This window comes from Streptomyces sp. NPDC001219 (assembly GCF_053597915.1).
The window spans coordinates 1-56,057 of the sequence record NZ_JBSFJF010000024.1; the positions used below are offsets into that span (position 1 = coordinate 1).

Below are 56,057 nucleotides of genomic sequence, written 5' to 3' on the forward strand. Positions count from 1 at the left end.
GCCCCGAGCGAATCCTCGCTCGGGGCCCACGGCGTTGTGCCGGGTGCGCGCTCAGACCAGGAAGTCCCGCGCCAGCTGCGCCGCCGCCCGCTCCAGCAGCGGGCCCGCCTCGGCCATACAGCGGGCCGGGTCGGGCTCCAGATCCGTCAGGGCGTACGCACGCCGGATACCGGCCGCGGCCAGCGCCTCCTGCGGCAGCCGGAGCCGGCCGCAGACCGCGACCACGTCCAGGCCGGCCGCACGGGCCGCGGCGGCGACACCGGCCGGTGCCTTGCCGTGCAGGGTCTGTGCGTCGAGCGAGCCCTCGCCGGTGATCACGAAGGTGGCCCCGGCCAGCGCCGGGGCGAAGCCCAGGACGTCGAGCATCACCTCGATGCCCGGCCGGAAGACGGCGTCCAGGCCGACCAGCGCGCCGTAGCCGACACCGCCCGCGGCGCCCGCGCCGGGCGCCAGGGCGTGTTCCGCGGCACGGGGGCCGACCGCACCCGCCAGCACCTCGGCGTAGTGCGCCAGGGCCGCGTCCAGGGTCGCCACGTCCGCCTCGCTCGCGCCCTTCTGCGGGCCGTAGACCGCGGGGGCGCCCTTCGGGCCCGTGAGCGGGTTGTCGACGTCGCTGGCGAGCACGATCCCGGTCTCCGCCAGCCGGGGGTCCAGGCCCGACAGGTCGGCGGTGGCCAGGTCGCGCAGCGGGCCGCCGCCGGGGGCGACCGGCTCGCCGTCCGCGTCCAGGAACCGTGCGCCGAGCGCCGCCAGCATCCCCGCCCCGCCGTCGGTCGTGGCGCTGCCGCCGACGCCGAAGACGATCGAGGTGGCGCCCGCGTCGAGGGCCGCGAGCAGCAGCTCGCCGGTGCCGTACGTACTCGCCGTCAGGGGCGCGAAGACACCGTCGGGAAGGTGCTGGAGTCCGGACGCCTCCGCCATCTCCACCACCGCGGTGCCGTCGGCGCCCAGCGCGAAGGTGGCCGTGACCGGCGCGCCCGTGGGGCCGGTGACCCGTGCCTCATGGCGGGTGAAGCCGGCCGCGAGGGCCGCCGCCACCGTGCCGTCGCCGCCGTCGGCGACCGGGACGGCCGAGACCGCCAGCCCGGGGACGACCTGCCGCAGACCGGCCGTGACATGCTCGGCGACCTCGACGGCCGTGAGCGACCCCTTGAATTTGTCCGCGGCGATCAGCACCTGTGCCGTGGGTGTCCTTGCTGCGTCCGCCACCGTGTTTCCCCTTGCTTTCGAACTGGCAGTCGCGCCGCTGTGACCTTATCCGGCACGTGGCGCGGCGAACAGGGCACACAGGTCCGGCTGCGCCGCCGAGCGCCCCCGGAGTGCGCCCCTCGGTTCCGCCGGTGGGGCACGGCGCCGAGCCCGTCCGTCTAGGCTCGCGCCGTGACGACGATGGACTACGCCACCTACCTCGCCGGGCTGCCCCGCGTACTCGCGGGCGCGGGCACCCTCTTCCGCGACGCGGAGGGCCGGCTGCTGCTCGTGGAGCCCAACTACCGCGACACCTGGATTCTGCCCGGCGGCACCGTCGAGTCGGACGCCGGCGAATCGCCCCGCCAGGCCGCCCGCCGCGAGACCGCCGAGGAGATCGGCCTGGACGTCGAGCCGGGCGCGCTGCTCGCCGTCGACTGGGTACGCGGCAGGCACCGGCCGCCCCTGGTCTTCTACCTCTACGACGGCGGGGTGCTGGACGCCGCCCGGCTCGCCACGATCCGGCTCCAGGAGGAGGAGCTGCTCTCCTGGCGGCTGGTCCACTGGGACGAGGCGCAGACCCTGGTCAGCCACGAGATGGCGCTGCGCCTCGACGCCGCGCTGAAGGTCCTCGCGGGCGGCCGGGGCCCGGCGGAACTGGAGGACGGGGTACCGCCGAGCGGCGCCGGCAGCCCGGCGTAGCGCGAGGTCCCGCCCTCGGCCGGGGGCTTTCGTGGCTGCTGGCCGGCCTGACGTGGGGGCGGTGCGCCACAGCTGACCGTGTCCCGCAGCTGGCGATGGGCCGTAGCTGGCGATGGGCCGTAGCTGACCGTGTCCCGCAGCCGGTGGCTCGCCGCGCCCGTCACTGACGGTCCGTCGAAACACGCTGGACGGCAGGGCGGCCGCGCTGCCTAGGCTGACCGCCATGGACGTCATCGCAGCGAAGATCGCGCAGGTGCCGGGAGTCGTCGGGGTGATGCTCGGCGGGAGCCGGGCGCGGGGCACCCACCGGGCGGACTCCGACTGGGATCTGGGGGTCTACTACCGGGGAGCACCGGACCAGGTGGCACTGGAGGCGCTGGCCGCGGAGCTGACCGGCGGCCCGGTCGAGGTGTACGGGCCGGGTTCCTGGGGTGCCTGGGTCAACGGCGGCGCCTGGCTGGTGCTGCCCGACGGCCGTCAGGTGGACCTGATTCTCCGGGACATCGAGCGGGTGCGACGGGTCTGGGAGGAGTGCCGCGCGGGCCGCTTCGAGATCGGCGAACAGGCCGGGCACCCGCTCGGCTTCTGGTCCCCCGCCTACCCGGGCGAGGTGGCGCTGGGCCAGGTGCTCGCCGACACCGGCGGCGCACTGGCCCGCCTCCGGAGCGAGACCCGGGACTACCCGGAGGCCCTGCGCACGGCACTGACCGGCACCGCGGTCTGGGACGCCGGGTTCTCCGTGGCGATGGCGGGCAAGTCGGCCGGGGCACGGGACGTCCTGCACGCGGCCCTGTGTCTGTCCCGCGCCGTCGGCGGCCTCGTCCAGGCCCTGCACGCCCACCACCGCACCTGGTGCCTCAACGAGAAGGGCGCCCTCACCGCGGCCGCCGGGATGCCGGACACCCCGCCCGGCTTCGCCACCCGCGCCACCGCCCTCCTCGGCGAACTCGGCCGTACGGAAGGCGAGTTGCGCCGGTCACTGACGGAGGCGGAGGGGCTGGTGGCAGAGGTACGGGCGGTGGTGGGCGGCTAGGGCCTGCCGGTCGAGGGGGCGTGTCGCCGCTGTCGGGCCCCGCGCCTGTCCGTACGCGCGGGGGCTCGGTCAGCCGCACGCCTCCGCCGGGAAGAGGGTGCCGGGTGTCCGCTCGAAGGCGAGCAGCCGGCGCTTGCGGTCGAGGCCGCCGCCGTAGCCGGTGAGGCTGCCGTTGGCGCCGACGACGCGGTGGCACGGGACGATGATGCCGACCGGGTTGCGGCCGTTGGCCAGACCGACCGCGCGGGACGCCGACGGGGCGCCGAGCCGCTCGGCGAGCTGCCCGTAGGAGACGGTCTCGCCGTACGGGATGGTGCACAGCGCCGCCCACACGCGGCGCTGGAAGGGCGTACCGCGGAGCGCGAGCGGCAGGTCGAAGGTGGTCAACTCGCCGTGGAAATAGGCCCGTAGCTGGCCGATGGCCCCGGCGAACGGCGGCTCGCCCGGGTCCGCCGGGTCGCCGAAGGTGTCCTGGGGCGGGCGGTGGCGCTGGTCGGTCATGTAGAGACCGCTGAGGGCGTCGCCGGTGGCGACGAGGGTGAGCGGCCCCACCGGGGTGTCGTCCAGGACGGTGTGGGTGACGGGGGCGGCGGGTTCGGGTGCGTGAACGGTCATGGCGGCGGACTCAGTTCGTCGGGAGGTGGTTGATGGGGTGGTCGTCGGTGGCCCAGAGGTACTGGACGGCGTAGGCGCGCCAGGGGCGCCAGAGCGCGGAGTGCCGGACGAGGGCGGCCGGGGTGGCCGGCAGGCCGAGGCCGGCGGCCGCGCGGCGCAGGCCGAGATCGGTCGGGGTGAAGGCGTCCGGGTCGCCGAGTGCGCGCATGGCGATGCATTCGACGGTCCAGGGGCCGATCCCCGGCAGCGCCGCGAGCTGCGCCCGGGCGGCGTCCCGGTCGCTGCCGACGTCCAGTTGCAGCGCGCCGGAGCCGAGGGCGGCGACGACGCCGGTGAGAGTGGCCCGGCGGGTACGGGGCATCGCCAGCCGCTCCGGATTCAGTCCGGCGAGCGCGGCGGTGGACGGGAAGAGGTGGGTGAGGCCGCCGTCCGGGTCGTCGACCGGTTCGCCGTGCGCCCGGACCAGCCGTCCGGCGTGGGTGCGGGCCGCCGCGGTGGAGACCTGCTGGCCGAGGACGGCGCGGACCGCGAACTCGTCCGCGTCGACCGTCCGCGGGACCCGGCGGCCGGGTGCCTTGTCGACGAGCGGGGCCAGTCGCGGGTCCTCGCGGAGTAGTCCGTCGACGGCTTCCGGGTCCGCGTCGAGGTCGAGCATCCGGCGGCAGCGGGCGATGGCTCCGGCCAGATCGCGCAGATCGGTGAGGGAGAGGCGGCAGTCGATGTGGTCGGGGCGGGGCGCGAGGGCGACGATGCCGTGCCCGTAGGGGAGGTCCAGGGTCCGGCGGTAGGCGCCGTCCCGCCACTCCTCGACGCCGGGGACCGCGGTGGCGGCGAGATGCCCGAAGAGGTTGTCGGGGTTCAGCGGCTGCCGGAAGGGGAGCCGCAGCGCGAGCGCACCGGGCACCGCCGCCCGCGGTCCGGGCCGGGCGCGCTGCCGCAGTTCCGTGGGGGACAGCGCGAAGACCTCCCGTACCGTCTCGTTGAAGGTGCGGATGCTGGCGAACCCGGCGGCGAAGGCGATCTCGGCCATCGGCAGTGCGCTGGTCTCCACCAGGAGCCGGGCGGTCTGCGCACGCTGGGCACGGGCCAGGGCGAGCGGCCCCGCCCCGAGCTCGGCCAGCAGCTGCCGCTCGACCTGCCGGGTGCTGTAGCCGAGCCGGGCGGCGAGCCCGGGGATGCCCTCCCGGTCGACGACGCCGTCGGCGATCAGCCGCATGGCGCGGGCCACGAGGTCGGCCCGCTCGTTCCACTCCGGGGACCCCGGGCTGGCGTCCGGACGGCACCGCTTGCAGGCCCGGAACCCGGCCTGCTGGGCGGCCGCCGCACTCGGGTAGAAGCGCATGTTCTCCGGCTTGGGCGGCACCACGGGGCAGCTCGGACGGCAGTAGATCCGGGTCGTGAGCACGGCGGTGTAGAACCAGCCGTCGAAGCGGGCGTCCTTGGACTGCACGGCGCGCAGACAGCGCTCGGTGTCGGTGTGCATGCCTTCAGGATTGCTCAGCCGACGCGGTCGGGCTGGCGAGAATCCGACATCGATGTCGGGGGCGGTACCACGGGTGGTGGCGGGTCGCGGTGACCGAGGAGCCCTGCCCGTCCGGCCCGGCGTCGGTCAGTCCGTCGGGCCGGTTTCTGCCAGCGCCGTTTCGTACGCCTCCCGTGCGCTGTCGTCGAAGACGACGAAGCGGATCTCGTCGAAGGCTCCGGGGGACGCGGCGGCCTCGGCGCGGACGGTGGCGACGGCGGTGCGGGCGCCGTCATCGACCGGCCAGCCGTACACCCCCGTGGAGATCGCCGGAAAGGCGACCGTCCGCGCGCCGAGTTCGCCGGCGACCCGGAGGGACTCGCGGTAGCAGGAGGCGAGGAGTGCGGAGCGGTCCTCGTTGCTGGTCCATACGGGGCCGACGGTGTGGATGACCCAGCGGGCCGGGAGGCGGCCGGCGGTGGTGGCGACGGCCTGGCCGGTGGGGAGGCCGGGGCCGTACTGTGCGGCGCGCAGGGCGCGGCACGCGTCGAGGATCTCCGGGCCGCCGCGCCGGTGGATCGCGCCGTCCACGCCCCCGCCGCCGAGCAGTGACGAGTTGGCGGCGTTGACCACGGCGTCCACGGCCTGTTCGGTGATGTCGCCCTGGACGAGGGTGAGGGAGAGGCTCATGGGGACCGAGCCTAAGGCGGTGCCTGGCGGATCTCCGGGAGCGACGGGCGGGGGGCGGGGTCGGGGGCCGGAGATCCGCTGGGGGCGGGGCGCCGCCTGAACGGCGTGTCGGTCAGCGGCGGTTGGCGCGCAGGCGGCGCCAGACCCGCTTGGCGGCGTAGTGGCCGGACATGCCGTGGACGCCGGGGCCGGGCGGGGTGGCCTGGGAGCAGAGGAAGACGGCGGGGTGGGCGGTCTCGTAGGGGACGCGGGCGAGCTTGGGGCGGATGAGCAGGCGCAGGCCGGCCGCGGAGCCGGTGGCGGTGTCGCCGCCGACGTAGTTGGCGTTGCGGGCGGCGATCTGGGGCGGGCCGGCGACCGCGCGGGCCAGCACGAGGTCGCGGAAGCCGGGGGCGAAGCGCTCGATCTGCCGCTCGACGACCTCGGTGGCGTCGCCCTCCCAGCCGTGCGGGACATGGCCGTACGCCCAGAAGGTGTGCTTACCCTCGGGGGCACGGGTGGGGTCGATCAGGCTGGGCTGAGCGGTGATCAGGAAGGGGACGGAGGGGTCCTGGCCGTGGGTCGCGGCGTTGAGCGAGGCGCCGATCTCGCCGCTGGTGGGGCCGATGTGGACGGTGCCGGCGCGCCGGGCCTCCTTGGCCGTCCACGGCACCGGGGCGGACAGCGCGTAGTCGATCTTGAAGACGCTGGGGCCGTACTTCACGTCGCGGTAGGCGTTGCCCAGTCCGGCGATCCGGGCGAGCGCGGTCGGGGAGGTGTCGAAGACGTACGCGCGGGCCGGCGGCAGGTCGTCCAGGCGCTTGACCTCGAAGTCGGTGTGCACGACGCCGCCGTGGGCGCGCAGCAGACCGGCGAGCGCGTCGGAGATTGCCTGGGAGCCGCCGCGCGGTACCGGCCAGCCCTTGTGGTGGCCGGCGAGGGCGAACATCAGGGCCATGCCGGCGGTGCCGAAGCCGCTGAGCGGGGCGTTGGCGTGCGCCCCGAGCCCGGCCAGCAGTCCGCGGGCCTTCTCGTCCTGGAAGCGGCGGTTGAGGAGGCTGACCGGCTGCATCGCGACCAGGCCGAAGCGGGCGTAGGTCACCGGGTCCTGCGGCAGGCCGAGCCACTGGGTGCGCAGGAAGTCGTGGGCCATGGTGTCCCACTTGCCGATGAAGGGCGCCACGAGTCTGCGGTAGGTGCCGGCGTCGCGCGGCCCGAAGGACATCGCGGTCTCGCCGACGGACTGGGCGAGCACGGCGGCCGTGCCGTCCGGGAACGGGTGCGCCATCGGGAGTTCGGGGTGCAGCCATTCCAGGCCGTGGCGGTCCAGCGGCATGGCGGAGAAGGCGGGCGAGCCGATGCCGGTGGGGTGCACCGCCGAGCAGGGGTCGTGGCGGAAGCCGGGGAGGGTCAGCTCCTCGGTGCGGGCGCCGCCGCCGATGGTGTCGCGGGCCTCGAAGACCTCAACGGACATACCGCGGCGGGCCAGTTCGACGGCCGCCGTCAGGCCGTTGGGTCCCGCTCCGATCACCACGGCATCGAGCATCCTCGGCACCTGCGCCACTCCCCTCGTGTGCGACCCTCGCCGTCGAGGGTCAGTTGGCGGCTGCCAGCAGTCCGAGGATACGCCGCGCCGTTTCGGCGTCCCGCGCCGCAGTGAAGGGCAGCGCATTGCCGCCTTCGATACGGAACGGCTGCCCGGCGACCGTGCCGCTGGCGCCGCCCGCCTCGTGGACCAGCAGCAGCCCGGCGGCGTGGTCCCAGGCGTTCTCCCAGCTGAAGGCCGTGGCGTCGATCTCGCCGCGGGCTATGTGCAGATACTCCAGGCCCGCCGAGCCACAGGGGCGCGGGGCGATACCACCGGTCTCCAGGGTGGCGAGCACCCGCTTCTGCTCGTCGTCGGTGAAGTCGTAATGGGAGGTGGCGACGTCGAGCACCGCGCCGGCGGACGGGCTGCCGGCCCGCAGCGGGACGCCGTTCAGCCAGGCGCCGGCGCCGCGGCGGGCGACGGCCATCAGGCCGAGCGCGGGGGCGTACGTCCAGGAGGCCAGCACCTCACCGCGGTGGGCGAGCGCGACGAGCGTGCAGAAGCCGGGGTCGCCGTGGACGAACTGGCGGGTGCCGTCGACCGGGTCGACGATCCAGACGGGGGCGTCGCCGTGCAGCGCGTCGAGTACCCGCGGGTCGGCGTGCACCGCCTCCTCGCCGACCACCAGGGAGCCGGGCAGCAGGGCCGTGAGCGAGGCGGTGAGGTGCTCCTCGGCGAGGCGGTCGGCGACCGTGACGAGGTCGTGCGGCCCGTTCTTCTCGACGATGTCCTCGGCGGCGAGCTGCCGGAAACGCGGCGTGATCTCGTCGGCCGCGGCGCGGCGCACGGCGGCCTCGACGGCGGCGAGGTCCAGGTCCAGCGCCGCCAGGCCGGGCGCCGGGGTGCCCGGGGCGGTGTCCGGGGTCGCGGCGGACGGAACGGCGGCAGACGGAGTGGCGGCGGCCGGAGTGGTGGCGGCCGGGGTAGCGGCAAGCGGGTTGATCTCGGTGTCTCCCGACTCTTGGGTACGCAGTGCTTCGATCATGTGTCCATCGAAACACGAGCCACTGACACAACGACTGGACTCCAGGTGAATTCCGGATGCCGCGGCGGGCACGGCCGGGGGCCGGCCCGCCCGGCGAACGCCGAAGGCGCGCCCGCCCCGGACCCTCAGCGCCCGACCGCGTACCCCTGCATCCCCCGCGGATTCGCCGCGGCGGACAGCACCCCGGTCTCCGGGTCCCGCGCCACCGCGCACAGCCGCCCCTCGGACCAGGCGTCACCCACCGTCACCCGGTGACCACGCCGCCGCAGCCCGTCGATCACTCCCTGGCCGATCCGGGACTCCACGGTCACGCTCCCCGGCCACATCGCACGCGGGAAGAAGGACCCGGGGAAGGAGTCGTTGTGCCAGTTCGGAGCATCGATGGCGCCCTGCAGGTCGAGGCCGCCGCGGACCGCCCCGCGCAGCGCCACGGCCAGGAAGAAGTGCAGCTGCCACTGGTCCTGCTGATCGCCGCCCGGCGTCCCGAAGGCCATCACCGGGACCCCGTCGCGCAGCGCGAGGGACGGGGTGAGGGTGGTGCGCGGGCGGCGCCCCGGGGTGAGCGAGTTGGGCAGGCCCTCCTCCAGCCAGGCCATCTGCAGCCGCGTGCCGAGGGGGAAGCCGAGCGACGGCACGACGGGGTTGGACTGCAGCCAGCCGCCGGACGGCGTGGCGGAGACCAGGTTGCCCCAGCGGTCGACGACGTCGATATGGCAGGTGTCGCCGCGGGTCGCACCGTTCCGGTCGATCTCGGGAGCCACATCCGCCGGCACCCCGCCGGGCCCGGCCACCGCCCCGTGCGCGACGGTCGGCTCGCCCGCCCCGCTCCCGGAGGCGCCCCGCACGTCGCGGCCCTCGCCACCCGCCGCCGCGTGCTTGCTCAGCCGCGGGGTGCGGCCGTCCGGGCTGCCGGGACGCAGCTCGTACGAGGCGCGCTCGCCGACGAGGGACCGGCGGGCGGCGTTGTAGCCGTCGCTCAGCAGCGCGTCGAGCGGCACCTCGGCGGCGTCGCCGTACCAGGCCTCGCGGTCGGCCATCGCCAGCTTGCAGCCCTCGATGAGCAGATGGACGTACTCCGGGCTGCCGTACGCGGGCAACTCCGGTGGCAGCAGCGCGAGTTGCTGGAGGAAGGCGGGGCCCTGGGACCAGCTGCCGGCCTTGGCGACGGTCCAGCCGTTCCAGTCGTGGGTGACCGGCGCCTCGTAGGTGGCGGAGAAGGCGGCCAGGTCGTCGCCGGTGAGGGTGCCCGCGTGGCGTTCGCCGGAGGTGTCCATGGCGGGGCGGGCCGCGAAGGCGGCGAGCGCCTCGCCGATGAAGCCTTCGCGCCAGATACGGCGGGCGGCGTCGATCTGCGCCTCCCGGCCGGTCGCCGCGGCCTCCGCCTCGGCGGTCAGCCGGCGCCAGGTGGCGGCCAGCGGACGGTTCCGCAGCAGCCCTCCGGGGGCGACGGGCCGGCCGTCGGGGAGGTACAGCTCGGCGGAGGAGGTCCACTCCGTCTCGAAGAGTGCGCGGACCGTTTCGACGGTCGCGCCGATCCGCTCGACGGCGGGATGGCCGTGCTCCGCGTAGCCGATGGCGTACCGCAGCACCTCGGCGAGGGACTTGCTGCCGTGATCGCGCAGCAGCAGCATCCAGGCGTCGAAGGCGCCGGGTACCGCGGCGGCGAGCGGTCCGGTGCCGGGCACCAGGTCGAGGCCCAGCGAGGTGTAGTGCGCCACGCTGGCCCCGGCCGGTGCCGGGCCCTGGCCGCACAGCACCCGCACGGGCCCGTCCGCGGGCGCCAGGAGGATCGGCACCTCCCCCGCCGGGCCGTTCAGATGCGGCTCGACGACATGCAGCACGAACCCGGCGGCCACCGCTGCGTCATAGGCGTTTCCGCCGTCCTCCAGGACGGCCATCGCGGACTGGGACGCCAGCCAGTGCGTGGTGGAGGCCATGCCGAAGGTGCCTTGGAGGGTCGGGCGGGTGGTGAACACGGTGACTCCTCGGTGGTGCGGTGGGAACGCGGTGCGGCGGGTACGGGGCGGCCGTCCCGTCGACCGGCCCTTCGCGATCGTACGTACGGCTCGCCGACCTGGCCGAGGCCCTGACGCAGCTCGCCGGGTGCGCCCCTCGCCTACCGGGAGGAGACCTTCCCGGACCGCGGGCACATAGGCTCATGCCCGCGGTCCGGCAGCCCGGCTTCCTGAGCCCGTACGAAGCCGGTCCGGAGCCCGTCCCGGAGCCCCCGAAGAAGTGAGGCGACACCCCCATGAAGCGCACCGCGCTCCCCCGCTCCGCCGAAGGCGTCCGCTGGGACGGCCTGGCGCTCGGCCTCGACGGTCCGGCCCGCCCGCCGCTGCGGGCCGAAGTCGCCGACGGGCGGCGGCTGGTGCTCTTCCAGGGAGACGAGGCGGTGCTGCTGGCCCGCCAGCGCGTCACCCATCGCGGGGTCCACTACGCCCGCACCGGCCGCTACACCTCGCCGGTGCCTCCGCTGCGAGCAGGGACGGCCCGTACCTACCGGGAGGCCTGCCCGGACGACGACACCTGGCTCGCCCGGTGGGCCCACCACTTCGCGAGCGCCCTCCGGGAGAGCGTCAACGGGCCGCTGCATGAAGGGGATTGGCAGCTCACCCGCGGCCTTCCTCCCCGGTGGGACATCAACGCGAACTGGGCACGGCTGCCGCGACACGACCCGGCCATCGGCCACATCACCTGGTTCGGCCACGGCGATCCCGAGGAGGACGCCCGTGACATGCTGCCGCTGCGCCCGCTGCCGGACCCCGATACGGCGCGGGTGAAGGCCTACCGGCGCCAGTACCGTGAAGGCGTCCTGCCTCCCGTCCTCCTCTGGTGGGTGAGCGGACTCGACACCTTCCTGGTGCTGGACGGGCACGACCGCCTGGCGGCCGCACTCGCCGAGCACGGCCGCCCGCACGTCCTCGCCCTGGCCCGGGAACTCCCTGACCAGTGGGCCACCCGCTACGCCCAGCCCCTGATCAGCCACCACGCGGACCAGGTCACCGGCCTGGAACGGGACCACGCCGCGTGCCCTCCGCTCGTCGAAACCCTGACCCGGGCGGCCGACCGCCGGCTGGGACAGCAGTTGCACGAGCTCGCCACCACCCCGGACCGGACCTGCGCCTGGCCCCTCCCCGGCGGCGCCCCCACCTGGGACGCGCTCGCCCGCCGGCACGCCCCCGGCTGGTACCCGGACACCGAGAACTGACAGGACGGGTCGCGCGGAAAACCGACAGGACGGACCGCGGCGGGGCTGCGTACGCTCGCACCATGACCGGTACCGGCGCCTCCCCCGACCAGGCATCCCACCGCCCCCTCGTCGCGATCCTCACCGGAGCGGGGATCTCCACCGACTCCGGGATTCCCGACTACCGGGGGCCGAACGGGCTGTGGCGGCGGGACCCGGAGGCCGAGAAGCTGGTCACCTACGACACGTACATGGGCGATCCGGAGATCCGGCGGCGGTCGTGGCGGATGCGGCAGGAGAGCCCCGCGTTCCGGGCGCGGCCGAACGCCGCGCACGAGGCGGTGGCCAGGCTGGAGCGGTCCGGGACCCCGGTGCGGGTGATCACCCAGAACGTCGACGGGCTGCATCAGCGCGCGGGGATGCCCGACCGCAAGGTGCTCGAACTGCACGGCACGGTGCGGGCGGTCACCTGCACCCGCTGCCATGCCCGGTCGTCGATGGCCGAGGCGCTGGAGCGGGTGGCCGCGGGCGAGCCGGACCCGGCGTGCCTGGTGTGCGGCGGGATTCTGAAGTCGGCGACGGTGATGTTCGGTGAGCGGCTCGACCCGCGGGTGCTCGGTACGGCACTGGGCGTGGCGAAGGCGGCGGAGGTCTTCCTGGCGGTCGGTACGACGCTCCAGGTCCAGCCGGCGGCCTCGCTCGCGGGGGTGGCCGCCGAGCACGGCGCACGGCTGATCATCGTCAACGCCGAGCCGACGCCGTACGACCCGCTCGCCGCCGAGGTGATCCGCGAGCCGATCGGCAGTGCGCTGCCCCGGCTGCTGGAGGGGCTGGCGGAGGACTCCGAACAGTGACCAGGGCAAGGCCCGCCCGTACGCCACGGGGCAGCACACGGACGGGGCCGGTCTCAGAGGGGCCAGGAGTGCGCCGGGTCGTCCAGCCACACCCTTTGGCCTTCAACGGTCACGGTCAGACCGAACCGCGAGGTGTCCGGGCGGCCATGGCCGTCCCACCATCGGTACGCGTTCTCCACTTCGTCCCAGAGCCGGCGCGGGCCGAATTGCCACACGCGCGCCGACTCCCCGTCCCGGAACTGCACACACGCCCATGAGTTGTCACTCAGACCGTAGAACCAGACAGGCCGTGCGCCGTCGTTCTTGTTCGCCTCGACGTATGAGCACTGCGGGACACGGAGTCCGATGACGAAGCGCTCCGAGCCGAATTGCTCCCCGATGAACTCCGCTTCGGTGATCATCGTTGATGATTCGTCGCCGTCCGTCACGCTCCCCGTCACGTACTCGGAGTGCGCCCGGGGAACGAACCGTTGGGAGCGGAGCTTCATGAATTCCACGGGGCCGGTAAAGGCGCCCGAAGCGCTCTGCCCGTCCGATGCCACCACCAGGCGAGCCACAGCGTCGGCGTGACTGTGGTTCGTCCCCCACGGGGCCACGATGACCCCGCCGGGCCGGCACTGCGCCACCCACGCGAACGGGAGGGCGCGGAGGCCGCACGTAGCGATCACCCGGTCATACGGCGCCGCCTCCGGGTAGCCCTGGAGCCCGTCGCCGTGGACAACACGCAGAGGGATTCCCAGCCGCTCCACAGTCGCCATGGCGGTCGTGGCCACCGCCCGGTCCACCTCCACCGTGGTCACACACCCCGGCCCCGCACGATGGGCCATGAGCAACGCGTTCCAGGTGGTGGCGGTGCCGATCTCCAGGGCCTGATGACCGGGCTGGAGGTCCAGTTCCCGGAGCATGCGGAACACCACGGAGGGCATGGACGCGGAGCTGGTCGGCACGTGCCCCGGTGCGGTGCCGGTGTGCTTCCCGTCGTCCCACTGCGTCACGATCGGTACGTCGGAGTCCGCGAACTCCTGCCACCTGGCGGGGTCGTCCGCTCTGGAAACGGTCACGCTTCGGCCGGCCTCCATGTCGAACGGCCACATGAGGTCCGGCAACACGGTGGATCGGGGGACGGCCGCGTACGAGGGTGCCCAGTCGGAGGAAAGGGCCCCTGAAGACGTGAGGGCACGCCCCAGCCCGTCCAGGCTGGGGCGCTCCTTGTGTGCGTCGGTGGTCACTGCTCACGCAACCTTGGGCGGGTTGGGGACGCCGGGGCCGCCGTCCGGGGTCGGGGGCGTCTGCGGGCCAGGCCACGGCTCACCGGGGACCTTGTCGCCGCCGTCGTTCGCAGGGATCGTGATCACATTTCCTCCTGATGGATTCCTGATGAGGTTTCATCCGTCCGACCGGTGCCATCCATGGAGCGGCGCCGTGGGGCCTTGCCCGCCCCCGCGTCCCCTCTCGTGAGCGGTAGCGCGCCGGTCTCCACAGCCACCCCGTCATGCTGCGGATGGCGCCGGAGCAACACCCGGCAGTCCACCGCCTTCGTCCGGTCTCCGGCCCTTTCGGCCGCCTTCAACTCCCGTTTCAAGTCGGCACACTTCGCGCAGCTCACGACATTCCTCGCTTGCCGGCAGGCCGGAGCTTCGCCAGGGCCCGGAGCTGTCGCCCCTCGTGCTCCGCCCCCGGTCGCGGGCGGCCGAGTGCCCCGATCACGCCCGCGCCTCCCTTCCGTGGGGATGGCCCGCGATCACACCGTTGAGGCTCCGGACCTCCAGTGAACGGCCCGCTCGGCGAGCTACTTCCCGGTCCCTGCCGCAGGGTTCACACACATCGCACCCCGGAACAGGAACGGGCTCCAGCTCCGGGCCTGCCCGCCCCGGGCCCGCTCGCGCACATTGCTCAACCATCCGAACCCCTCACTGTGTGTGGCTGGTTGGTGACAAGAATGGGGTAGGAATCGGTACTGTGAGGGGAGATTTGGCGCCCAACCTGGGCGTTGGTCAGATCGGCATATGCACGTGCAGTTGACCGGCATAAATGACGCGACAACCGCACGTGACCAGGTCAATGGTCAGGGGGAGTTATGGACATGAACGCGGGCGCGGCAGGGGGCACGCAGGGCGCAGACGACCCGCGCCGGGAGTTCGCCGAAGAGTGCCGGAGCGCACGCGAGCTGCACCCGGACGGGCCTCTCAACCAGACTCAGCTAGCGAAGCTGGCCCGAACGTCCAAGAGCACAATTTCCCGCGTGGAAACGTGCAAGGGTCCCATCCCCCCGGACCTACCGCCCCTGTTGGACCAGATCTTCTCGACGGACGGGAAGTTCAAGCGTCTCTACGAGGATGCCGTAGCGCGCTCGTTTCCGTCGCTGTACCGGCAGCGTATGGCGCTTGAACGAAAGGCCCTTGTCATCCGTGAATGGTCCCCGACCATCGTCCCGGGGCTTTTCCAGACGGCTGACTATGCGCGGTTCTTGTTCAAGGGGGGAGCCCCGCTCGCGGGAGACGATGAGGTGGCGGCGTTCATTACCAACCGGCTCACGCGCCAGGCCATGCTGGACGCGGAGGCTCCCCCGGATATTCGTGTGGTGCTCTGCGAGTCGGTTCTTCGGCGTCGGTTCTGCCCGAAGGACATCATGCGTCGCCAACTGGCGGCCTTGCTGGAAGCCGGGGAACGCCCGACTGTTCGCATCCAAATTCTCCCGCTGGATGCGCCGGCGCACCTATTCAGCGACTGGCCCGTGACGCTCCTGACCGCTCCAAGCCACACGGTCACTGTCTGTGTGGAGAGCTATCGGACCGCCGGTATCGTGGAGGCGCCTGACGATGTGCGTACGGCGCTCCGTACCTACGATGAGCTCACGAGCGACGCACTTTCGGCACGGGACAGCGCGCGCCTGATCGTTAAGCAGATGGAGACACTGTCGTGAAGATCGGTCCGACCCAGTGGGTCAAGTCCAGCTACAGCAGCGCAGAAGGCGGCAACTGCGTGGAGTGGTCCCCAGCGTACGCAAGCGCCCACGGATTCGTCCCCGTCCGGGACAGCAAGGACCCGGAACGCCCGGCCCTGATGTTCGAGTCGACCACGTGGTCAGCCTTCGTCGCCGGCGTGCAGGCAGGGGAGTTCCCCGCATAGGTTCGTGCAGCGAAACACAGTCGGCCCCCTCCGGATGTCCAGGAGGGGGCCGACTCGCGCCAGAAGCCGTTCAGTCGGCGAACGCCGGAAGGATCTCGGCTCCGTAGGCGTCGATGGTGGATTCCTTGGCGTCGTGCATGGCGTAGAGCGCGAACTGGTCCACGCCCAGCGCCTGGAGCTGCCGCAGCTTCTCGACGTGCGCGGAGGCCGGGCCGAGGAGGCAGAAGCGGTCGATGACGGCGTCCGAGACGAAGCCCGCGTCCGGGTTGCCCGACCGGCCGTGGTGGGCGTAGTCGTAGCCCTCGCGGGACGCGATGTAGGCGGTCAGCTCGTCCGGCACCATGCCGGAGTGTTCGCCGTAGCGCGCGACGAGGTCGGCGACGTGGTTGCCGACCATCCCGCCGAACCAGCGGCACTGCTCGCGGGCGTGGTCCAGGTCGTCGCCCACGTAGGCCGGGGCGGCGACACAGATGGTGATGTCGGCCGGGTCACGGCCGGCGTCCTTCGCCGCGGTCCGTACCGCCTTGACCATCCATTCGGTGAGGAAGGGGTCGGCCAGCTGGAGGATGAAGCCGTCGGCGAGTTCACCGGCCATGGCGAGGGCCTTGGGCCCGTAGGCGGCCATCCACACCGGGAGCTTGCCGTCCTTGATCCAGGGGATCTTGATCCGGTGGTCGCCGACGTACGCCTCGCGCCCCTCGGCGAGGTCACGGATGACGCCGATCGACTCGCCCAGCCGGGCCAGGGTGTTGGGCGGGCGCCCGGCCACCCGCATCGCGGAGTCACCGCGCCCGATACCGCAGACGGTGCGGTTGCCGTACATGTCGTTGAGGGTGGCGAAGGTGGAGGCGGTGACCTCGGGGGTGCGGGTGGTGGGGTTGGTGACCATCGGGCCGACGATCAGCCGCTCGGTGTGTTCCAGAATCCGGCTGTAGATGACGAACGGTTCCTGCCACAGCACGGTCGAGTCGAAGGTCCAGCCGTAGCGGAAGCCGTTGCGCTCGGCACGGCGCATCAGGGACACCACGGCGGAGGCGGGCGGGTCGGCCTGCAGGACGAGTCCGAAGTCCACGGCGGCGCTCCTTAGATGAGGTACTGGCAGGTGCCGCGCGGGATGTACTGGCCGTGGCCCGCGCGTCCGGTGTACTCCCGGCGGTCGAGGACGAGTTCGCCCCGCGAGAGCACGGTCTCGACCTGCCCGGTGAGCTGTTTGCCCTCGTAGGGCGAGTAGTCGACGTTCATGTGGTGGGTCCCGGCGGAGACGGTCTGCTGGACGGCCGGGTCGTAGATGACGAGGTCGGCGTCGGAGCCGGGGGCGATGGTGCCCTTCTTCGGGTAGAGGCCGAACATCCGGGCCGGGGTCGCGCAGGCGATCTCGATCCAGCGGCGGCGGCTGATCCGGCCCTCCACGACGCCCTGGTGGAGGAGGTCCATCCGGTTCTCCACGCCCGGCATCCCGTTGGGGATCTTGGAGAAGTCGCCGCGGCCCAGCTCCTTCTGCCCCTGGAAGCAGAACGGGCAGTGGTCGGTCGAGACGACCTGGAGGTCATTGGTGCGCAGCCCGCGCCACAGCGCCTCCTGGTGCTCCCGCGGCCGCAGCGGTGTGGAGCACACGTACTTGGCGCCCTCGAAGTCCGGCTCGGCGAGGTTGTCGGTGGACAGGAACAGATACTGCGGGCAGGTCTCGCCGAAGACGTTCAGCCCCTTGTCGCGGGCCTGGGAGATCTCGGCGAGGGCTTCCTCGGCGGAGACATGGACGACGTAGAGCGGGGCCCCGGCCACCCGCGCGAGCTGGATGGTGCGGTGGGTGGCCTCGGCCTCCAGGAGCACCCGGCGGACCTCGCCGTGGTAGCGCGGGTCGGTGTGGCCCGCGGCCAGCGCCTGTTCGACGAGGACGTCGATGGCGATGCCGTTCTCGGCGTGCATCATGATCAGCCCGCCGTTGTCGGCGGACTGCTGCATGGCGCGCAGGATCTGCCCGTCGTCGCTGTAGAAGACGCCGGGGTAGGCGGTGAACAGCTTGAACGAGGTGACACCCTCCGCCACCAGGAGGTCCATCTCCTTGAGGGTGTGCTCGTTGACGTCCGAGAGGATCATGTGGAACGCGTAGTCGATGGCGCACTGGGCGTCGGACTTGGCGTGCCAGGCGTCCAGTCCGGCGCGCAGCGACTTGCCGCGGGACTGGACCGCGAAGTCGATGAGGGTCGTGGTGCCGCCCCAGGCGGCGGCGCGGGTCCCGGTCTCGAAGTTGTCGGAGGAGAAGGTCCCGCCGAACGGGAAGTCCAGGTGGGTGTGCGCGTCGACGCCCCCCGGGATGACGTATCTGCCGGTGGCGTCGATGACGCGGTCCGCCGCGCCGGTCCAGCCGCCGGCGGTGGCGCTGCCGTGTGCCGCGAGGGCGGCGACCCGGCCGTCCTCCACCAGGACATCGGCGTGGACCTCATCGGCGGCGGTGATCACCAGTCCGCCCTGAACGACCGTACGGCTCACAATCCTGCTCCCTTCCACACCAGTGACATCGATGGCACGGGAAGGCGGAGCCCGACGCGCACCATCCCCCCGGCAGGTCTGCTCCGCTGACGCCACGCCACAACCGGTCTACACCCGTAGATCACGGTTGAGAAGGAGACCGTAGAAGCATGTCACCCACCGTGGCAATACCGTGACCGCTCATCAGCGGAGACGTTCGTGTTGCGCCGACGATCAGCTGGACGGTTCAACGCGGGGCGCGGCCACGGGGCGCGCGGTGCCCGTGGGAGGGGTGCGGGAGTGACGCGTTGGGCAGGTATTCCGCCGGACCCGCGGGCGAACCCCGCGGGCGGCCCGGCATTCTGACGGACGAATCGGAAAGGCGGCGGCTTCATGGAGCAGAGCACACCGTGGGAGTTCTCCGACGACCGGGGGCGCCTGGCGGTGGCCGGCCACCGGCCGTTGCGGATCGTGGCGTACATACAGGCGGGGGCGACGCTGTGGGACCACGGCATACGCCCGGTGGGGCTCTTCGGGTCCCAGCACGACGGCGCCGCCCCCGACCCCGCCAAGGCCGGCGAACTGCCGCTCGCGGAACTCCCCTATCTCGGTTCGGGCGGTGCGCTGCACCCGGACTCCCTGCTGGAGGCGGAGCCGGACCTCGTGGTGGCCGTGACGTACGACGGTGAGCAGGTCTACGGGCTGGAGCCGAAGACCGCGCTGGAGCTGGAGACCCATGTCCCGGTCGCCACCGTCGCGGTGGGTCCCGGCCGGAGCCTGCCCGAGGTGCGCGAGCGGTTCGCGGCGCTCGCCGGATCGCTCGGCCATGGCGAACCCCTCGTCCGTGCGCGGGAGTTGGACGCCGCGGAGGATGCCCTGCGGCAGGCGGCGGGCGGGGCTGCGCGGCCGCGGGTGCTGGCGTTGTCGCCCGCGGGCCCGGAGCGGGTGCATCTGGCCCGGCCCGGCTCCTGGCCGGATCTGCGGGCGCTGACCGAGCACGGTGTGGACCTGCTCCAGCCGGCCGCGGGCGCCGGGGTCAACTGGTCCACCGTCGGCTGGGCGGACGCCGCGGCGCTGGAGCCGGACATCGTGCTGATGGACGTCCGGGTCAACGCCGCCCGGCCCGAACAGCTGCGGTCCGATGCCCACTGGCGCGCGCTGGAGGCCCGGTCCCGGCTGCTGCCGTGGAACCCGGAGGCCCCGTGCAGCCGGCGTGCGCACACCCGCTTCTTCACCCTGGTGGCCGACACGGTGCGGGAGACCGCCGGGACCGGATGAGCGTCCCGGTCCGCACGGCGGACGGGGGCCCCGCGCCCGGCGACGCCCCCGCCACGGCCGCGTCCGCTACGACGGGGCCAGCTGCCCCTGCGCCGTGCGCAGCGCGTCCGCCAGCAGGTCCGCGCCCTCTTCCGCCTCGGCGACGGTCAGCGTCATCGGGGGTGCGATGCGCAGCGAGGCGCCGCCCTGACCGCCCTTGCCGATCAGCAGGCCGCGCTCGCGGGCGGCCTCCAGGACCAGCGAGGCAGCCTCCGGCGCGTGCTCGTCGGTGCCGGGGCGGACCAGTTCGACGCCGATCATCAGGCCGCGGCCGCGCACTTCCCGTACCAGGTCGAGGCCGGCCGTGACCGCCCGCAGCCGCTCGATGAGCAGGCCGCCGACCCGCCGGGCGTTGCCCTGGAGGTCGTGTTCCAGGAGGTAGCCGAGGTTGGCCAGGCCCGCGGCCATGGTGACCGGGCTGCCGCCGAAGGTGGAGATGGAGTTCGCGGAGAGCGAGTTCATCACCTCGGCGCGGGTCACCACCCCGCCGATGGACATGCCGTTGCCGATGCCCTTGGCGAAGGTGAGCAGGTCGGGCGGGCCGTTGCCGTCGTGCGCCTGCCAGCCCCAGAAGTGGTCGCCGGTGCGGCCCCAGCCGGTCTGCACCTCGTCGCTGATCCAGAGGATGCCGTGCCGGGTGAGCACCTCGCGGAACGCGGCGTACAGGCCGTCCGGCGGCATGGTGAAGCCGCCGACGCCCTGGACCGGTTCGGCGATCAGCGCGGCGACCCCGCCCGCGGTCTGCTGGAGCATGTCCTCCAGGTCGGCGACGCAGGCCGCGGTGTAGGCGCGGTCGTCGAGGTCCGCGTACGGGCCGCGGCTGCGCACCCCGCCGTGCACGTACAGGGTCTGGAGGGGCGAGAGGCTGGTGGGTGACCAGCTCTGGTTGCCGGTGATGCCGACGGTGGAGAAGGACCGGCCGTGGTAGCTGTTGCGCATCGCCAGGATCTGGTTGGAGCGGCGGTGCGTGGTGGCCAGCAGGAGGGCCGCGTCGTTGGCCTCCGTGCCGGAGGTGGTGAAGAAGACCCGGGCGTCGGGGATGCCGGAGAGCGCCGCGATCCGCTCCGCCAGCTCGACCATGGGGCGCGAGAGGTAGAGCGTCGAGGTGTGGATGATCCGGCCGGCCTGTTCGGCGACGGCCTTGGTCACCTCGGGCAGGGCGTGCGCCGTCATGGTGGTGAGGATGCCGCCGAAGAAGTCGAGGTAGCGGTTGCCCTCGGTGTCCCAGACGTGGCGGCCCTCGCCGTGGGTGAGTTCGAGCGGCCGCTCGTAGTAGAGGCTCAGCCAGGAGGGGAGGACGGACCGGTGACGGGCGTGCAGGCTCGGGGGTTCGTGGCTCATGGCTGCACCAGCCCGTCGTAGGCGTCGGGGCGGCGGTCGCGGTAGAAGGCCCACTGCTGCCGGACCTCGTCGATCAGTGCGAAGTCGAGGTCGCGGATGACCAGTTCCTCCTTGGAGTCGCTGGCGACGTCGCCGACGAACTGGCCCCGGGGGTCGACGAAGTAGCTGGTGCCGTAGAAGTCGTTGTCGCCGTACTCCTCGACGCCGACCCGGTTGATCGCCGCGATGAAGTACTCGTTGGCGACGGCGGCGGCGGGCTGTTCCAGCTGCCAGAGGTAGGCGGACAGGCCGCGGGAGGTGGCGGAGGGGTTGTAGACGAGCTGGGCACCGTTGAGGCCCAACTGCCGCCAGCCCTCGGGGAAGTGGCGGTCGTAGCAGATGTAGACGCCGACCTTGCCGACGGCGGTGTCGAAGACCGGCCAGCCGGCGTTCCCCGGCTTGAAGTAGTACTTCTCCCAGAAGCCCTTGACCTGCGGGATGTGGTGCTTGCGGTAGGTGCCCAGGACCGTGCCGTCGGCGTCGATGACGGCCGCGGTGTTGTAGTAGAAGCCGGACTGCTCGACCTCGAAGACGGGGACGACGATGACCATGCCGGTCTCGCGGGCCAGGGCCTGCATCCGCCGGACGGTCGGCCCGTCGGGCACCGGCTCGGCCCAGCGGTAGTGCTCGGGCTCCTGGACCTGGCAGAAGTACGGGGCGTTGAAGACTTCCTGGAAGCCGATCACCTTCGCACCCTGCGCGGCCGCCGCTCTGGCGTACTCCTCATGCTTCGCGATCATCGATTCGGTGTCGCCGGTCCAGGTCGCCTGGACCAGTGCGGCACGCACAACATCGGCCATGAGCTGCTCCTTTGTCGATGCGTCAGCCTGCAGCCCGCGCGGGGATCTACGCGTGTGGAGGTGACCGTAAGCCCCGTCACGGACCGTGGCAAGACCATCTCCCCCGTGGCGCGTCCACCGGCGCACCGGAAAATCGACAGGCAGACTTGGAAGTTTACCTGTTGATCTCGTACGCTGGACATATGCCGGAAAACGACGTGGAACGCCTGGCGGGAGACCTCGGAGCGGCCGTGGTGCAGCTCATGCGGCATCTGCGCGCCGCCTCACCCCAGGGCGAGCTCACCCCGAGCCAGCGCGCGGTGCTCTCCCGGATCGACACCGGCGGGCCGGCCACCACCGCGGCGCTGGCCCGCGCCGAACTGGTCCGCCCGCAGTCCATGCGGCAGACCGTCGCGGTGCTGGAGGAGCGCGGCATCCTCGCCCGCAGTCCGCACCCGACCGACGGCCGGCAGGTGGTCTTCTCCCTCACCGACGAGGGCCACCGGGTGCTCGGTGCCGTACGGCAGGCCAAGCACAACTGGCTGGCGGTGGCGCTCGCCGACCGGCTGACCCTGGAGGAGCGGCAGACCCTGGAGACGGCGGCCGGGCTGATACGGCGGCTGATGCCGGAATGAGTGAGTCCGCCGCCGCGGAAGAGGCCGCGGCCCGTACGGGGGACGCCCCGGCCGGCTCCGGTGGGCCCGCCGGCGAACCCGGCCGTGCCTTCGGCGCCCGGCTGATGACCCCGCTGCTGCTCGGCTCGCTGCTGAACCCCCTCAACTCGACGATGATCGCCACCACCCTGGTGGCCATCGGCCAGGACTTCCACGTCGGCGCGGCCGGCACGGCCTGGCTCGTCTCCGCGATGTATCTGTCCAGCGCCGTCGGCCAGCCCTCACTGGGGCGGCTCGCCGACGGCGTCGGCCCCCGCCGGGTGTTCGCGGCCGGTGCGCTGACCGTCTGCGCGGCGGGCCTCATCGGGGCGCTCGCGACCAGCTTCCCGCTACTGATCGTCTCCCGGGTCGTGCTCGGGATCGGCACCGCGGCCGCCTACCCGGCGGCGATGGCGCTGCTGCGCGCCGAGTCGCGGCGGCTGGGCGAGCCCACCCGCGGTACGTCCTCGGGCGGCTCTCGCTCGCCGCACTGGGCAGTGCGGCGCTCGGCCCCGCGCTCGGCGGGCTGCTCGCCGCGACCGCGGGCTGGCGCGCGGTGTTCGCCGTCAACATCCCGCTCGCGCTGCTCGCCCTGGTCGGCGCGCTCGCCTGGCTCCCCGCGGACCGGAAGGACACCGGCGGCGGACGGACCAGGGACGCTCGCGCGCGTCCGTTCGACCTGCTGGGCATGGTGCTGTTCGCCGCGGTGCTGACCTGCGCGATGTTCTTCCTGCTGGACCTCCGGGACCCGCGGTGGCCGCTGCCGGTGGCGGCCCTCGGGCCGGCGGGCGTCCTGGTGTGGTGGCAGCTGCGCCGTCCGGAGCCGTTCCTCGATCTGCGGATGCTCGCCCGTAACGGCCCGCTGGTCCGCACCTACCTCCGGCACGGGCTGGCCTACCTGGTCATCTACTGCGTGCTCTACGGCTTCAGCCAGTGGCTGGAGCAGGCGCACGGCTTCTCCTCGTTCCAGGCCGGTCTGGTCATGCTGCCGATGTCCGGCGCGGCGGCGTGCTGCGCGATCTGGGGCGCCCGGACGAAGGGCATCCGCGCCCCGCTGGCCGTCGCCGCCGGCTGCCTCGCCCTCGGCAGCGCGGCCCTCCTGCTGTTGCACGGCGGCAGTCCGCTGATCGCGCTGCTGTGCGCCGGGGTGCTCTTCGGCATCCCGCAGGGGCTGGCCGCTACCGGCAATCAGGCCGCGGTCTACGCCCAGGCACCGGCCGACGCGGTGGGCGCGGCCGCCGGGCTCCAGCGCACCGCCCAGTACCTCGGCGCGATCACCGCGGCCGGTCTCCTCGGGCTGCTGTACGGGGCACGCGCCTCGGACCCCGGCCTGCACGGCATCGCGCTGACCGGCGTCGCCCTCGGCGTGCTGCTGCTCCTGCTGACCCTCACCGACCGCAGCCTGCGGACCGGCGCCTCCCGGACCGGCGGCTGAAACGGGCTCCCGGCACCCCGGCCGCAGACCGCCGCTCCGGCTGCCCTCCGTCCCCCGTCACCACCGCACAAGGAGCACCCGATGCCCGTGACCACCCTCGACAGCACGACCGCCCTGGTGCTGATCGACCTCCAGAAGGGCATCGCGGCGCTGCCCACCGCCCCCGAACCGGCCGCCGCCGTCATCGCGCGCGGCGCACGGCTGGCCGCCGCGTTCCGGGCGCGCGGGCTGCCCGTCGTCCTGGTGAACGTCACCGGCGGCGCACCGGGCCGTACGGAGTCCGCGCGGCCCGCCGGTGAGCCGCCCGCCGACTGGGCGGAGCTGGTGCCCGAACTCGGCCGGCAGCCCGGCGACCTCACCGTCAGCAAGGAGCGGTGGGGCGCCTTCCACGGCACGGACCTGGACCGGGAGCTGCGCCACCGCGGGGTGACCCAGCTCGTGCTGGGCGGCATCGCCACCAGCATCGGGGTCGAGTCCACCGCCCGTGCCGCGTACGAGCACGGCTACCACGTCACCCTCGCCACCGACGCGATGACCGACCTGGACGCCGGGGCGCACCGCAACAGCCTGGAGAAGATCTTCCCGCGGCTGGGCGTGACCGGCAGCACCGAGGAGATCCTCGCGCTCCTGGGCTGAGACGGCGGGCGGTCCGCCGCTGGTCAGGGGCGGACGCCGGCGTACCGCGCCGGGTGGCCGGGCGGCCGCCGCTCGTGCCAGCGCAGATCGTCCTGCAGCTGGGCGGCCAGCGAGATCAGCCGCGGCTCCCCATGGGCCGGACCGAGCAGCTGGGCGCCCAGCGGCAGGCCGTCCGTGCTGAACCCGGCGGGCACGCTCACCCCCGGCCAGCCGAGGACGTTCCACGGCCAGGCGTACGGGCAGGCCGCGATCATGGCCTGATCCGTACGCCAGCCGCTGAGCTTGGCGAGGGTGCCGATGCGCGGCGGCGGGGTGGCCGTGGTCGGTGTCAGCAGCACGTCGTAGGGGCCGAACAGCGCGCCGATCCGCCGCTGTTGGCGGCGCTCGACGGCGCGTGCCCGGCGCAGCACGGGACCGCCGAGCAGCCGTCCCATCCGGGCCGCCTCCCGAGTGCGGCGGTCCAGCAGCGAGCGGTCGGGGACCCGGTCGGCCCACTCCCCGACCCCGGCGGTGGCCCGCGGCACGAAGGCCAGCCCGACCAGCCCGTAGTCCGGTTCCGCCTCCTCGACGAAGTGCCCGAGCCGGACCAGCGTGCGGGCCAGGCCGGTCACCGCCTCCCGGACGTCGGGGTGCAGCGGCTTGGGCGTGAAGGTGAAGGCCGCCTTCCAGGACAGCGCGATACGCAGCCGCCCCGGGTCGCGCCGGGCGGCCTCGCGGGCCGCGATGGCGGGCGGCCGGTGCAGATCGCCGTCGTGGTTGCCGCTGGCCACGTCCAGCAGCAGCGCCGCGTCCTCGACCGAACGGGCCAGCGGTCCGATGCCGGTGATCCCCTGGAAGGCCTCGGGGTCCGGCCAGGTGGAGATGCGGCCGCGCTGGGGTTTGATGCCGACGAGATGGGACCAGGCGGCGGGGATACGGACCGAGCCGGCGCCGTCGGTGCCGAGAGCGGCGGGGACCAGCCCGGCCGCGACCGCGGCGGCCGACCCGCCGGACGAGCCGCCCGGGGTGTGGGCGAGATTCCACGGGTTGCAGGTGTTGCCGAAGGCCGGGCCCTCGGTGAACGGCCACTGGCCCAGCTCACAGGCGTTGGTCTTGCCGACGATGACGGCGCCGGCCGCGCGCAGCCGCCGGACGACCTCGGCGTCGCGCTCCTTGGGCGGGAACTCCCCGGCGCAGCCGAACGCGGTCGGCTCGCCCGCCACATCGGTGTCGTCCTTGACCGCGACCGGCACCCCGAGCAGCGGCAGCCGCTCCCCGGCCGCCAGTCTGCGGTCGGCCTCCGCGGCCTCCGCCATCGCCGCCTCGGCCCGTACCCGCCGGAAGGCGTTGACGGTGCCCTGGGTGGCCTCGATGCGCTCCAGCGACCGCCGGACCAGCGCGGTCGAGGTCACCCGGCCCTCGGCGAGCGCCCGTGCCTGCTCGGCCAGGCCCTCCAACTCGCCCGCCGTGGCACCGATGTGCCGGGCCGGGACCTGCCCGGCCTCGCTGTCCTGGCTCTCGTCAACGCTCACGCTGCGTTCCCTCCCTGGGACCGCTCATTCGAACGAACGGTCCCAGGAGGCTAATCGCCACCGCCACGGCCATCAACGACGCCGCGCGGGGTGCCACATCGACGACACACGGACGGCACACAGCGGTCCGGCCGTGCCGGCGAGGTGACATCCGGCTCCCGTGCCGCGGGCGTTAGGACCGGTGCACGACGCGCGCCGCGCCGCCGCCGCGCCGTACCTTTTCGGCCGCGGCCAGCCAGCGGCCGTCCGACAGCCGCTGGATGGCGGTCGCCGCGCCGATCTCCGGGTTCTCCTTGAAGGCGTGGCCGAGCGCTTCGAGTTGCCGGCGGACCGGGCTGTTCCACAGGCCGGGTTCGAGTTCGGTGCGGGCCGCGTTGCGCTGGCTGGCACGCGGTGCGGCGATGGCGTCGACCAGCGGCATTCCGCGGTCGAGGTGGTTGACCAGGGTCTGCAGCACGGTGGTGATGATGGTCGCGCCGCCGGGCGAGCCGAGCGCCACCGCCGGCCGGCCGTGCCGCAGCACGAGAGTCGGCGACATCGACGAGCGCGGCCGCTTGCCGGGGCCCGGCAGGTTCGGATCGTGCACGGCGGGGTCGGCGGGCGCGAAGGAGAAGTCGGTCAGCTCGTTGTTGAGCAGGAAGCCGCGGTGCGGGACGACGATGCCGCTGCCGCCGGTCTGCTCGATGGTCAGGGTGTAGGCGACGACGTTGCCCCACCTGTCGGCGACGGTCAGATGGGTGGTGTTCTCCCCCTCGTACGTCGTCGGCGCGGCCCGGCCGGCCGCGGCGCAGGGCTTCGGGTGGCGCGGGTCGCCGGGCGCGAGCGGGCTGGTCAGCGCCTTGTCGTCGTGAATGAGGCAGCCGCGGGCGTCGGCGAACCGCTGTCCGGTCAGGCCCCTGGTCGGGACGTCCTCGTGCGCCGGGTCGCCGACCCAGCGGCCGCGGTCGGCGAAGGCGATCCGGGACGCTTCGAGGTAGCGGTGGAGGTACTGCCGCTCGGTCAGCCGGGACAGGTCGCTCCGCTCCAGGATGTTGAGCGCCTCGGCGACGGAGGTGCCGCCGGAGGAGGACGGCGCCATGCCGTAGACGTCGAGGCCGCGGTAGCGGGTGTGGGTGGGCTCCTGGCTCAGGACGCGGTAGGCGCGCAGGTCCCCGGCGGTCAGGTCGCCGGGCCGCACGGTGCGCGGGGAGCCGGCGCGCACCGGCGGTGTGCGGACGGTGCGGACGATGTCCCGGGCCAGCGCGCCGCGGTAGAGCGCACCGGCGCCCTTCTTCGCCAACTCCCCGTACGTACGGGCCAGATCGGGGTTCCGCATCGTGGAGCCGACCACCGGCAGCTCGCCGCCGGGCAGGTAGAGGCGGGCGGTCGCCGGGAAGTCGCGGAAGCGGGCCTCGTTGTCCGCGGTCTGCCGGCGGAAGGTCTCGTCGACCGTGAAGCCGTCCGTGGCCAGCCGCTGGGCGGGGCGCAGCACCTCGCCCAGGGACCGGCTGCCCCACTTGCGCAGGGCGGTGTCCCAGGTGGCGGCGGTGCCCGGGGTGCCGACGCTCAGCCCGCTGGTGACGGCGTCGTCGAACGGGAGAGGCGTGCCGTGCTCCAGGAAGAGGTCCTTGCCGGCGGAGCGCGGGGCGGTCTCCCGGCCGTCGAGGGTGCGTATGACCTTGCTCCGGGCGTCGTAGGAGACGAGGTATCCGCCGCCGCCGATGCCCGCGGAGTAGGGCTCGGTGACGCCGAGGGCGGCGGCGGTGGCGACCGCGGCGTCGACGGCGTTGCCACCCTTCCTGAGCACCTCGATACCGGCGGCCGAGGCGTACGGGTCGACGCTGGAGACGGCGCCGCCGGAGCCGACGGCGACCGGGGTCTTCTCCGGAGTCGCGGTGGCGGCGAGGTCCCGGTGGGCGGGGCCGGGCCGTGCGGGCGCGGCGGAACCGGCGGCGGCCGGGACCGTCATCAGGGAGCCGGCCAGCGCGGCGGCCGCTCCCAGAACGGTGAGGCGTCGGACTCTGGTCATACCGGGGTTTCCTCCCAGAGGCTGCACGGGGGCGGCAGGGGCCCGGAGCCTACTCGCGGCAACAGCCCGCCGACAGAGGGCGTTTCGGGCCCGGCCGCCCCGGTGGCGGCGGGGATCAGCCGCCCCTTTCCGCCCGGATCAGGTATGCCCGTACGGACCGGGACAAGCCGTCCCAGCTGCCCGCCCCGCCCTCGAACACACCGCCGGAATGCCGCTACGCTCCCCGGCCATGGACGACACCCTGCTGCTCCTGACCGTGGCGGCCGCGGCCCTGATCGTGGGCCTGGTGGCCGGCTGGGCCGGATACTCCGCGGTGGCCCGCCGGAAGCCGGCCCGCGAGCAAGGCTTCTTCGGGCTTCCGGACGGTTCGGAGTGCGTGCTGGTCACCCACCGGGACAGCTCCTCGGCCCACTGGAGCATCCCGCGCCATGACGCGCTGGCGCTGCTGGGGCTGGCCGCGGTGATCGAGAACTGCGGTGCGCACCCCGAGGTCGCCCCGCACGACACCGGCCTCCAGGGCTTCGGGGCGCGTACCGAGTTCTGTGTCGGCGACCCGACCGCGCACCGGCGGCTCGCGGCCCACCTGGCCAATCTGCTGCCGGGCGTGACGGTGCACCCCGGGGACGAGTCCGGCGCGGGCCGGGGCACCTTCACCATCGGCGGCACGGAGTACCGGATGGAGCCCGGTGCCGTCGAGTACGTCCTCCTGGCCCGGCTGACCGCCGGCGAGGGCGACCGGCCGGTGTTCCTGGCGGCCGGCCAGCGCCCGGTCACCCACCGGGCCGCGGTCCGCCATCTCGTGCGCAACCGGGCCCGGCTGGCCCGTAGGCACGGCAGCGACGGCCAGTTCTGTCTGCTGCTGAAGGTGGTCAACTCGCAGGCGTACGGGCCCGATGTCGTCGAGCTGGTCGGGGATGTCACCAAGGCCGCGCTGGCGGCGCCGGAGCCGAAGGGCCACCGGGCGACGGCCTGAGCCGGGAGAACAGCGGCCGCCCTCCTACGCCTGCCCCTCCCCCGGCGCCGTGCCGGTGGGAAGGCGGTAGGGCACATTGACCACCGTCACGCCCGGGGTGAACAGCAGCCGGGCCTTCAGCCGCAGGGCGCTCTGGTTGTGCAGCGGCTGCTCCCACCAGTGCCCGACGATGTACTCGGGGATCACGACCGTGACGGCGCCGCCCGGGTAGCGCGCACAGACCTCCAGGATGTGGTCGATCACCGGCCGGGTGAAGTCCCGGTAGGGCGAGCTGAGCACCTGCAGCGCCACGTCGATGTCATGGGCGTCCCACTCCTCGCGCAGCTCGCGTACGTCGCCGGGGTCGACGGCGACGGTCAGCGCCTCCAATGTGGTGGGACGCATCGCGCGGGCATAGCCGAGGGCCTTGAGGGTGGGCGCGTGCAGGGAGTTCACCAGCACCCGCACATGGTTCCCGGCCGGCTCCCAGGGCCGGGCGCCGGGGGCGACGGCCAACTCGCGGTCGAGGCGCCGGTAGTGCTGGTGGATCGCGCGCATTCCCAGGAAGAGCAGCGGCATGGCGATCACCACGATCCAGGCGCCGTGCAGGAACTTGGTGATCAGGACGATGACCAGGACCACCCCGGTGAGCACCGCGCCGACCGCGTTGATCGTCTGGGAGCGCCGGTGCCGGGCCCGCTCGCGTGAAGGCAGCCCCGGCTCGGCGAGGACGGTCCGCCAGTGCCGGACCATGCCCGTCTGGGAGAGCGTGAAGGAGACGAAGACGCCGATGATGTAGAGCTGGATGAGGCGGGTGAGTTCCGCGTCGAACAGCACGATCAGCCCGATCGCGGCCAGCGCGAGCAGGATGATCCCGTTGGAGAAGACCAGCCGGTCCCCGCGGTTGTGCAGCTGCCGGGGCACGAACCCGTCCTCGGCGAGGATCGACGCCAGCATCGGGAAGCCGTTGAAGGCGGTGTTGGCGGCGAGGATCAGCACCCCGGCGGTGAACGCCTGGAGCAGGTAGAAGAGCGTGTCGAGGTCGCCGAAGGCGGCGCGGGCGATCTGGGCGAGCGCGGTGGAGGTCGGGGTGTCCGGCGGCAGCCCCAGCTCGGTGGGCTGCACCGCGACATGCACGTCGGAGAGCATGGCCAGGACGGTGATCCCGCCGAACATGGTGACCGAGAAGAACCCCATGACCAGCAGCGTGTTGGCGGCGTTGCGGCTCTTCGGCCGGCGGAAGGCGGGCACTCCGTTGCTGATCGCCTCGACGCCGGTCAGCGCGGTGCAGCCGGACGCGAAGGCGCGCATCCCCAGCAGGACCAGGGCCACGCCGGTGTAGTCCGAGACGGCGTGCAGCGGCAGGTCAGCGGACTCGGCGCGGATGCTCGCGCCGGTGGCCAGCCGTACGGCCGCGACCGCGAACATCAGGTAGATGAAGAAGACGAACCCGTAGGTGGGCACGGCGAAGACCCGGCCGGATTCCCGGACCCCGCGCAGGTTCATCAGGGCCAGCAGTGCCACGAACCCGACGGACAGCGCCACGTCGTGGCCGCCGAGGGACGGAATCGCGGAGGTGATCGCGGCGACGCCGGACACCACGGACACCGCGACGGTCAGCACGTAGTCGACCAGCAGCGCGCTGGCGGCGGTGAGCGCCGCGTTCCGCCCGAGGTTCTGTGCGCTGACGCGGTACGCCCCGCCGCCGCCGGGATAGGCGTAACAGGTCTGCCGGTAGGACGCCACGACCACGACCAGCACCAGCACGATGGCGGCCGCCGCGTACCAGGTCAGATGGAGCAGGGCGATCCCGCCGAGGCCGACGACCAGCAGGATCTCCTCGGTGGCGTAGGCGACCGAGGAGAGCGGGTCGCTGCAGAAGATCGGTAGCGCCAGTCGCTTCGGCAGCAGCGTCTCACCGAGGCGCGCACTGTCCAGCGGACGGCCCACCATCATCCGCTTCGGCCTGAAGAATTGGCTCATAGCCGGACAAACTATGGGCCGCCCGGTGGAGCGGGAGGGAGGCTCGCGGGCCCGTGCCGCATCCCGGGCGGCGCCCTGGCGGCCCCTCCGGCGGCGGCCGGTGAGCGGCCCGCCGGTGCGAGCCGATCGGGTACGGAACCGCCCGCCCCGGTGTCGCTTCCGCTCCCGCGGCGGGCCGCGTGAGAGCACGTGAGGGGTGGACCCCGATCAGCACACCCGTACCCGGCGGATGTTCCTGCACGCCGCGGTCGTGCTCGGGACGCTCTCCGCCGCCCGGGTCCTCTTCCCGTCCGACGAGGGCACTCCGGAGACCGGCCCGCGGCCGCCGGCCCCGTCGCCGGCGAAGCCCTCCGGTACCGAGGGCGGGCCGCTGATGACCGCCGAGCGCCCGGGGAGTGCCCCGGGGCCGTTCCGGCTGCGCCCGATGGCCGGTGAGACCTCCCGCTCCGGGCCGGGCGCCTCACCCCCGCACCCCGATGTCGCCTTCCGCCTGTCCACCGACCGCCGGGAGGTCTTCCTCACCTTCGACGACGGGCCGCACCCCGCCCACACGCCCGACATCCTGCGGATTCTGCGCCGCCACGACACCCGCGCCACGTTCTTCGTCATCGGCGAGAACGCCGTCGAGTTCCCCGACCTGCTGCACGCCCTCGCCGACGACGGCCATGCCGTCGCCAACCACACCTGGAGCCATCCGCAGCTGACCACGCTGCCGCCGGGCGCCGTCCACAGCGAACTCGGCCGCACCAGCGCCCTGATCGAGGACGTCCTCGGCACCGCTCCCGACATGGCCCGCGCCCCGTACGGCGACTGGGACGACCCCTCGCTGAGCATCTGCAACGCCCTGGGCATGTCCCCCGTCGGCTGGGCGGTCGACTCGCAGGACTGGACCGCTCCGGGGGCCGAGGCCATCGCCTACACGGTGCTGGACGCGCTGCACCCCGGGGCGATCGTGCTGTCGCACGACGGGGGCGGTGAGCGCAGCCAGACCGTGGAGGCGCTGGACTGGTATCTGCCGCGGCTGCTGGACGAGGGCTATCGCCCGGTCCGAATCGTGCCCTGACCGGCGGCCCGCGGGCTCCCGGGGGCGGCCGCGGTGAGAGCGGTCACCCCGTGCGGCGGAAACCGACTCAATGGTTTATCGTTCAATTTGGAAGCGGGTGCCGACCCGACGGCGCCGCACGGCCCGCCACCGCGAAGCCGGCCCAGCGCCGCCCCGCGGCAGGCCCGGAGGCCACCGCCGTCGCCGCCCGCGCCCCCGAGACCGCCCCGGCCGAATTCCCCCGTTCGGCCGGGGCTTCCCCGTTCTCAGCGCAGGTACGACGCCCCGTTGACGTCCAGCACCGTCCCGGAGGTCCACTGCGCCTCGGGCGAGGCGAGGTAGTGGACGGCGGACGCGATATCGGCGGGCGCGGCGACCCGGCCGAACGGGCTCTGCTGCCGCACGTCCTCGGTGAGCCGGTCAGCGACCCGCTCGGTCTCCACGAAGCCCGGAGCCACCGAGGCCACCCCGATGCCGTACGGCGCCAGGTGGACCGCCAGCGACTGGCCCATCGCGTGCAGCGCCGCCTTGGACGCGCCGTACGCCGGGTGGTCCGGTTCGCCGCGGAAGGCGCCGCGCGACCCGATGTTGACGATCCGGCCCGCCACCTCCCGCTCGATCATGTTCCGCGCCGCGCCGTAGCTGACATGCGCAGCCCCCAGCAGGTTCACGTCCACGACCTGCCGCCAGGCGTCCCGCCAGTCCTCGAACGAGGTGCGGTCCAGGGGGTGGGCCACGTTCGCGGCCGCGTTGTTGACGAGCACATCGACACCGCCCAGCCCGGCCACCGCCGCCTCGACCAGCGCCGCCGCGCCGTCGGGTGTCCGCAGGTCGCCCTGCACCAGCACATGCCCGCTCCCCGCGAGCCCCGCGAACGCCTCCTCCGCGGCCGCCCGCCGCGACGCGTAGTGCAGCGCGACCCGGTCCCCGTGCGCGGCGAAGACCTCGGCCACCGCCCGCCCGATCCCCCGCGACGCCCCGGTCACCAGCACCGCCCGGCTCATCGGACACCCTCCGCCCCGGCCCGCGGACGGCGGCGGCAGCCGGCCCGCCCGGGGGGCCTGTCGAGTGCGGTGAACGCCCAGGAATGGTTCATCAACGGATCGGTCCTCATCTCGTGCGCCGGCACAAACGGTCGTGAGGCATCGTAAGGAGGCGCCCCGCGACGGCGCTCGGGGCCGGTGGGGCACCCGTTCGGGCGCCACCCGTATTCCCCGGCGGGCATGCCGCGGCGGCGGAACGGGCGTTGACTGCTGGATGTCCGTATGTGCCAGCAGCGCCGGCCCGCATCGGGAGCACCTATGTCGTCGCCGAGGAATCCGAGCGGGCCGGCCGCGTCCGGTGAGCGGGGACTGCTGCGGCGGACCGGTGAGTGGTGTGCCCGGCACTTCGTCGTCGTTCTCGTCCTGTGGCTGGCAGCCCTGGCGGGGCTGCAGGTGCTGCAACGCACCTACGGCGGGGAGTACTCCGACGACTTCGCACTGCCCGGTGTCCAGTCGACGCAGGGCCGCGAGGTGCTCCAGCGGCACGACCCGAAGGCGGGGGGCTACAGCAGCCAGGTCGTGCTGCACGACGACACACCGCTGACGGGCTTCCGCGACGACATCGACGGTGCCGTCACCGCGCTCGGCAAGCTGCCGGACGTGCTGTCCGCGCAGAACCCGCTGCCGGCGCCCGGCGCCCCGCCTCCCGCGCGGCCGCCCGGGGCGCCGGACGTCGGGCCGCTGTCCACCGACGGCCGCACCGCGTACATCACCGTGCGGTTCAGCGTGCAGCCGTCCACGCTGAAGCCGGATTATCTGGACGGGGTCGACGCGGCGGTGCGGCCGCTGCGCTCCGCGGGCGTGGAGGTGGAGTACGGCGGGTCGCTGGGTGAGCTGGCCCGGCCGGAGCCCGACGACCGGACCAGCGAGGCGATCGGCTTCGGGGTGGCGATCCTGGTGCTGCTGGTCGGCTTCGGGAGTGTCCTGGCGGCCGGTATCCCGCTGCTGACCGCGCTGATCGGCGCCCTCTGCGGACTGGCCTGCCTGGGGCTGGTCGCCGCCGTCTTCGTCTTCGCCACCGTCTCCCCCACCCTGGCCACGATGATCGGCCTCGGCGTCGGGATCGACTACGCGCTCTTCCTGCTCACCCGGCACCGGCAGAACCTCATGGACGGCGCGGACCCGGTGACCGGGGCGGGCCGGGCCGTGGCGACCAGCGGCCGGGCGGTGCTGGTGTCCGGCTGCACGGTCATCATCGCGCTGATGGGACTGTGGGTCTCGGGCGTCTCCTTCATCGGCAAACTGGGGGTGGCGGCCGCCGTCACCGTGGTCTCGGCGGTGCTCGGCGCGCTCACCCTCGTACCGGCGCTGCTCGGGCTGGCCGGCCGCCGGATCGACCGGCTCCGGGTCCGCCGCCCGATCGCCGAGACGGACGCCGAACCGGGCGAGGAGGCACACGGCACCTGGCACCGCTACGCCCAGCGGGTGGAGCGCCGCCCGTGGTGGTACCTGGCGGGCGGGGTGTTCGTGGTGGTCGTGCTGGCCCTTCCGGTCTTCTGGATTCAGCTGGGGCACATCGGCGACGGCGCCGACCCGAAGTCGTTCACCGACCGGCGCGCCTTCGACCTGATGTCCTCGGCGTTCGGCCCCGGTTCCAACGGCCCGCTGACCCTCGTCATCGACCAGTCCGCGGTCCCCCAGGCGGACCGCCCGATGCTGGCGACACAGGCGCAGCAGACGCTCACCGACGTCCCGGGCACCGCCTTCGTCACGCCGCTGAAGGCCACCCCGGACGGCGCGGTGCTGACCGGCACCGCCTACTCCACCCAGGCCCCGCAGAACGCGGACACCACGGACCTGGTCAACCGCCTCAAGCACGACCTGCTGCCGGCGGCCGTCAAGGGGACCGACGCGCACGGCTATGTGACCGGCACGACCGCCGGCCAGGTGGACTTCCTGGACATCGTCGCCAGCCGGCTGCCACTGATCATCGCCGTGGTCGTCGCGCTCGCCTTCGTCATCATCCTGGCCGTCTTCCGCGGGGTGCTGGTCGCGGTGAAGGCGGCGGTGCTCAACGTCCTGTCGATCGCCGCCTCGTACGGGGTGGTGGTGGCGGTCTTCCAGTGGGGCTGGGGCGGCCCGGCGCTCGGGGTCTCGGGCACGGTGCCGATCGAGAGCTACGTCCCGATGATGATGTTCGCGATCGTCTTCGGGCTGAGCATGGACTACGAGATCTTCCTGCTGTCGCGGGTGCACGAGGCATGGCTGCGCACCGGCGACGCGAAGGCGAGCGTGGCGCACGCCCTGGAGATCACCGCCCGGGTGATCACCTGTGCCGCACTGATCATGGTGAGCGTGTTCGCCGCGTTCATCATCAGCGACAACATCGTGGTGAAGATGCTGGGCCTGGGCCTGGCGGTGAGCGTGCTGATCGACGCCACCGTGGTCCGGCTGCTGCTGGTGCCCGCGGTGATGACGCTGCTGGGCCCGGCGGCCTGGTGGACGCCCCGGTGGCTGGACCGCGTCCTGCCGCATGTCCGTACGGAGGGCGAGGAGCAGCTGCCCGCTGAGGGACCGCCGCGCGGGGACGCGCCGCGGAGCGGGGCCCGGCCGGGCGGCGGCGCCTGAGGGCCCCGGCCGGCCCGGCCGCCACCGCCGGCCGCCGTCCGATCTGCGAACGCCCCCGTCTCGCCCGATCATCGAACCATGGCCCCGTCCGCCGAGCGTGGCTCGGCCCCGTACCCCGTGATCCGGCCGATGCTGGCCACGATCGGCCCGCTGCCCGCCGCGCACGAGGAGGCGGCCTGGGCGTTCGAGGCCAAATGGGACGGGGCGCGCTGCATCGTCAACACCCCCGGCGACGGCACCATCCGGCTGGTCACCCGCGCGGGCAACGAGGCGACCGGCAGCTACCCGGAGCTGGCGCCGCTGGGTGAGCAGCTGCGGGGGCGGCCCGCGGTGCTCGACGGTGAGGTGGTGGTGCTGGACGCGCGCGGACGGCCGGACTTCGGGCTGCTGCAGCGCCGGATGGGGGTGGTGAACCCGCGCCGCACGGCCCGGCTGGCGATGGAGTACCCCGTCCACCTCGTCCTCTTCGACCTGATGTATCTGGACGGCTCGCTGCTCGGGTCGCCGTACTACGAGCGCCGGTCCCTGCTGTCCGGGCTGCGGCTGCGCGGCCCGAACTGGTCGTCGCCGGAGTATCTGGCGGGCCAGGGGCAGCAGGCGTGGGAGGCCTCGCTGCAGGCGGGGCTGGAGGGGGTGGTGGCCAAGCGGCTTTCCTCGGCCTATCTGCCGGGTGTGCGGTCGCCCGAGTGGCGCAAGACCAAGCATGTGCTGACCCTCGACGTGGTCATCGGGGGCTGGACGGAGGGGCACGGCGGGCTGACCGGGCTGCCGGGCGCCGTGCTGGCGGGGGTGGCCGAGCCCGCGGGGCTGCGGTATGTCGGCTCGGTCGGCTCGGGGCTGTCCGACCGCGAGCGCCAGGAGCTGGCGCGGTACCTGGACGTGATCCCGCTCGACCGGTCCCCGTTCCTCAACCCGGTGGAGCTGGCGGGGGTGCACTGGGCCGAGCCCCGGCTCGTCGCCGAGGTCACGCACACCGGCTGGACCTCGGCCGGCCGGCTGCGGCATCCGATCTGGCACCGGCTGCGGCCCGACCTCACCCGCCTCGGCTGAGCCCGGCCGCCCGGCTCGCCCGGGCCGCGGCGGTGCGCCGGGCGGCTGACACGAGGGAGTACCCGCCCCCGGCCGGGAAGGCTCGCCCTGAGGACCGGAGCAACCGCAGACGGAAGGAGTCGGTGATGCCCCAGCCCGACGCCGGCAACAACGGCGGCACCACGGACGGCGCGGCGGACGGCGCCACACCCGCCGCCACGGACGGCAATGTCGCGTACGGCAGGAAGCCCTTCAAGCGTTCCAGGAGCCACTTCGCGGACCGTGTCACGGCGGACGGGCGCGACGGCTGGCCGGTCGAGGCGGGCCGCTACCGGCTGGTGGCCAGCCGCGCCTGCCCCTGGGCGAGCCGCGCCGTCATCTCCCGGCGGCTGCTCGGCCTGGAGGACGCGGTCTCGCTCGCCGTCACCGACCCGATCCAGGACGACCGCAGCTGGCGGTTCACCCTGGACCCGGACGACCGCGACCCCGTCCTCGGCATCCGCTTCCTCAGCGAGGCCTACGACGCCCGGGAGAAGGACTACCCCGGCGGGGTCAGCGTGCCCGCCCTCGTCGACGTGCCCAGCGGGCAGCTGGTCACCAACGACTTCCAGCGGCTCACCCTGGACTTCGCGACGGAGTGGACGGCGCTGCACCGGCCCGGCGCACCCGACCTGTATCCGGAGCCGCTGCGCGAGGAGATCGACATCGTCATGGCGGGCGTCTACCGGGACGTCAACAACGGCGTCTACCGGGCGGGTTTCGCCACCGGGCAGAGCGAGTACGACGCCGCCTTCCGCGATCTGTTCCGGCGTCTGGACCTGCTGTCCGAGCGCCTGCACGACCGCCGCTACCTCGTCGGCGACACCCTCACCGAGGCGGACATCCGGCTGTTCACCACCCTGGTCCGCTTCGACTGCGTCTACCACGGGCACTTCAAGTGCAACCGGTTCAAGCTGGCCGAGGACCCGGTGCTGTGGGCCTACGCCAAGGACCTCTTCCAGACGCCCGGCTTCGGCGACACCGTCGACTTCCACCACATCAAGCAGCACTACTACCAGGTGCACACCGGCATCAACCCGACCGGCATCGTCCCGGGCGGACCGGACCTCTCCGGCTGGCTGACGCCGCACCACCGTGAGGAGTTGGGCGGCCGGCCGTTCGGCGACGGCACCCCGCCGGGCCCGGTGCCGCCGGCCGAGGAGGTGCCGCCCAGCGGACGCCCCGAGCATCTGCTGACCGGCGCCTGACCCGCCTCCGCGCCCGCCCCCGGCCGCCGGGAACCGGCCCCGGCCGCCGGGCCGTGAGACCCTGAGAGCAGACAGCACGGACACACCAGCGGTGCACCGGAGCCTGCCGCGCAGGCGCCGAGCACCCGGGCCCCGGTTCGCCGCCGCACTCCACCCGCCCCACGCGCCACGCGAGGAGTGAGCCCGATGAGGATGGTCCTGACGGCCCGGATACCGACCGAGGCCGGCAACGAAGTGATCCAGAGCGGCAGTCTGCCGAAGATCATGGAGACGGCCCTCGCCGCCCTTCAGCCAGAAGCCGCCTACTTCACCCTCGACGGCGGCGAGCGCACCGCCTACTTCTACTTCGACATGACCGAGTCGTCGCAGATGCCGACGCTCCTCGAATCGTTCTTCATGGATCTGCACGCGAAGGTCTCGCTCCAGCCGGTGATGAACACCGCGGAGCTGCGCAGCGGTCTCGGCCAACTGATGAGCGGCACCTGAGCCACCGCCCGGCCCGGCGCCCCCTCACTCCGCCCCGGTGCCCTCCGGTTCCCGGCGCGCCAGCCCCGCCAGCACGTCGAGCGCCTCGGCCAGCACGTCGAGGGGCGGCGAGGCGAGCGCCAGCCGTACGGCGTTCGGCGCGTGGGCCGGGCCGACGGCGAAGGCCCCGGACGGGGTGACGGCGATGCCGCGGCGTGCGGCGGCGGCCACGAAGGTGTCGGCCCGCCAGGGGTCCGGAAGCTCCCACCAGCAGTGATACGCCTGCGGATCGGCCTGTACCCGGAATCCGGCGAGCCGTTCGGCGGCGATTCGCTGCCGTGCCGCGGCGTCGCCGCGCTTCTCCGCCTCGGCGGCCGCCGCGGTGCCGTCGGCCATCCAGCGGGTCGCCGCGTCGAGCGCGAAGCCGGCGGCGGTCCAGGTCCCCGTCCTGAGGGCGGCCGCGAAGTCCGGTGCGCTGTCCGCGGGCACGGTGAGGAATCCCAGTGACAGTCCGGGCGCGAGCCGTTTGGACAGGCTGTCGATGACCACGGTGCGCTCCGGCGCGAGGGCGGCGAGCGGGGAGAGGTCGTCGCGGAGGAATCCGTAGATCGCGTCCTCGATGGCGTGGAGGTCCAACTCCCGGAGAACGGCGACGAGTTCGGTGCGGCGGCGGACGGGCATGGTGCGGCCGAGCGGGTTGTGGAGGGCGGGCTGGAGGTAGACGGCGCGCAGCGGAGGGGCGGTGCGCAGCGCCTCGGGGGTCAGGCCGTGCTCGTCCATGGCGAGGGGGACGAGCGTGACGCCGAGGCGGGCCGCGATGCCCTTGACCACGGGGTAGGTGAGCGCCTCGACGCCGAGCCGCTCACCGGACGGGACCAGCGCGGCGATCGCCGCGGCCAGCGCCTGCCGCCCGTTGCCCGCGAAGAGCAGCTGCCCGGGGTCCGGGGCCCAGTCGCCGCGGGCGAGGTGCGCGGCCGCGGTCCGCCGGGCCGCGGCCGTGCCGGTGGCCCCCACCGGGCGGAGCGCACCGGCCAGCGCGTCGGGGCGCAGCAGATGCCCCAGGCTCTTCGCGAGCAGCGCCGGATGGCCGGGCAGCACCGGGAAGTTCAGCTCCAGGTCGACCCGCGCCCCGCCCGGCTCGGCGAGGGCGGGTTCGGCCGCGGGCGCGGCGGCGCGGACGAAGGTGCCGCGGCCGACCTCCCCCACCGTCAGCCCGCGCCGGCCCAGTTCCCGGTACACCCGGGCCGCGGTCGAGCCGGCGATCCCCCGGTCGCGGGCGAACCGCCGCAGCGGCGGCAACCGTTCCCCCGGGGGGAGCCGGCCGGCCGCGATATCCGCCGCCAGGTCATCGGCGAGCGCGCGGTAGTCGTCCACCCTGTCCACCCTTCACTCCCTCGGACGCCGCCACCGACGCCGCACCAGGCACTGCACTCGGGCAGTGCACACCACCACTGCACACGGACACTGAGCACAATATTGCACCGAGTGCATTATTTCTATTGTACCGAGAAATTGCGCTCTATAGCATCGAGGCGTCACATCACCACAGAGGGGACACACCATGGGTTCGGTCGCTTGCCGGGGGATCACGGTCGGATACGAGGACGAGGGCAGCGGGACGCCGCTGGTACTGGTGCACGGGCACCCCTTCGACCGCTCGATGTGGCGCCCGCAGACCGAGCACTTCAGCCGGGCCGGATGGCGGGTGATCGTCCCCGATCTGCGCGGTTACGGGGAGAGCACGCCCGTGCCCGGCACCACCCCGCTGGAGACCTTCGCCCGCGACCTGCTCGCCCTGCTCGACCACCTCGGGATCGGGCGCTTCGTCCTCGGCGGGCTGTCCATGGGCGGCCAGATCGTCATGGAGTGCTACCGGCTCTTCCCGGAGCGGATACGGGGCCTGGTCTTCGCCGACACCTTCGCCGCGGCGGAGACCACGGAGGGCAGGACCCGCCGCCACGACATGGCGGAACGGCTGCTCCGCGAGGGCATGACCGGCTACGCCCAGGAGGCGCTGCCCACGATGGTGTCCGCGCACACCCTCACCCACCGGCCGGACGTCGCCGCCCACGTCCTGGCCATGATGACGGCCACGCCCCCCGAGGGCGCCGCCGCCGCACTCCGCGGCCGCGCCGAACGCCCCGACTACACGGCGCTGCTCTCCCGGATCTCGGTACCGGCCCTGGTGGTGGTCGGCACGGAGGACGCCCATACGCCGGTGAGCGACGCCCGCGACATCCACACCCGGGTCCCGGACGCCACGCTGGCGGTCATCGAGCAGGCGGGCCATCTGCCCAACCTGGAATGCCCGGACGAATTCAACGCCGTACTGGCGGAGTTCCTCCGCTCCCTCCCGGAGCACGCGGAGACGGCCGCGGCGCACGGCTGACGACGGACGGGAAGGAGGGCGCGGAGCCGGTGCCGGGCACCCGTCTCCGCGCCCCCGAACGGCCGTCAGTGCGCGTCGTAGATGCCCTGATAGTGGCCGAGCGCGGTCTCGCGTACCGTGCCGTCGCTCCAGTGGTCGAAGCGTCCCGGTGCCAGCCGGGCGGGGTCCACCACGGTGCGGCCGGTCTCCAGCAGCATGGCCGCCAACTGCCGGCCCACACCGGCGGCATGGGTGACCCAGCTCGCCTCCGCGACCCACAGGCCGGGCACCGCGGTCACCGGGCCGACGAGCGGCAGCTCATCGGGCGTCAGGGCGAAGGCGCCATTGAGCCTGCGGCCCGGCGCGGCCTCCCGGAAGGCCGGGACGAGCCGGTGCGCCTCGGCCAGCGCGGAGCCGAAATCCGCCTCCCGGAAGGGAAGTTCGGCGCTGTCGCGGGTGGCGGCCGGCTCCCAGGGCAGGGGGCGGTGCGCATAGCTGCCCAGGCCGTAGCGGCGGCCGTGCCGCCGGGTGTAGACGGCGTGGTCGGGGTAGCGCACGATCGGCGCGTCGATGGGGGTGTCGTCCAGCTCGGGCCGTTCCGCGGTGAAGACGTACGGATGCTGGACGTCCACCATCGGCAGCCGTACTCCCACCCCGGCCGCCAGCACCGGGCCCCAGATACCGGTGGCGAGCACCACCCGGCCGGCCCGCAGCAGTTCACCCGCGCCGGTGCGCACCCCGGTCAGCCGCCCGCGGTCCGTCTCCAGGGAGGCCACGGGCGTACGCCAGCGGAAGCGGGCACCGGCCCGCTCCGCTGCGGCGACCAGCAGCCGGGTCAGGCCCACCGGATCGGCGGCGCCGTCGGACGGGATGTACAGGGCGCCCAGCGCCCGTTCGGCATCGACCAGCGCGGGAGCCAGCGCCACGGCCTCCGCCGCGTCGAGCACCCGCGCCTCGATACCCAGGCCGCGGCCGTGCAGCACATCCGCACGGGCCTGCGCCAGGCGCTCCTCGGTGGTGGCCACTTCGAGGCAGCCGACCGGCCAGAAGGCCGGTTCGTCGGCGGCGGCGGACAGCTCCCGGTAGGTGGCCACACTGTCCTTCGCCAGTACTGCCAGCTCGGGCGTGGCGCTGAGCTGGCCAACGAAACCTGGCGCCAGGCCCGTTGAACCGGGGAGCGTGTCGCGGTCCCGGGCGTCCACCACGGTCACCCGCTCGTGGCCGAGCCGCGTCAGGTGATACGCCACCGCGGCGCCCACCACACCGGCTCCGACGACCAGTACCTCTTCTCCCGCGGCCATACCGCTCCCCACTCCCGACTGTCCGACGGTGACGGCGTTCCCGCCCCTCGGATCGTAAGCACGCCGCCCGTTCGGCGCGGACCCGGGTGCGCCCCCTGGCGCGCTCCCCGACTCCCCCTGGACCCAAGGGCGTTACCCAGCCGTAACCTACCGACGGGTTACCAGAGGTAAGGAGTGGACCTTACTCTCCAGTCACATTCGGGTGCACCGCACGCCCCACCTGTCCCCGGACAGCGTGCGGCGGCCCGCAGCGAGATCTGGAGCAGAAGATGAGGCCCTCCCGTACGACACTGCGCGCCGCGGTCAGCACCGTCTCCGCGGCGGTGCTGGCCACCACGGTTCTCGCCGGCGCGCCGGCCACCGCCGAGGCGGCGACGCCACAATCCGCCACCACGGCAGCGGCGTCGGGCGCCCCCTCCGTGCGGTTCGTCGACATCGAGGGCGACGGCGGCACCACCCTCAAGGCGAACGTCTTCACTCCGGCCGGCGCCGACGGCACCCGGCGCTACCCCGTCATCGTGCTGCCCACCAGCTGGTCGATGCCGCAGATCGAGTACATGGCGCAGGCCAGGAAGCTGGCCGAAGCGGGCTATGTCGTCGTCGGATACAACTCGCGCGGCTTCTGGCAGTCCGGCGGCGAGATCGACACGGCCGGTCCGAAGGACGTCGCCGACGCCTCGAAGGTCATCGACTGGACGCTGGCCCACACCCCGGCCGATCCGCGGAAGGTCGGGATGGGCGGGGTCTCCTACGGTGCCGGGATCAGCCTGCTGGCTTCCGCGTTCGACAAGCGGATCAAGGCGGTCGCGGCGCTCAGCGGCTGGGGCGACCTCGTCGGCTCGATCTACAGCGGCCGCACCGAGCACCGGCAGGCCGCGTCGTTCCTGGGCGGCACCGGCGAGCTGACCGGACGCCCCAGCCCCGAATTCCGCACCATCATGAAGGACTTCCTGGCCTCGAACCTGGACAAGGAGCAGGACCTGATCGCGTGGGGACGCAAGCGCTCCCCCGCCACCTATCTCGACCGGATCAACGCCAACGGCGCGGCCATCATGCTGGGCAACGCCTGGGGCGACTCCATCTTCCCGCCCAACCAGACCGCCGACTTCTACGAGAAGCTGACCGGCCCCAAGCGGCTGGAGTTCCGCCCCGGTGACCACGCCACGGCCGAAGGGCTCGGGCTGTTCGGGCTGCCCAACGACACCTGGACCGACACCCAGCGGTGGTTCGACCACTACCTCAAGGGCGCGGACAACGGCATCGACCGGGAGTCGCCGGTGCTGCTCAAGTCCCGTTCCACCGGCGCGTACGAGGGCTACAAGAGCTGGAAGGACGTCCCGTCCGCGCAGCGCCGGATCGAGCTGGGCGACAGCAAGAAGATCCACACCAACTGGAACTCCGGCGCCGACGGCGGGCTGGTCATCCTCTCCAGCATGATGGACCAGTTCTTCCGGCTGCCGCCGATGGCCTCGATCCCGCTGCTGCCGCGCCCGCTGGCCGCCGTCTGGCAGTCCGAGCGCTACGGGACCGAGCAGCGGGTCAGGGGAACCACCCGGCTGCACACCACCGTGACCAGCACCGCGGAGAGCGGCACCGCCATCGCCTACCTCTACGACGTGGGCCCGCTCGGCATCGGCAAGCTGGTCACCCACGCGCCGTACACCTTCCACGGCAAGACCCCGAACCAGCCCTTCGGCGTCGACCTGGACCTGTTCTCCACGGCCTACGACGTCCCGGCCGGCCACCGTCTCGCCGTGGTCGTGGACACCGTCGACCCGCTGTACAACGAGCACAACCCGTCCGGCGCCCGTCTGACGTTCTCCTCCCCGGCGGACGACCCGTCGTATGTGTCGGTGCCGGTGCGCGACTAGGCCAGGTCCACTCCGCCCCCAGGACCGGGAGTTCCGCCGTGAGGTCCGGCCGGGGGCGCCTGCCGTGGTGCCGGGGCGGGCCGGGGGGAGTCCGGACGACGAGTCAACGGGCTGCTCCCCGGCCCCCCTTGAGATCGCCTGACGTAACGGCGACGATGGCTGCCGTCACAGCCCCTTGCCGCATGCGGCCCCGGTGGACGCATCGCGCTGCGCCAGAATGGTGGGTAGCGATGCACAGCCGACCCGAGGCGCCGGAAACAAGGTGACACCATGACCACACGGCAGGTCCGCAAGCGGTGCCAGGCGCTCGTCAGCGCGCTCGACTTGCCCAGTCCCTTCTCCGTCGAGGCCCTCGTCCGCGAGCTGTCGGTCCGGCGGGGCCGGCCCATCCGCATCCACACCCTGACGCTCGGCTCCGCCATGAGCGCCTGCGGCCTGTGGATCGCCACCGATTCCTGCGACCACATCTTCGTCGAGGAGAAGACCACCCGGTTCCACCAGGAGCACATCGTCCTCCACGAGATCGGCCACATCCTGTGGGATCACGGCACCGACGAGGACGAGAGCCACCGCGCGCTCGCCGCGCTGCTGCCCGACCTGCGCCCCGACGTGGTCAGACGGCTGCTGGGCCGCACCAGCTACACCTCCGAGCAGGAACAGGAGGCGGAACTCGTCGCCAGCCTCATTCACTCGGCCGCGGGTATGCTGCCCCCTTCGTCCTCCCCAGGGGTGCGCGGCACCCTCGAAGTCGCCCTGGGAATCCGCAGGTAGGAGCGTGCACATGCACTCCCTCTACGAACTGGGCACCCGCGTCGAACTCACCGGCGCACTGGCCCTGTGGCTGGTGATCATCCTCCGGCTGCCCACCGCCCGCCGCTCCCGGCAGCAGAAGACGCTGCTGATGTCGGCGGTCGGCCTCGCCGGATCGATCACCGTCTATCTCGACCCCGTCACCGCGGCACTGAACCACGCCTTCCGCTTCGCCGAGAGCTGCGGCCTGTTCATGAACGGCTGGGGCGTCGTCAGTTCGGCCCTCATCCTCGACTTCGTGCTCGCCGCGATGTCCCGGCGCCGGCCCTGGCTCGTCTACGGCCCGATGGTCCTCACCATCGCCGCGCTGATCGCGCTCAACTACACGGTCGCGCCGGACGCCGGCTGCGTCACCAGCCAGGCCGTCGCCTGGTACAGCCCGTTCTGGTGGCTGCTCATCGCGGCCCACCTCATCGGCACCATCCCGTGCGCCGTGCTGTGCGTGCGCTACGGGCGCCGGGCCGGCGACGACCGGCCGGTACGCACCGGGCTCCTGCTGCTCGCCGCCGGGTTCACCTCGTCCGCCACGTTCTGGTGTGTCGTCCTGGCCTTCCTCCTCGCCCGGCCGCCCTGGCTCGGGGCGCTGTTCCCGCTCAACATCGGGGTCACGGCCTGGATGATGACCGCCGGAATCGGTCTCCCCCTGGTCGTCACCGTCCGCCGGGCCGCCCGCGACCTGAGCGCCCTGTGGCGCCTGTACCCCCTGTGGCGCGAGGTCACCGAAGCCGTTCCGTACGTCGCCCTGGACAAGCCGGTCCCCCGCCTGCGCGCGGTGCTCGGCGGGCCGCGCACGATCCGCCTCCGGCTCTACCGCCAGGTCATCGAGATCCGCGACGCCCTGCTGGTGCTCCACGACTATGTGACGTCCGAGGCGATGGAGGCCGCCCGGCACCACATCGGGTCACAGCAGCTGCCCGGGGAACAGGTCGAGCCTGCGGTCACCGCCTGCTGGCTGTGCACCGCCCTCGACGCCCGGCAGGCCGCGGCCACCCCCCGGCCGAACCAGCTCACCCCCGGAGGGCCCGCCCACGACGGCCTCCGCAGTGAGGCCGACTTCCTGCTCGCCGTCCTCCGGGCGCGGGCGCTGCCCGCCGTACGCTCGTTCGCCGTTCCGCCCACACCGGCCGAAGCCACACCGGCCGAGGCCGCACAGGCCCGTCCCGCGGTGCCGGACCAGCGTGCCCCCCACTCGCCACCCTCTCGCACGAGTTAGGAATCCATGACCCAGCAGTCCGCCCGCACCCCCTACACCAGCGGCATGTTGAGCAATGACGCCGGCCGTGAGCGGGACCGCCTGACGTCCATCCAGGGCAGCGTGGACACGTTCACCACCGGAATCCTGGACCGCCTCCCCGTCGAAGCCTCCTGGAACTGCCTGGAGTTGGGCGCCGGCGCCGGCTCCATCGCCTACTGGCTCGCGGAACGGTGCCCGGAAGGACGCGTGGTCGGCGTCGACCTCGACACCCGCCACCTCGACGCCGGCCGTGCCGCGAACCTGGAGGTCCAGGAAGCCGACATCACGGACGAGGACTACGCCCCCGGCAGCTTCGACCTCATCCACGCGCGCTACCTGTTCTGCCATCTCGCCACACGCGACGAGATGGTGGCGCGGGTCAGCCGCTGGCTGGCCCCCGGTGGCTGGCTCGTCATCGAGGAGCCCTACCACCTGCCCGGTGCCACCTCCCCCTTCCCCGTGATGCGGCGCATCCTCGACGCCTACCAGCGCATGTACCACGAGCACGGCGCCGACCTCACCTGGGTCAGGGGCCTGCCCGCCCTGCTGGCCGGCAGCGGGCTGTCCGACGTCGCCTTCGCCGCCAACCCCGGCTTCATGGGCGGACTCGACAAGGACCGCTGGCTCCCGCTCATCAGCCAGGCCGCACCCACCCTCCTCGCCGACGGTCTGGTCACGGAGGCCGACCTGGCGGAGTTCCACACCCTCCTCAAGGACCCGGCGTTCATCGACATCCCCCAGATGACCCTCTCCGCCTGGGCCCGTCGCCCGGCGTAGGTGCCGTCCGCGGGCGGGCCGGGCCGAGGCCGCCGTGCGCGGTGCCCGGCCCCCGCGAGATGATCAAGGGGATGAGCAACCACCACCCGCACCTGCCCACCACCGAGTCCGCCGTCACCGCGATCCGTGCGGTCGCGGCCGAGTACCGCCTCGGCCTGACCGTCACGGACGACATCGGCGCGGACCGGACCTCCCGCCGCACCTCCGCCGGGGTGTTCACCGTCCTGGACCCGGACGGCTCGCTGCCGCACGAGGCCTTCGTGGAACTGGGCGGGTCGCCCGCGGTCACCGTCCAGGTCTTCCCCGAGGACGATGCGACGATCACCGTGGAGGGGGTGGAGTTCGCCGACGTCCCGCGGGACGCGGTGCCGGCGTTCCTGCGGTCGGTGTACGGCGGTCTCGCCCACGTCAGGACGCGGTTCCTCCCGCCGGGCCAGTGGCTGGTCGTGCCGCTGCCCGGCGACGAGACGTACCGGGAGCCGGTCTTCCGCGGCGCGCTCACGCCCTGGCTCGCGCGCGGCCTCCGCTGATCCCGGGGCCCGGCGCTCAGGCGGGCGGCTTCGGCCGCTGTCCCCCGGGCAGCAGGGTGCCCGGTTCCGGGGCGGCCACCTCGACGGCCTCGACCTTGGGGTTGCGCCGCTGCCGCTTGGAGACCCAGTTGGCCAGCCACGACAGCAGCATGCACATCCCGATGTAGATCGGCGAGATGATCATGACGACGGGGATGAACGGCAGGTCGTAGTCGAGGTTGGACGCGATGAGCTTGCCGGCGTGCAGGAACTCCTCGTAGGTGATGAGGAAGCCGAGCGAGGTGTCCTTCAGGGCGACCACCAGCTGGCTGATGATCGCCGGGAGCATCGCCCGCACCGCCTGCGGCACCAGGACGTGCGTCATGACCTGGGTCTTGCGCATGCCCAGGGCGTAGGCGGCCTCCCGCTGGCCGCGGTCGACGGAGTTGACGCCGGTACGGAAGACCTCGGCGAGCACCGAGCCGTTGTAGAGGGTCAGTCCGGCGACCAGGGCGGGCAGCGGCTCCACCTTCAGGGCCACATAGATGAAGAAGATCATGACCAGGACGGGCATGGCCCGGAAGAACTCCACCAGCAGGGTGCTCACCCAGCGGGCGATGCGGTGCTCGGAGAGCCGGCCGGTCGCCAGCACCGCGCCGAGCGCCAGCGACAGCACCGCCGCGAAGGCGAAGGCCTTCAGGGTGTTGCCCAGGCCCCGGAGCAGGAGATCCTGGATTCCGGTGTAGGTGAAGGGGGTCCACTTCGCCGCGACGAACTGGCCGGTGGCGAAGAGCAGGTAGATGATCCAGGCGAGCAGCGCGAGGATGACGACCGTCCCGGCGAGACCGTAGAGCCGGTGCCGCTGCCGGGTCCGCGGGCCGGGGATGTCGTAGAGAGCGGTGGTCATCGGGCGGCTCCGAAACGCTTCTCCAGCACGTTGAAGAGCGCGCTGATGGTCAGGGTCACGAGCAGATAGCCGACGGCGATCCAGACGAAGGTCCAGATGATGCTGTAGCCCATCTCGCTGAGCGGCTTGTAGACCCCGAGCAGTTCGACGACGCTGAAGGCGCCGGCGATCGCGGAGTTCTTGGCGAGCGCGATCAGCGTGGAGCCGATGGGCGGGATGACGGACCGGAAGGCCTGCGGCAGCACGATGTCACCGAGGGTCTGCGGGAAGGTCATGCCCAGGCTGCGGGCCGCCTCGCCCTGCCCGACCGGCACGGTGTTGATGCCGGAGCGCACCGCCTCGCAGATGAAGGCGGAGGTGTAGCAGCCCAGCGCGAGGATCGCGAACAGCTTGAAGGGCAGCACCAGACCGAACCGCGGCAGGCCCAGCACCACGGCGAAGAACAGCAGGGTGAGCGGGGTGTTGCGCAGCACGGTCACCCACGCCGTGCCGAAGGCGCGCAGCGAGCCGACCGGTGCGACCCGGAACGCGGCCATCAGGAAGCCGAGGGCGAGGGCGAGCAGGGAGGCGTAGACGGTGAGTTCGACGGTGCCCAGCAGGCCCTCCCCGTAGAGGGAGAGGTTGTCCAGAAGAACGTTCATCGGTCAGTTCCTTGCCGGCTCAGGTCGCCGGGTAGCGGTCGATCGGGGGCGGCTGGGGGGCGGGCACTCCGGACAGGCCGAGGGTCGCCTCGTACGCCTTGCGCCAGAGGCCGTTCTTCTCGGCCGCGGCGAGGGCGTCGTCGAGGGCGAACCGCAGCGCGTTGTCGCCGCGCGGGACGCCGATGCCGTACGGCTCCTCGGAGAACGGCTTGCCGACCACCTTCAGCTCCTCGGGCACCTTGGCGGCGTAGCCCAGCAGGATCGCGTCATCGGTGGTGACCGCGTCGACCTGGTAGGTGAGCAGGTTGTCGACACACACCGAGTAGGTGTCGTAGGAGACCAGGACCGCCTTGGGGTACTCGGCCTGGATGCGCTGGTAGGGCGTCGAGCCGGCCGCCGAGCAGACCCGTTTGCCGGCCAGGTCCTGCGGGCCCTTGATGTCGTTCTCGTCGGTGCGCACCAGCAGCGACTGGCCGGCCATGTAGTAGGGGCCGGCGAATCCGACCAGCTTCTTGCGCTTGTCGTTGATGGTGTAGGTGCCGACGTAGAGGTCGATCTGGCCGTTCTGCAGGGCGGTCTCGCGGTTGGCGGAGGAGATGGTCTTGAACTCGATGGTGCTGGGCGGGAAGCCGAGGGCCGCGGACATCATCCTGGCGATCTCGATGTCGAAGCCGGCGTAGAGACCGGAGGCCGGGTCCTTCTCGCCGAGGTAGGGCTGGTCCTCCTTGACGCCGATGACGAGGTGGCCGCGGCGCTTGGCCTTCACCCAGGTCGGGGACTCGGGCAGGGAGAAGCCCTTGGCGACCGGGTACTGGGGCAGTTCACTGCCCGTGGGGCCCTTGACCGGCGGGCTGCCGGGCCGGCCGCAGCCGGCGAGGGCCAGTGCGAGCGCGGCGAGCACGAGCGCCACGAGGGCGCGGCGCAGGGGCGCGGAGTGACGGTGCATCATCGCGGCGCCCCCGTTCAGTGCTTGAGGATCTTGGAGAGGAAGTCCTTCGCCCGTTCGCTGCGCGGCGCGGTGAAGAACTCCTCGGGCGTGCGGTCCTCGACGATGCGGCCGTCGTCCATGAACACCACACGGTTGGCGGCGGAGCGGGCGAAGCCCATCTCGTGGGTGACCACGACCATCGTCATGCCGTCCCGGGCGAGCCGGCGCATCACTTCCAGCACCTCGTTGATCATCTCCGGGTCGAGGGCGGAGGTCGGCTCGTCGAAGAGCAGGGCCTTGGGGTCCATGGCGAGGGCGCGGGCGATGGCGACGCGCTGCTGCTGGCCGCCGGAGAGCTGTGCGGGGTACTTGTCGGCCTGGGACGCGAGCCCGACCCGGTCCAGGAGTTCCCTGGCGTGCCGGGCGGCCTCGTCCTTCTTCTGCTTGCGGACCTTGACCGGCGCCAGCATCACGTTGGCCAGCACGGTCTTGTGGGCGAAGAGGTTGAAGGACTGGAAGACCATGCCGACTTCGGCGCGCAGCTGGGCGAGCGCCCGGCCCTCGTCGGGCAGCGGTCTGCCGTCCAGGGTGATGCTGCCCGACTCGACGGTCTCCAGGCGGTTGATGGCCCGGCACAGGGTGGACTTCCCGGACCCGGAGGGCCCGATGACCACGACCACCTCCCCGCGGCCGACGGTGAGGTCGATGTCCCGCAGGACATGGAGCTTTCCGTAGTGCTTGTTGACCCCGCGCAGTTCAATCAGCGTCTCACCGGCCATATGCAGACCTGCCCACTCTCATCCGTACAGCGGAGAGCCCGCAACCTACCGGGGTACATGGGGCACTTCGCCGCTGACACGCACGTATGCGCGGAGATGGGCGGATAAATCAGGGTACGGATAAATCAGGGTTACCGATGAACGCCCCGCGGCCGGCCCGGCCCCGTCAGCGGCATCTTCGGCGGGTCAGGCCTCGGAGACCTCGGCACAGATCTGGGAGAGTTCGGGCACGCCGGTGTCGGCCCACTCATGGCCCGCGGCGACCACGTCGATCTCCCGGCCGGACGCCAGCCGGACCACCGGCTGCCCGTCCGGCCAGACATGCCAGACGGCGCCGCGTACCGTGCGGACCAGCACCGTGCCGAGGTAGAGGCCGGCGTCGTTGCCGAGCCAGGGCAGCACCTCGGGGTCGTCCCGCCACACGGGCTGGAGCTGGTCCAGCAGCTCCAACGAGCGCACGGAGTCGTCCAGTTCCACCCCCGCGTCCGCCGCCTGGGCCCGCAGCAGCTCGCACTCGGACAGCAGCTCGACGACGCTCTCGGGGTCGGCGCGCACCGACTCCGCGAGCGGCACGGACCGGTGCGCTTGATGACGCTTGCGCCACTTGTCCAGGAAAGACATGTTCATGGTGTGCAGGGTCCCACCCGGTCTGCGGACGGGGCCACAGGCGCGCGGCGTCATCGTGCCCCGTTCGTCACCTTGACGCTCCCCCGTCGTCTCCCTAGCTTCATGGCGCTCGGATCGGATCTGCTGCATCCGCACAAGCCCCCGCCCCTCGTGGGCGCGGCCCCGGATCGCAGCGCACCACCTGCCCGTTGGCGCCACCCGGAGGGATACGGACCGATGCGTGTACGACGATGGGGCACCGCCCTGACCCTGCTTCTCTTCACGGCCGCACTGCCGGCCGCCGGCCTCGGCACGGCCACCGCCGCACCGGCCGGTGCCGCGCGGTCTCCGCACCGCCCGCTGCCCTTGGCGCGGCACTTCGACAACCGGGCGGTCAGTGACAACTCCGCCCCCGGCGCCGCCGACTTCGACGGTGCGGGCCGTTCGCTGTCCGCCCAGGACCTGGCGGCGGCCGGCTGGTCACCGGGGAGCGCACTGACCCTCGACGGCACCCGGCTCGGGCTGCCGCGTACGGCACCCGGTACACCGGACAACGTGGTGGCGGACGGCCAGACGGTGGCGGTCCAGGGCCGGGGCGAGGCGCTGACCTTCCTGGTCGCCGGGACGGGCGGCACCGCCTCCGGCAGCGGGACCGTGCACTACCGGGACGGCTCCCGCAGCGGCTACGAACTCACCGCACCCGACTGGCGGTCGGGGCCGCTGAGCACCAAGGCGGTGGCACTGCCGCACCTCAACGGCCCGGACGGGCCGGCGGCCGGTCCGGCGCGGCTGTACGCGGTGACCGTGCCGCTGCGGGCCGGGCGGGAGGTGGCCTCGGTGGTGCTGCCCCCGGCGGACGGGGCGGCGGGCGCGCTCCATGTGTTCGCGGTGGCGGTACGCGACGCCGGTCCCAGGACCGGGAGTTGGGCGGCGAGCACCGCGGGCTACCGGGCGGTCGGGCCGTGGACGGACCGTACGCTGCGGCTGGTCGTGCACAGCGGCGCGGGCGGGCCGCGGGCCCGTGTCCGGCTCGCCAACACCTTCGCGGCCGCGCCGGTGGACATCGGGGCGGCCAGCATCGCGGTACGCGGCGCGGGGGCGGCGGCGGACCGGGCGCCGACGCCGCTGACCTTCGGGCGGGGGAAGTCCGGGACCCGCATAGCGGCCGGGGCGGAGGCGTTCAGCGACCCGGTGGACTTGACCGTTCCGGCCGGCGCCGATCTGCTGGTGAGCATCCATCTGCCGGGGACGGTGACCGCGGCGCCGGTGCACCAGGAGGCGGCCCAGCAGTCGTACCTGAGCGCGGCGGGCAGCGGGAACCGCACGGCGGACGCCGGGGGCGCGGCCTTCCCGGAGACGATGACCTTCTGGCCGTTCCTGACGGGGATCGACGTCGAGGGCGGCCCCGGCTCGATCGTGGCGCTGGGCGATTCGATCACCGACGGGGTGAAGTCGACGAGCGGCACCAACCGGCGCTGGCCCGACGTCCTGGCCCGCCGCTTCCAGACCCAGCAGGCGCTGCCCCGCTACGGCGTGCTCAACCACGGCATATCGGCGAACCGCATCGTCACCGACCGCTATCCGGGCGACGGGGTCAGCACCGACAGCGGTGGGGTCAGCGCCCAGCACCGGCTGGAGCGGGACGTGCTGGCGCAGCCCTCGGCGCGGACGGTGGTGGTGTTCGAGGGCATCAACGACGTGCGCTGGGGGACCTCGTCCGACGAGGTCATCGCCGGTCTGCGGGCGCTGGCGCGGCGGGCGCACGAGCGGGGGCTGCGGGTCGTGGCGGCGACCATCGCGCCCTGTGAGGGCTACCCGGACTGCACCCCGGCCGTGGAGGCCCGCCGGCAGGCCGTGAACGCCTTCATCCGGGCCGGCCGGGGCACCGTCTTCGACGCGACCCTGGACTTCGACGCCGTGGTCCGCGATCCGCAGCGGCCCCAGCGGATGCTGCCCGCCTACGACAGCGGCGACCATCTCCACCCCGGGGACGCGGGCCTGCGGGCACTGGGGGAATCCGTGGACCTGCGGACGCTGGTGCCGGGACGCCGCTGACGGCCCCGCCCGGCGCGACGGCCCCGGGGCGGTGACCCCGGGGCCGTCCCCGCCGGCTCAGCCCTGGACGTCGAGGTCCACCACGACCGGGGCGTGGTCCGAGGCGCCCTTGCCCTTGCGCTCCTCGCGGTCCACATAGGCGTCCGAGACGGCCTTGGCGAACGGCGCGTTGCCGTAGACCAGGTCGATGCGCATCCCGCGGTTCTTGGGGAACGCGAGCTGGCGGTAGTCCCAGTAGGTGTACGGCCGGTCGTACTTGAGCGGGCGCGGGACGACGTCCGACAGACCGGCCTCCCGCAGGGCCGCCAGGGCGGCGCGCTCGGCGGGCGTGACATGGGTGGAGTCCACGAACACCGCCGGGTCCCAGACATCCTCATCCGTCGGCGCGACGTTGTAGTCACCGAGGACCGCGAACGGGCGGGGGCCCGCCGCGTCCTCCGCGACCGCCGTCTTCAGCGCCTCGAACCAGCCGAGCTTGTAGGCGTAGTGCGCATGGCCGACCTCGCGGCCGTTGGGGACGTACACCGACCAGACGCGGGCCTGACCACAGGTCGCCGAGACGGCCCGCGGCTCCTGCGCCCCCTCGTACTCCGGGCCGCCGGGGAGGCCCATGACGACGTCGTCGAGCCCCACCTTGGACAGCAGGGCGACACCGTTCCACCGGCCGTTGGCGTTGACCGCGGCCTCATAGCCGAGTTCGCGCAGCGCGTCGTGCGGGAACTGCTCGGCGGTGCACTTGGTCTCCTGGAGGCACAGCACGTCCGTGCCGGTGCTTTCCAGCCAGGCCAGCAGCCTCGGGAGGCGGGCGGTGATCGAATTGACGTTCCAGGTCGCGATGCGCATGTCTGCAAACCTACAGCGAGGGACTGACAGTCCGGCCGTCAGCCGAGTGTGGTGCCGGTGCCGGGCGTGAGCCGGCCGTGGTCGGCGCCGCCCAGCTTGTCGATCATGGAGTCGTAGATCGGGCGGGCGTGGTCCTGGAGCAGGCTGTCGTGGATGTCGATGGCCCGTCGGGGCGCGACCTCGCGGACGTAGTCGATGATCTCGGCGACCTTGTTCCAGGGGGCGTGCACGGGCAGCAGGAGGGTGTCGACGGAACGGCCCTCCGGGACGGTGAGGGCGTCGCCCGGGTGGAAGACCGCACCGCCGTCGATGAGGTAGCCGACGTTGGTGATGCGCGGGATGTCGGGGTGGATCACGGCGTGCAGCTGGCCGTGCACCTCCACCTCGAAGCCGGCTGCGGTGAAGGTGTCCCCCTCGCCGACCGTGTGCACCCGGCCGGGGAACGCGGCCGACAGCTGCTCGGCGACGCTGGCCAGCGTCCAGATCTCGGCCGCCGGATTGGCCTCCATGCCCGCCCGCAGCCGCTCCTCGTTGAAGTGGTCCATGTGCTCATGGGTGACGAGGATCGCGTCCGCACCGACGGCCGCGTCCTCCTCGCTGAAGACACCGGGGTCGATGACGAGCGACCGCCCGTCCTTCTCCAGCCGGACACAGGCGTGGATCTTCTTGGTGAGTTCCATGGGGCCATCTTGCCCCGCGGCTCACGCCTCCGGCGTGGTCTCCTCGCGGATCACCCGCTGGGCGACGCGGAACGCGGAGTTGGCGGCCGGGACACCGCAGTAGACGGCGGTGTGCAGCAGCACTTCCTTGATCTCCGTGGGCGTGAGGCCGTTGCGCAGCGCCGCGCGGGTGTGCAGGGCCAGTTCCTCCTGGTGGCCACGGGCGACCAGCGCGGTGAGCGTGACGATGCTGCGGGTGCGGCGGTCCAGGCCCGGCCGGGTCCAGGTCTCGCCCCAGGCGTAGCGGGTGAGGAAGTCGTGGAAGTCGCCGTTGAAGTCGTCGGCGGTGGCCTCGACCCGGTCGACATGGGCGTCGCCGAGCACCTCACGGCGGACCTTGATGCCCGCTTCGTAGGTGGCGCCACGGTCCTGCTCCGGCTGGGCGCGACCGGACTCTATGGCGGCGGGCTGCCCCTGCGGGGCCGGCGGGGCCGCGATCTGCGCCTTGGGGGCGGCGGCACCGATGGCGGCCTGGCCGCCGGGCCCCGGCTTGTCGTGCCAGGCGGTGCTGAAGTGCCGGATGAGGAGTTCGGTGACGGCCGAGGGCTGCTCGACGGGCACCAGGTGGGAGGTGCCGGGCACCAGGGCCAGGCTCGCGTCCGGGATGCCGGCCACGAGGGTGCGGGCGTCGGTGGTCGGGGTGACCTGGTCCTCGGAGCCGACGACGACCAGCGTGGGAACACCGACCCGGCCGAGCGAGGACCGCACGTCGTAGGAGGCCAGCGCCTCGCACGCGGAGATGTAGCAACCGGGATCGGTGGTCCGCACCATCTGGACGGCCCACTCGACGATCGCGGGCTGGGCACCGGCGAAGCCCTGGGTGAACCAGTGCTCGGGCGCGGTGCGGGCGATCGGGTCGAGCCCGTTGGTACGGATGACCACACCGCGCTGGCGCCAGGCGTCGGCGGTGCCGTAACGCGGCGAGGTGGACACCAGGGCCAGCGAGGTGACCTGGTGGGGGCGGGTGAGCGCCAGCTGGGTGCCGATGGCACCGCCGATGTTGCAGCCGGCGTAGCCGAAGCGGTCCACCCCCAGCGCGTCGAGGGTGGCGATCAGCCGGTCGGCCAGCTCGGCGACGGAGGGCGCGGCATGGGCGGGCGAGCCACCGTGACCGGGCAGGTCGAAGCGGATGACCCGCCACTGGCGGGTCAGCTCGGGAATCTGCCGGTCCCACATGTGCCAGGTGGTCCCGAGCGCGGCGCCCAGGACGAGTACGGGGGCGTCGTCGGGGCCGTCGATCCGGTGCTGCAGGGTCTTCTCACTCACCCGGCCACGCTACCGAACTCTTTGACGCGGTCCTGACGCCCGGGTCAGGACCGGGCGTCGGGGTGGGGCCGCCGGCACTGCCCGGAGGATGGTTTGTGCAGGTCAGAGGCTCGCCGTGGGGACTGCGCAGGTGATCGTGTGACCTGGATCGTGGTAGCTCATCGTGATCCGGGGGTGCGGATGCGGTGCCTTGCCTGTGCTCAGGAGCGGGGTCCTCTGGCCCGGAGAAGCGGCCTTGCAGGGTGTGCGCCGACAGCTCACTCACGCCCTGCACGCTCTCAAACACATCCCAAGGGGGCGAAACGGATGTCACCGCCCATCCACTCGCCAACCCGGTGAACCGTGTGGTCACAGCACTAGCCCGGGCGCGAGTACTCGTCAACACCTCTGGATCAGCAGGGTCGGGAGAGTTCCTACGCATGGCCTCCCGCTCCTCAAGGCTGTGCCATCAACGTGGCCGTTCGGCAGCCGACGTGTGCCGTCGTTGTCGTCATCACCGTCGCTGGGGCAC

The 56,057-nt window shown here is 73.0% G+C and carries 50 protein-coding genes and 1 pseudogene; 24 read left to right on the top strand and 27 right to left on the bottom strand.

Annotated features, from left to right (window positions below):
* Positions 1-51: 51 nt before the first annotated feature.
* On the bottom strand, positions 52-1,176 hold the full coding sequence (locus tag ACWC9R_RS17695) for a glycerate kinase (protein ID WP_450732674.1): 1,125 nt from the start codon (positions 1,174-1,176) through the stop codon (positions 52-54).
* A 213-nt stretch (positions 1,177-1,389) separates the two neighbouring features.
* On the opposite strand from ACWC9R_RS17695, the gene ACWC9R_RS17700 reads away from it, so the two are divergent.
* Together ACWC9R_RS17700 and ACWC9R_RS17705 are read left to right on the top strand one after the other, a co-directional pair.
* Positions 1,390-1,890 (top strand): NUDIX domain-containing protein, encoded by a 501-nt coding sequence (locus tag ACWC9R_RS17700; RefSeq protein ID WP_450732676.1) that lies wholly within the window; start codon positions 1,390-1,392, stop codon positions 1,888-1,890.
* Between the two features lie 223 nt (positions 1,891-2,113).
* Positions 2,114-2,923, top strand: a complete 810-nt coding sequence (locus ACWC9R_RS17705; RefSeq protein WP_450732529.1) for a nucleotidyltransferase domain-containing protein — start codon at positions 2,114-2,116, stop codon at positions 2,921-2,923.
* 69 nt (positions 2,924-2,992) lie between these two features.
* On the opposite strand, the gene ACWC9R_RS17710 is transcribed toward ACWC9R_RS17705, so the two are convergent.
* From ACWC9R_RS17710 to ACWC9R_RS17735, 6 genes are all read right to left on the bottom strand, one after another.
* Positions 2,993-3,538, bottom strand: a complete 546-nt coding sequence (locus tag ACWC9R_RS17710; RefSeq protein ID WP_450732530.1) for a methylated-DNA--[protein]-cysteine S-methyltransferase — start codon at positions 3,536-3,538, stop codon at positions 2,993-2,995.
* 10 nt (positions 3,539-3,548) lie between these two features.
* A complete protein-coding gene (locus tag ACWC9R_RS17715) occupies positions 3,549-5,021 on the bottom strand; it encodes an AlkA N-terminal domain-containing protein (protein WP_450732532.1) in 1,473 nt (490 codons plus the stop codon).
* 126 nt (positions 5,022-5,147) lie between these two features.
* Positions 5,148-5,690 carry an O-acetyl-ADP-ribose deacetylase gene (locus tag ACWC9R_RS17720; protein ID WP_450732533.1) on the bottom strand — a complete coding sequence of 181 codons (543 nt, stop codon included), beginning with the start codon at positions 5,688-5,690 and terminating at the stop codon, positions 5,148-5,150.
* Between the two features lie 112 nt (positions 5,691-5,802).
* Positions 5,803-7,215 (bottom strand): phytoene desaturase family protein, encoded by a 1,413-nt coding sequence (locus ACWC9R_RS17725; protein ID WP_450732534.1) that lies wholly within the window; start codon positions 7,213-7,215, stop codon positions 5,803-5,805.
* Between the two features lie 49 nt (positions 7,216-7,264).
* The gene (locus ACWC9R_RS17730) at positions 7,265-8,242 is read right to left on the bottom strand and encodes an inositol monophosphatase family protein (RefSeq protein WP_450732536.1); all 978 of its coding nucleotides are present in this window, start codon (positions 8,240-8,242) and stop codon (positions 7,265-7,267) included.
* A 125-nt stretch (positions 8,243-8,367) separates the two neighbouring features.
* The gene (locus tag ACWC9R_RS17735) at positions 8,368-10,218 is read right to left on the bottom strand and encodes a gamma-glutamyltransferase family protein (protein WP_450732538.1); all 1,851 of its coding nucleotides are present in this window, start codon (positions 10,216-10,218) and stop codon (positions 8,368-8,370) included.
* 275 nt (positions 10,219-10,493) lie between these two features.
* On the opposite strand from ACWC9R_RS17735, the gene ACWC9R_RS17740 reads away from it, so the two are divergent.
* On the top strand, positions 10,494-11,453 hold the full coding sequence (locus ACWC9R_RS17740) for a hypothetical protein (protein WP_450732540.1): 960 nt from the start codon (positions 10,494-10,496) through the stop codon (positions 11,451-11,453).
* Positions 11,454-11,515: 62 nt separating this feature from the next.
* Complete coding sequence (locus tag ACWC9R_RS17745; RefSeq protein ID WP_450732542.1) at positions 11,516-12,286, top strand: SIR2 family NAD-dependent protein deacylase; 771 nt, start codon at positions 11,516-11,518, stop codon at positions 12,284-12,286.
* Positions 12,287-12,339: 53 nt separating this feature from the next.
* Here ACWC9R_RS17745 and ACWC9R_RS17750 read toward each other — a convergent pair whose 3' ends face one another.
* Together ACWC9R_RS17750 and ACWC9R_RS17755 are read right to left on the bottom strand one after the other, a co-directional pair.
* Entirely contained in the window at positions 12,340-13,515 is a 1,176-nt protein-coding gene (locus tag ACWC9R_RS17750) for a protein-L-isoaspartate(D-aspartate) O-methyltransferase (protein WP_450732544.1), read from the bottom strand.
* Between the two features lie 3 nt (positions 13,516-13,518).
* Entirely contained in the window at positions 13,519-13,641 is a 123-nt protein-coding gene (locus ACWC9R_RS17755; protein ID WP_450732546.1) for a hypothetical protein, read from the bottom strand.
* Between the two features lie 722 nt (positions 13,642-14,363).
* On the opposite strand from ACWC9R_RS17755, the gene ACWC9R_RS17760 reads away from it, so the two are divergent.
* On the top strand, positions 14,364-15,209 hold the full coding sequence (locus tag ACWC9R_RS17760; protein WP_450732548.1) for a DUF5753 domain-containing protein: 846 nt from the start codon (positions 14,364-14,366) through the stop codon (positions 15,207-15,209).
* Entirely contained in the window at positions 15,206-15,415 is a 210-nt protein-coding gene (locus tag ACWC9R_RS17765) for a DUF397 domain-containing protein (protein WP_450732550.1), read from the top strand. Before ACWC9R_RS17760 ends, ACWC9R_RS17765 begins: the two co-directional genes overlap by 4 nt.
* A gap of 70 nt (positions 15,416-15,485) precedes the next feature.
* On the opposite strand, the gene ACWC9R_RS17770 is transcribed toward ACWC9R_RS17765, so the two are convergent.
* The gene (locus tag ACWC9R_RS17770; RefSeq protein ID WP_450732552.1) at positions 15,486-16,487 is read right to left on the bottom strand and encodes a TIGR03842 family LLM class F420-dependent oxidoreductase; all 1,002 of its coding nucleotides are present in this window, start codon (positions 16,485-16,487) and stop codon (positions 15,486-15,488) included.
* Between the two features lie 11 nt (positions 16,488-16,498).
* Positions 16,499-17,905 (bottom strand): dihydropyrimidinase, encoded by a 1,407-nt coding sequence (gene hydA / locus ACWC9R_RS17775; protein ID WP_450732554.1) that lies wholly within the window; start codon positions 17,903-17,905, stop codon positions 16,499-16,501.
* A 372-nt stretch (positions 17,906-18,277) separates the two neighbouring features.
* On the opposite strand from hydA, the gene ACWC9R_RS17780 reads away from it, so the two are divergent.
* Positions 18,278-19,162 (top strand): ABC transporter substrate-binding protein, encoded by an 885-nt coding sequence (locus tag ACWC9R_RS17780; RefSeq protein ID WP_450732556.1) that lies wholly within the window; start codon positions 18,278-18,280, stop codon positions 19,160-19,162.
* Positions 19,163-19,228: 66 nt separating this feature from the next.
* Here ACWC9R_RS17780 and ACWC9R_RS17785 read toward each other — a convergent pair whose 3' ends face one another.
* Both ACWC9R_RS17785 and ACWC9R_RS17790 read right to left on the bottom strand, forming a co-directional pair.
* Positions 19,229-20,542, bottom strand: a complete 1,314-nt coding sequence (locus ACWC9R_RS17785) for an aspartate aminotransferase family protein (RefSeq protein ID WP_450732558.1) — start codon at positions 20,540-20,542, stop codon at positions 19,229-19,231.
* Positions 20,539-21,381, bottom strand: a complete 843-nt coding sequence (locus ACWC9R_RS17790; RefSeq protein WP_362601351.1) for a nitrilase-related carbon-nitrogen hydrolase — start codon at positions 21,379-21,381, stop codon at positions 20,539-20,541. The genes ACWC9R_RS17785 and ACWC9R_RS17790 overlap by 4 nt, the downstream gene beginning before the upstream one ends.
* Positions 21,382-21,563: 182 nt before the next feature.
* Between ACWC9R_RS17790 and ACWC9R_RS17795 the strand changes: the two genes are divergently transcribed.
* The 4 genes and pseudogenes from ACWC9R_RS17795 (at position 21,564) to ACWC9R_RS17810 (ending at position 24,084) form a co-directional block, all read left to right on the top strand.
* On the top strand, positions 21,564-21,995 hold the full coding sequence (locus tag ACWC9R_RS17795) for a MarR family winged helix-turn-helix transcriptional regulator (protein WP_450732560.1): 432 nt from the start codon (positions 21,564-21,566) through the stop codon (positions 21,993-21,995).
* A gap of 152 nt (positions 21,996-22,147) precedes the next feature.
* Positions 22,148-22,378 (top strand): annotated as a pseudogene (locus ACWC9R_RS17800) (MFS transporter); the annotation flags it as partial.
* 125 nt (positions 22,379-22,503) lie between these two features.
* Complete coding sequence (locus ACWC9R_RS17805; RefSeq protein WP_450732678.1) at positions 22,504-23,448, top strand: MFS transporter; 945 nt, start codon at positions 22,504-22,506, stop codon at positions 23,446-23,448.
* An 81-nt stretch (positions 23,449-23,529) separates the two neighbouring features.
* Entirely contained in the window at positions 23,530-24,084 is a 555-nt protein-coding gene (locus ACWC9R_RS17810) for an isochorismatase family protein (protein WP_450732561.1), read from the top strand.
* 23 nt (positions 24,085-24,107) lie between these two features.
* On the opposite strand, the gene ACWC9R_RS17815 is transcribed toward ACWC9R_RS17810, so the two are convergent.
* The gene (locus tag ACWC9R_RS17815; protein WP_450732563.1) at positions 24,108-25,595 is read right to left on the bottom strand and encodes an amidase; all 1,488 of its coding nucleotides are present in this window, start codon (positions 25,593-25,595) and stop codon (positions 24,108-24,110) included.
* A gap of 172 nt (positions 25,596-25,767) precedes the next feature.
* Positions 25,768-27,603 carry a gamma-glutamyltransferase gene (ggt, locus tag ACWC9R_RS17820; protein WP_450732565.1) on the bottom strand — a complete coding sequence of 612 codons (1,836 nt, stop codon included), beginning with the start codon at positions 27,601-27,603 and terminating at the stop codon, positions 25,768-25,770.
* Between the two features lie 229 nt (positions 27,604-27,832).
* Between ggt and ACWC9R_RS17825 the strand changes: the two genes are divergently transcribed.
* Entirely contained in the window at positions 27,833-28,576 is a 744-nt protein-coding gene (locus ACWC9R_RS17825) for a hypothetical protein (RefSeq protein WP_450732566.1), read from the top strand.
* 24 nt (positions 28,577-28,600) lie between these two features.
* Here ACWC9R_RS17825 and ACWC9R_RS17830 read toward each other — a convergent pair whose 3' ends face one another.
* Positions 28,601-30,538 (bottom strand): APC family permease, encoded by a 1,938-nt coding sequence (locus ACWC9R_RS17830; protein WP_450732568.1) that lies wholly within the window; start codon positions 30,536-30,538, stop codon positions 28,601-28,603.
* A gap of 196 nt (positions 30,539-30,734) precedes the next feature.
* Here ACWC9R_RS17830 and ACWC9R_RS17835 point away from each other — a divergent pair, with 196 nt between their 5' ends.
* On the top strand, positions 30,735-31,601 hold the full coding sequence (locus ACWC9R_RS17835; protein ID WP_450732570.1) for a polysaccharide deacetylase family protein: 867 nt from the start codon (positions 30,735-30,737) through the stop codon (positions 31,599-31,601).
* A gap of 245 nt (positions 31,602-31,846) precedes the next feature.
* On the opposite strand, the gene ACWC9R_RS17840 is transcribed toward ACWC9R_RS17835, so the two are convergent.
* Positions 31,847-32,584, bottom strand: coding sequence for an SDR family NAD(P)-dependent oxidoreductase (locus ACWC9R_RS17840; protein ID WP_450732572.1), 738 nt, complete (start codon positions 32,582-32,584; stop codon positions 31,847-31,849).
* Positions 32,585-32,881: 297 nt separating this feature from the next.
* Between ACWC9R_RS17840 and ACWC9R_RS17845 the strand changes: the two genes are divergently transcribed.
* From ACWC9R_RS17845 to ACWC9R_RS17860, 4 genes are all read left to right on the top strand, one after another.
* Positions 32,882-35,191, top strand: coding sequence for an MMPL family transporter (locus ACWC9R_RS17845; protein WP_450732574.1), 2,310 nt, complete (start codon positions 32,882-32,884; stop codon positions 35,189-35,191).
* Positions 35,192-35,269: 78 nt separating this feature from the next.
* Positions 35,270-36,241, top strand: a complete 972-nt coding sequence (gene ligD / locus ACWC9R_RS17850) for a non-homologous end-joining DNA ligase (protein WP_450732576.1) — start codon at positions 35,270-35,272, stop codon at positions 36,239-36,241.
* Between the two features lie 125 nt (positions 36,242-36,366).
* The gene (locus tag ACWC9R_RS17855; RefSeq protein ID WP_450732578.1) at positions 36,367-37,467 is read left to right on the top strand and encodes a glutathione S-transferase family protein; all 1,101 of its coding nucleotides are present in this window, start codon (positions 36,367-36,369) and stop codon (positions 37,465-37,467) included.
* Between the two features lie 186 nt (positions 37,468-37,653).
* A complete protein-coding gene (locus ACWC9R_RS17860) occupies positions 37,654-37,953 on the top strand; it encodes a hypothetical protein (protein WP_450732580.1) in 300 nt (99 codons plus the stop codon).
* A gap of 24 nt (positions 37,954-37,977) precedes the next feature.
* Here the strand turns inward: ACWC9R_RS17860 and ACWC9R_RS17865 are convergent, their stop codons facing one another.
* On the bottom strand, positions 37,978-39,306 hold the full coding sequence (locus tag ACWC9R_RS17865; protein WP_450732679.1) for an aminotransferase-like domain-containing protein: 1,329 nt from the start codon (positions 39,304-39,306) through the stop codon (positions 37,978-37,980).
* Between the two features lie 187 nt (positions 39,307-39,493).
* On the opposite strand from ACWC9R_RS17865, the gene ACWC9R_RS17870 reads away from it, so the two are divergent.
* Positions 39,494-40,321 carry an alpha/beta fold hydrolase gene (locus tag ACWC9R_RS17870; RefSeq protein WP_450732582.1) on the top strand — a complete coding sequence of 276 codons (828 nt, stop codon included), beginning with the start codon at positions 39,494-39,496 and terminating at the stop codon, positions 40,319-40,321.
* Between the two features lie 65 nt (positions 40,322-40,386).
* Here ACWC9R_RS17870 and ACWC9R_RS17875 read toward each other — a convergent pair whose 3' ends face one another.
* The gene (locus tag ACWC9R_RS17875) at positions 40,387-41,601 is read right to left on the bottom strand and encodes an NAD(P)/FAD-dependent oxidoreductase (protein WP_450732584.1); all 1,215 of its coding nucleotides are present in this window, start codon (positions 41,599-41,601) and stop codon (positions 40,387-40,389) included.
* Between the two features lie 269 nt (positions 41,602-41,870).
* Here ACWC9R_RS17875 and ACWC9R_RS17880 point away from each other — a divergent pair, with 269 nt between their 5' ends.
* From ACWC9R_RS17880 to ACWC9R_RS17900, 5 genes are all read left to right on the top strand, one after another.
* Complete coding sequence (locus ACWC9R_RS17880) at positions 41,871-43,472, top strand: alpha/beta fold hydrolase (protein ID WP_450732586.1); 1,602 nt, start codon at positions 41,871-41,873, stop codon at positions 43,470-43,472.
* Positions 43,473-43,742: 270 nt separating this feature from the next.
* Positions 43,743-44,243: a hypothetical protein gene (locus ACWC9R_RS17885; RefSeq protein ID WP_362601401.1), complete on the top strand. Its 501-nt coding sequence runs from the start codon at positions 43,743-43,745 to the stop codon at positions 44,241-44,243.
* A 10-nt stretch (positions 44,244-44,253) separates the two neighbouring features.
* Positions 44,254-45,495: an MAB_1171c family putative transporter gene (locus ACWC9R_RS17890; protein WP_450732588.1), complete on the top strand. Its 1,242-nt coding sequence runs from the start codon at positions 44,254-44,256 to the stop codon at positions 45,493-45,495.
* Positions 45,496-45,501: 6 nt separating this feature from the next.
* Entirely contained in the window at positions 45,502-46,293 is a 792-nt protein-coding gene (locus ACWC9R_RS17895; RefSeq protein WP_450732590.1) for a class I SAM-dependent methyltransferase, read from the top strand.
* A gap of 71 nt (positions 46,294-46,364) precedes the next feature.
* Positions 46,365-46,823 carry a hypothetical protein gene (locus ACWC9R_RS17900; RefSeq protein ID WP_450732591.1) on the top strand — a complete coding sequence of 153 codons (459 nt, stop codon included), beginning with the start codon at positions 46,365-46,367 and terminating at the stop codon, positions 46,821-46,823.
* A gap of 16 nt (positions 46,824-46,839) precedes the next feature.
* Here the strand turns inward: ACWC9R_RS17900 and ACWC9R_RS17905 are convergent, their stop codons facing one another.
* The 5 genes from ACWC9R_RS17905 to ACWC9R_RS17925 form a co-directional block, all read right to left on the bottom strand.
* Positions 46,840-47,709, bottom strand: a complete 870-nt coding sequence (locus tag ACWC9R_RS17905) for an amino acid ABC transporter permease (RefSeq protein ID WP_450732593.1) — start codon at positions 47,707-47,709, stop codon at positions 46,840-46,842.
* Positions 47,706-48,350 carry an amino acid ABC transporter permease gene (locus tag ACWC9R_RS17910; protein WP_450732595.1) on the bottom strand — a complete coding sequence of 215 codons (645 nt, stop codon included), beginning with the start codon at positions 48,348-48,350 and terminating at the stop codon, positions 47,706-47,708. The genes ACWC9R_RS17905 and ACWC9R_RS17910 overlap by 4 nt, the downstream gene beginning before the upstream one ends.
* Before the next feature lie 19 nt (positions 48,351-48,369).
* Positions 48,370-49,299, bottom strand: a complete 930-nt coding sequence (locus tag ACWC9R_RS17915) for a glutamate ABC transporter substrate-binding protein (protein ID WP_450732597.1) — start codon at positions 49,297-49,299, stop codon at positions 48,370-48,372.
* Positions 49,300-49,313: 14 nt separating this feature from the next.
* On the bottom strand, positions 49,314-50,057 hold the full coding sequence (locus ACWC9R_RS17920) for an amino acid ABC transporter ATP-binding protein (RefSeq protein ID WP_362601422.1): 744 nt from the start codon (positions 50,055-50,057) through the stop codon (positions 49,314-49,316).
* 186 nt (positions 50,058-50,243) lie between these two features.
* Entirely contained in the window at positions 50,244-50,684 is a 441-nt protein-coding gene (locus tag ACWC9R_RS17925; protein WP_362601425.1) for a DUF6278 family protein, read from the bottom strand.
* A 216-nt stretch (positions 50,685-50,900) separates the two neighbouring features.
* Between ACWC9R_RS17925 and ACWC9R_RS17930 the strand changes: the two genes are divergently transcribed.
* Positions 50,901-52,718, top strand: a complete 1,818-nt coding sequence (locus ACWC9R_RS17930) for an SGNH/GDSL hydrolase family protein (protein ID WP_450732599.1) — start codon at positions 50,901-50,903, stop codon at positions 52,716-52,718.
* A gap of 57 nt (positions 52,719-52,775) precedes the next feature.
* Here the strand turns inward: ACWC9R_RS17930 and ACWC9R_RS17935 are convergent, their stop codons facing one another.
* Genes ACWC9R_RS17935 through pcaDC form a run of 3 tightly spaced genes read right to left on the bottom strand, consistent with a single transcriptional unit; the run spans position 52,776 to position 55,546 of the window.
* The gene (locus ACWC9R_RS17935; RefSeq protein ID WP_450732600.1) at positions 52,776-53,561 is read right to left on the bottom strand and encodes an exodeoxyribonuclease III; all 786 of its coding nucleotides are present in this window, start codon (positions 53,559-53,561) and stop codon (positions 52,776-52,778) included.
* Positions 53,562-53,599: 38 nt separating this feature from the next.
* The gene (locus ACWC9R_RS17940) at positions 53,600-54,241 is read right to left on the bottom strand and encodes an MBL fold metallo-hydrolase (protein WP_362601434.1); all 642 of its coding nucleotides are present in this window, start codon (positions 54,239-54,241) and stop codon (positions 53,600-53,602) included.
* A gap of 21 nt (positions 54,242-54,262) precedes the next feature.
* Positions 54,263-55,546, bottom strand: a complete 1,284-nt coding sequence (gene pcaDC / locus ACWC9R_RS17945; RefSeq protein WP_450732601.1) for a bifunctional 3-oxoadipate enol-lactonase/4-carboxymuconolactone decarboxylase PcaDC — start codon at positions 55,544-55,546, stop codon at positions 54,263-54,265.
* Between the last annotated feature and the right edge of the window lie 511 nt (positions 55,547-56,057).

Excerpts from the sequence above, each read along its gene's own strand:
- ACWC9R_RS17830 (WP_450732568.1), bottom strand. The coding sequence starts at position 30,538 with ATGAGCCAATTCTTCAGGCCGAAGCGGATGATGGTGGGCCGTCCGCTG.
- ACWC9R_RS17900 (WP_450732591.1), top strand. The coding sequence starts at position 46,365 with ATGAGCAACCACCACCCGCACCTGCCCACCACCGAGTCCGCCGTCACC.
- ACWC9R_RS17880 (WP_450732586.1), top strand. The coding sequence starts at position 41,871 with ATGAGGCCCTCCCGTACGACACTGCGCGCCGCGGTCAGCACCGTCTCC.
- ACWC9R_RS17840 (WP_450732572.1), bottom strand. The coding sequence starts at position 32,584 with ATGAGCCGGGCGGTGCTGGTGACCGGGGCGTCGCGGGGGATCGGGCGG.
- ACWC9R_RS17920 (WP_362601422.1), bottom strand. The coding sequence starts at position 50,057 with ATGGCCGGTGAGACGCTGATTGAACTGCGCGGGGTCAACAAGCACTAC.
- ACWC9R_RS17930 (WP_450732599.1), top strand. The coding sequence starts at position 50,901 with ATGCGTGTACGACGATGGGGCACCGCCCTGACCCTGCTTCTCTTCACG.
- ACWC9R_RS17785 (WP_450732558.1), bottom strand. The coding sequence starts at position 20,542 with ATGAGCCACGAACCCCCGAGCCTGCACGCCCGTCACCGGTCCGTCCTC.
- ACWC9R_RS17730 (WP_450732536.1), bottom strand. The coding sequence starts at position 8,242 with ATGATCGAAGCACTGCGTACCCAAGAGTCGGGAGACACCGAGATCAAC.
- ACWC9R_RS17860 (WP_450732580.1), top strand. The coding sequence starts at position 37,654 with ATGAGGATGGTCCTGACGGCCCGGATACCGACCGAGGCCGGCAACGAA.
- ACWC9R_RS17905 (WP_450732593.1), bottom strand. The coding sequence starts at position 47,709 with ATGACCACCGCTCTCTACGACATCCCCGGCCCGCGGACCCGGCAGCGG.
- ACWC9R_RS17720 (WP_450732533.1), bottom strand. The coding sequence starts at position 5,690 with ATGAGCCTCTCCCTCACCCTCGTCCAGGGCGACATCACCGAACAGGCC.
- ACWC9R_RS17790 (WP_362601351.1), bottom strand. The coding sequence starts at position 21,381 with ATGGCCGATGTTGTGCGTGCCGCACTGGTCCAGGCGACCTGGACCGGC.
- ACWC9R_RS17845 (WP_450732574.1), top strand. The coding sequence starts at position 32,882 with ATGTCGTCGCCGAGGAATCCGAGCGGGCCGGCCGCGTCCGGTGAGCGG.
- ACWC9R_RS17890 (WP_450732588.1), top strand. The coding sequence starts at position 44,254 with ATGCACTCCCTCTACGAACTGGGCACCCGCGTCGAACTCACCGGCGCA.
- ACWC9R_RS17935 (WP_450732600.1), bottom strand. The coding sequence starts at position 53,561 with ATGCGCATCGCGACCTGGAACGTCAATTCGATCACCGCCCGCCTCCCG.
- ACWC9R_RS17740 (WP_450732540.1), top strand. The coding sequence starts at position 10,494 with ATGAAGCGCACCGCGCTCCCCCGCTCCGCCGAAGGCGTCCGCTGGGAC.
- ACWC9R_RS17875 (WP_450732584.1), bottom strand. The coding sequence starts at position 41,601 with ATGGCCGCGGGAGAAGAGGTACTGGTCGTCGGAGCCGGTGTGGTGGGC.
- ACWC9R_RS17780 (WP_450732556.1), top strand. The coding sequence starts at position 18,278 with ATGGAGCAGAGCACACCGTGGGAGTTCTCCGACGACCGGGGGCGCCTG.
- ggt (WP_450732565.1), bottom strand. The coding sequence starts at position 27,603 with ATGACCAGAGTCCGACGCCTCACCGTTCTGGGAGCGGCCGCCGCGCTG.
- ACWC9R_RS17725 (WP_450732534.1), bottom strand. The coding sequence starts at position 7,215 with ATGCTCGATGCCGTGGTGATCGGAGCGGGACCCAACGGCCTGACGGCG.
- ACWC9R_RS17810 (WP_450732561.1), top strand. The coding sequence starts at position 23,530 with ATGCCCGTGACCACCCTCGACAGCACGACCGCCCTGGTGCTGATCGAC.
- ACWC9R_RS17795 (WP_450732560.1), top strand. The coding sequence starts at position 21,564 with ATGCCGGAAAACGACGTGGAACGCCTGGCGGGAGACCTCGGAGCGGCC.
- ACWC9R_RS17885 (WP_362601401.1), top strand. The coding sequence starts at position 43,743 with ATGACCACACGGCAGGTCCGCAAGCGGTGCCAGGCGCTCGTCAGCGCG.
- ACWC9R_RS17910 (WP_450732595.1), bottom strand. The coding sequence starts at position 48,350 with ATGAACGTTCTTCTGGACAACCTCTCCCTCTACGGGGAGGGCCTGCTG.
- ACWC9R_RS17825 (WP_450732566.1), top strand. The coding sequence starts at position 27,833 with ATGGACGACACCCTGCTGCTCCTGACCGTGGCGGCCGCGGCCCTGATC.
- ACWC9R_RS17715 (WP_450732532.1), bottom strand. The coding sequence starts at position 5,021 with ATGCACACCGACACCGAGCGCTGTCTGCGCGCCGTGCAGTCCAAGGAC.
- ligD (WP_450732576.1), top strand. The coding sequence starts at position 35,270 with ATGGCCCCGTCCGCCGAGCGTGGCTCGGCCCCGTACCCCGTGATCCGG.
- ACWC9R_RS17745 (WP_450732542.1), top strand. The coding sequence starts at position 11,516 with ATGACCGGTACCGGCGCCTCCCCCGACCAGGCATCCCACCGCCCCCTC.
- ACWC9R_RS17895 (WP_450732590.1), top strand. The coding sequence starts at position 45,502 with ATGACCCAGCAGTCCGCCCGCACCCCCTACACCAGCGGCATGTTGAGC.
- ACWC9R_RS17760 (WP_450732548.1), top strand. The coding sequence starts at position 14,364 with ATGGACATGAACGCGGGCGCGGCAGGGGGCACGCAGGGCGCAGACGAC.
- ACWC9R_RS17700 (WP_450732676.1), top strand. The coding sequence starts at position 1,390 with ATGGACTACGCCACCTACCTCGCCGGGCTGCCCCGCGTACTCGCGGGC.
- ACWC9R_RS17925 (WP_362601425.1), bottom strand. The coding sequence starts at position 50,684 with ATGAACATGTCTTTCCTGGACAAGTGGCGCAAGCGTCATCAAGCGCAC.
- ACWC9R_RS17870 (WP_450732582.1), top strand. The coding sequence starts at position 39,494 with ATGGGTTCGGTCGCTTGCCGGGGGATCACGGTCGGATACGAGGACGAG.
- ACWC9R_RS17855 (WP_450732578.1), top strand. The coding sequence starts at position 36,367 with ATGCCCCAGCCCGACGCCGGCAACAACGGCGGCACCACGGACGGCGCG.
- ACWC9R_RS17915 (WP_450732597.1), bottom strand. The coding sequence starts at position 49,299 with ATGATGCACCGTCACTCCGCGCCCCTGCGCCGCGCCCTCGTGGCGCTC.
- ACWC9R_RS17705 (WP_450732529.1), top strand. The coding sequence starts at position 2,114 with ATGGACGTCATCGCAGCGAAGATCGCGCAGGTGCCGGGAGTCGTCGGG.
- ACWC9R_RS17940 (WP_362601434.1), bottom strand. The coding sequence starts at position 54,241 with ATGGAACTCACCAAGAAGATCCACGCCTGTGTCCGGCTGGAGAAGGAC.
- ACWC9R_RS17710 (WP_450732530.1), bottom strand. The coding sequence starts at position 3,538 with ATGACCGTTCACGCACCCGAACCCGCCGCCCCCGTCACCCACACCGTC.